This is a genomic window from Fructobacillus broussonetiae, from assembly GCF_018437275.1.
GTDB lineage: Bacteria > Bacillota > Bacilli > Lactobacillales > Lactobacillaceae > Fructobacillus > Fructobacillus broussonetiae.
This window is the reverse complement of the sequence record NZ_JAAMFK010000004.1, coordinates 57076-114746: the sequence shown is the minus strand read 5'-3', so window position 1 is coordinate 114746 and position 57671 is coordinate 57076. Positions and strand designations below refer to the sequence as shown.

General features: G+C 48.2%; 51 protein-coding genes, 1 tRNA gene and 1 riboswitch (2 of these 53 only partly in view). Of the genes, 8 read left to right on the top strand and 44 right to left on the bottom strand.

What is annotated here, in order from left to right:
• The 4 genes from G6R29_RS04225 to efp form a co-directional block, all read right to left on the bottom strand.
• Positions 1 to 18 carry the beginning of a TatD family hydrolase gene (locus G6R29_RS04225; protein WP_213809111.1) on the bottom strand. It extends 777 nt beyond the left edge of the window, so the window shows 18 of its 795 coding nt (coding positions 1–18); it begins with the start codon at positions 16 to 18; its stop codon lies beyond the left edge, outside the window.
• Between the two features lie 92 nt (positions 19 to 110).
• Positions 111 to 521: a transcription antitermination factor NusB gene (gene nusB, locus G6R29_RS04220; RefSeq protein ID WP_213809110.1), complete on the bottom strand. Its 411-nt coding sequence runs from the start codon at positions 519 to 521 to the stop codon at positions 111 to 113.
• A complete protein-coding gene (locus G6R29_RS04215; RefSeq protein WP_213809109.1) occupies positions 518 to 982 on the bottom strand; it encodes an Asp23/Gls24 family envelope stress response protein in 465 nt (154 codons plus the stop codon). The genes nusB and G6R29_RS04215 overlap by 4 nt, the downstream gene beginning before the upstream one ends.
• Positions 983 to 1072: 90 nt before the next feature.
• Positions 1073 to 1633 (bottom strand): elongation factor P, encoded by a 561-nt coding sequence (efp, locus tag G6R29_RS04210; protein ID WP_213809108.1) that lies wholly within the window; start codon positions 1631 to 1633, stop codon positions 1073 to 1075.
• A gap of 194 nt (positions 1634 to 1827) precedes the next feature.
• Here efp and G6R29_RS04205 point away from each other — a divergent pair, with 194 nt between their 5' ends.
• The 3 genes from G6R29_RS04205 to G6R29_RS04195 are packed head-to-tail and all read left to right on the top strand — an operon-like array spanning position 1828 to position 4734.
• A complete protein-coding gene (locus G6R29_RS04205; RefSeq protein ID WP_213809107.1) occupies positions 1828 to 2043 on the top strand; it encodes a DNA-dependent RNA polymerase subunit epsilon in 216 nt (71 codons plus the stop codon).
• Positions 2044 to 2049: 6 nt separating this feature from the next.
• Positions 2050 to 3732 (top strand): ribonuclease J1, encoded by a 1683-nt coding sequence (rnjA, locus tag G6R29_RS04200; protein WP_213809106.1) that lies wholly within the window; start codon positions 2050 to 2052, stop codon positions 3730 to 3732.
• A gap of 57 nt (positions 3733 to 3789) precedes the next feature.
• Positions 3790 to 4734 (top strand): hypothetical protein, encoded by a 945-nt coding sequence (locus G6R29_RS04195; RefSeq protein ID WP_213809105.1) that lies wholly within the window; start codon positions 3790 to 3792, stop codon positions 4732 to 4734.
• 171 nt (positions 4735 to 4905) lie between these two features.
• On the opposite strand, the gene G6R29_RS04190 is transcribed toward G6R29_RS04195, so the two are convergent.
• Positions 4906 to 5151, bottom strand: a complete 246-nt coding sequence (locus tag G6R29_RS04190) for a hypothetical protein (protein WP_213809104.1) — start codon at positions 5149 to 5151, stop codon at positions 4906 to 4908.
• 79 nt (positions 5152 to 5230) lie between these two features.
• A complete protein-coding gene (gene metK, locus G6R29_RS04185; RefSeq protein WP_213809103.1) occupies positions 5231 to 6391 on the bottom strand; it encodes a methionine adenosyltransferase in 1161 nt (386 codons plus the stop codon).
• A gap of 83 nt (positions 6392 to 6474) precedes the next feature.
• Positions 6475 to 6559, bottom strand: a riboswitch (SAM riboswitch).
• Between the two features lie 67 nt (positions 6560 to 6626).
• Here metK and G6R29_RS04180 point away from each other — a divergent pair.
• Positions 6627 to 7520, top strand: a complete 894-nt coding sequence (locus tag G6R29_RS04180; RefSeq protein WP_213809102.1) for a hypothetical protein — start codon at positions 6627 to 6629, stop codon at positions 7518 to 7520.
• Positions 7521 to 7693: 173 nt separating this feature from the next.
• On the opposite strand, the gene G6R29_RS04175 is transcribed toward G6R29_RS04180, so the two are convergent.
• The 18 genes from G6R29_RS04175 to gnd form a co-directional block, all read right to left on the bottom strand.
• On the bottom strand, positions 7694 to 10282 hold the full coding sequence (locus G6R29_RS04175; RefSeq protein ID WP_213809101.1) for a DUF1542 domain-containing protein: 2589 nt from the start codon (positions 10280 to 10282) through the stop codon (positions 7694 to 7696).
• Positions 10279 to 13584: a DUF1542 domain-containing protein gene (locus tag G6R29_RS04170; RefSeq protein WP_213809100.1), complete on the bottom strand. Its 3306-nt coding sequence runs from the start codon at positions 13582 to 13584 to the stop codon at positions 10279 to 10281. Before G6R29_RS04170 ends, G6R29_RS04175 begins: the two co-directional genes overlap by 4 nt.
• Before the next feature lie 280 nt (positions 13585 to 13864).
• Entirely contained in the window at positions 13865 to 15001 is a 1137-nt protein-coding gene (locus G6R29_RS04165; protein WP_213809164.1) for a CamS family sex pheromone protein, read from the bottom strand.
• Between the two features lie 70 nt (positions 15002 to 15071).
• Positions 15072 to 17111 carry an NAD-dependent DNA ligase LigA gene (gene ligA / locus G6R29_RS04160; protein ID WP_213809099.1) on the bottom strand — a complete coding sequence of 680 codons (2040 nt, stop codon included), beginning with the start codon at positions 17109 to 17111 and terminating at the stop codon, positions 15072 to 15074.
• A gap of 86 nt (positions 17112 to 17197) precedes the next feature.
• Positions 17198 to 19450: a DNA helicase PcrA gene (gene pcrA / locus G6R29_RS04155; protein ID WP_213809098.1), complete on the bottom strand. Its 2253-nt coding sequence runs from the start codon at positions 19448 to 19450 to the stop codon at positions 17198 to 17200.
• Between the two features lie 151 nt (positions 19451 to 19601).
• Positions 19602 to 20228, bottom strand: coding sequence for a glycoside hydrolase family 73 protein (locus tag G6R29_RS04150; protein ID WP_213809097.1), 627 nt, complete (start codon positions 20226 to 20228; stop codon positions 19602 to 19604).
• A gap of 125 nt (positions 20229 to 20353) precedes the next feature.
• Complete coding sequence (locus G6R29_RS04145) at positions 20354 to 20701, bottom strand: hypothetical protein (RefSeq protein WP_213809096.1); 348 nt, start codon at positions 20699 to 20701, stop codon at positions 20354 to 20356.
• A 164-nt stretch (positions 20702 to 20865) separates the two neighbouring features.
• The gene (locus tag G6R29_RS04140) at positions 20866 to 21165 is read right to left on the bottom strand and encodes a DUF1292 domain-containing protein (protein WP_213809095.1); all 300 of its coding nucleotides are present in this window, start codon (positions 21163 to 21165) and stop codon (positions 20866 to 20868) included.
• 34 nt (positions 21166 to 21199) lie between these two features.
• Positions 21200 to 21631 carry a Holliday junction resolvase RuvX gene (ruvX, locus tag G6R29_RS04135; protein ID WP_213809094.1) on the bottom strand — a complete coding sequence of 144 codons (432 nt, stop codon included), beginning with the start codon at positions 21629 to 21631 and terminating at the stop codon, positions 21200 to 21202.
• A complete protein-coding gene (locus G6R29_RS04130; RefSeq protein ID WP_213809093.1) occupies positions 21631 to 21882 on the bottom strand; it encodes an IreB family regulatory phosphoprotein in 252 nt (83 codons plus the stop codon). The genes ruvX and G6R29_RS04130 overlap by 1 nt, the downstream gene beginning before the upstream one ends.
• 163 nt (positions 21883 to 22045) lie before the next feature.
• Entirely contained in the window at positions 22046 to 24727 is a 2682-nt protein-coding gene (gene alaS / locus G6R29_RS04125) for an alanine--tRNA ligase (RefSeq protein WP_213809092.1), read from the bottom strand.
• A gap of 315 nt (positions 24728 to 25042) precedes the next feature.
• A complete protein-coding gene (locus G6R29_RS04120) occupies positions 25043 to 26386 on the bottom strand; it encodes an aspartate aminotransferase family protein (RefSeq protein WP_213809091.1) in 1344 nt (447 codons plus the stop codon).
• A gap of 30 nt (positions 26387 to 26416) precedes the next feature.
• The gene (locus tag G6R29_RS04115) at positions 26417 to 27853 is read right to left on the bottom strand and encodes an APC family permease (protein WP_213809090.1); all 1437 of its coding nucleotides are present in this window, start codon (positions 27851 to 27853) and stop codon (positions 26417 to 26419) included.
• A gap of 174 nt (positions 27854 to 28027) precedes the next feature.
• On the bottom strand, positions 28028 to 29461 hold the full coding sequence (locus G6R29_RS04110; protein ID WP_213809089.1) for an APC family permease: 1434 nt from the start codon (positions 29459 to 29461) through the stop codon (positions 28028 to 28030).
• Between the two features lie 200 nt (positions 29462 to 29661).
• Positions 29662 to 31299, bottom strand: coding sequence for an APC family permease (locus G6R29_RS04105; protein WP_213809088.1), 1638 nt, complete (start codon positions 31297 to 31299; stop codon positions 29662 to 29664).
• 132 nt (positions 31300 to 31431) lie between these two features.
• Positions 31432 to 32811, bottom strand: a complete 1380-nt coding sequence (locus G6R29_RS04100) for a gluconate:H+ symporter (RefSeq protein ID WP_213809087.1) — start codon at positions 32809 to 32811, stop codon at positions 31432 to 31434.
• Positions 32812 to 32848: 37 nt separating this feature from the next.
• A complete protein-coding gene (gene gntK / locus G6R29_RS04095; protein WP_213809086.1) occupies positions 32849 to 34402 on the bottom strand; it encodes a gluconokinase in 1554 nt (517 codons plus the stop codon).
• A gap of 123 nt (positions 34403 to 34525) precedes the next feature.
• Positions 34526 to 35437, bottom strand: a complete 912-nt coding sequence (gene gnd / locus G6R29_RS04090) for a phosphogluconate dehydrogenase (NAD(+)-dependent, decarboxylating) (RefSeq protein WP_213809085.1) — start codon at positions 35435 to 35437, stop codon at positions 34526 to 34528.
• 133 nt (positions 35438 to 35570) lie between these two features.
• Here gnd and G6R29_RS04085 point away from each other — a divergent pair, with 133 nt between their 5' ends.
• Positions 35571 to 36437, top strand: a complete 867-nt coding sequence (locus G6R29_RS04085; protein ID WP_213809084.1) for a MurR/RpiR family transcriptional regulator — start codon at positions 35571 to 35573, stop codon at positions 36435 to 36437.
• Between the two features lie 130 nt (positions 36438 to 36567).
• On the opposite strand, the gene udk is transcribed toward G6R29_RS04085, so the two are convergent.
• The 8 genes from udk to G6R29_RS04045 all read right to left on the bottom strand — a co-directional run bounded on the left by udk (position 36568) and on the right by G6R29_RS04045 (position 44695).
• Entirely contained in the window at positions 36568 to 37197 is a 630-nt protein-coding gene (gene udk, locus G6R29_RS04080; RefSeq protein ID WP_213809083.1) for a uridine kinase, read from the bottom strand.
• Positions 37198 to 37333: 136 nt separating this feature from the next.
• On the bottom strand, positions 37334 to 38680 hold the full coding sequence (locus tag G6R29_RS04075; RefSeq protein ID WP_213809082.1) for an MFS transporter: 1347 nt from the start codon (positions 38678 to 38680) through the stop codon (positions 37334 to 37336).
• 182 nt (positions 38681 to 38862) lie between these two features.
• Positions 38863 to 39870, bottom strand: a complete 1008-nt coding sequence (gene ccpA, locus G6R29_RS04070; protein ID WP_213809081.1) for a catabolite control protein A — start codon at positions 39868 to 39870, stop codon at positions 38863 to 38865.
• A gap of 333 nt (positions 39871 to 40203) precedes the next feature.
• Positions 40204 to 40647: a SprT family protein gene (locus G6R29_RS04065; RefSeq protein WP_238476886.1), complete on the bottom strand. Its 444-nt coding sequence runs from the start codon at positions 40645 to 40647 to the stop codon at positions 40204 to 40206.
• A gap of 112 nt (positions 40648 to 40759) precedes the next feature.
• Positions 40760 to 41011 (bottom strand): acyl carrier protein, encoded by a 252-nt coding sequence (acpP, locus tag G6R29_RS04060; RefSeq protein WP_213809079.1) that lies wholly within the window; start codon positions 41009 to 41011, stop codon positions 40760 to 40762.
• Between the two features lie 66 nt (positions 41012 to 41077).
• Positions 41078 to 42106 (bottom strand): phosphate acyltransferase PlsX, encoded by a 1029-nt coding sequence (gene plsX, locus G6R29_RS04055; protein ID WP_213809163.1) that lies wholly within the window; start codon positions 42104 to 42106, stop codon positions 41078 to 41080.
• A 109-nt stretch (positions 42107 to 42215) separates the two neighbouring features.
• Positions 42216 to 44249 (bottom strand): ATP-dependent DNA helicase RecG, encoded by a 2034-nt coding sequence (gene recG / locus G6R29_RS04050; protein ID WP_213809078.1) that lies wholly within the window; start codon positions 44247 to 44249, stop codon positions 42216 to 42218.
• A gap of 131 nt (positions 44250 to 44380) precedes the next feature.
• Positions 44381 to 44695, bottom strand: coding sequence for a hypothetical protein (locus G6R29_RS04045; RefSeq protein WP_213809162.1), 315 nt, complete (start codon positions 44693 to 44695; stop codon positions 44381 to 44383).
• Between the two features lie 384 nt (positions 44696 to 45079).
• On the opposite strand from G6R29_RS04045, the gene G6R29_RS04040 reads away from it, so the two are divergent.
• Together G6R29_RS04040 and G6R29_RS04035 are read left to right on the top strand one after the other, a co-directional pair.
• Entirely contained in the window at positions 45080 to 45355 is a 276-nt protein-coding gene (locus tag G6R29_RS04040) for a hypothetical protein (protein ID WP_213809077.1), read from the top strand.
• A gap of 18 nt (positions 45356 to 45373) precedes the next feature.
• Positions 45374 to 45775, top strand: coding sequence for a DUF16 domain-containing protein (locus G6R29_RS04035; RefSeq protein WP_213809076.1), 402 nt, complete (start codon positions 45374 to 45376; stop codon positions 45773 to 45775).
• Positions 45776 to 45876: 101 nt separating this feature from the next.
• Here G6R29_RS04035 and G6R29_RS04030 read toward each other — a convergent pair.
• From G6R29_RS04030 to mutM, 9 genes are all read right to left on the bottom strand, one after another.
• A tRNA-Cys gene (locus G6R29_RS04030) sits at positions 45877 to 45947 on the bottom strand.
• Between the two features lie 91 nt (positions 45948 to 46038).
• Positions 46039 to 46341: a hypothetical protein gene (locus tag G6R29_RS04025; protein ID WP_213809075.1), complete on the bottom strand. Its 303-nt coding sequence runs from the start codon at positions 46339 to 46341 to the stop codon at positions 46039 to 46041.
• Positions 46316 to 47104, bottom strand: coding sequence for a YibE/F family protein (locus tag G6R29_RS04020; protein WP_213809074.1), 789 nt, complete (start codon positions 47102 to 47104; stop codon positions 46316 to 46318). The genes G6R29_RS04025 and G6R29_RS04020 overlap by 26 nt, the downstream gene beginning before the upstream one ends.
• The gene (locus tag G6R29_RS04015) at positions 47101 to 48186 is read right to left on the bottom strand and encodes a YibE/F family protein (protein ID WP_213809073.1); all 1086 of its coding nucleotides are present in this window, start codon (positions 48184 to 48186) and stop codon (positions 47101 to 47103) included. Before G6R29_RS04015 ends, G6R29_RS04020 begins: the two co-directional genes overlap by 4 nt.
• A gap of 15 nt (positions 48187 to 48201) precedes the next feature.
• Positions 48202 to 49155, bottom strand: a complete 954-nt coding sequence (gene dnaI, locus G6R29_RS04010) for a primosomal protein DnaI (protein ID WP_213809072.1) — start codon at positions 49153 to 49155, stop codon at positions 48202 to 48204.
• Positions 49156 to 49160: 5 nt separating this feature from the next.
• Positions 49161 to 50564 (bottom strand): DnaD domain protein, encoded by a 1404-nt coding sequence (locus G6R29_RS04005; RefSeq protein ID WP_213809071.1) that lies wholly within the window; start codon positions 50562 to 50564, stop codon positions 49161 to 49163.
• Entirely contained in the window at positions 50565 to 51164 is a 600-nt protein-coding gene (gene coaE, locus G6R29_RS04000; RefSeq protein ID WP_213809070.1) for a dephospho-CoA kinase, read from the bottom strand.
• Positions 51161 to 51871: a DUF975 family protein gene (locus G6R29_RS03995; protein WP_213809069.1), complete on the bottom strand. Its 711-nt coding sequence runs from the start codon at positions 51869 to 51871 to the stop codon at positions 51161 to 51163. Before G6R29_RS03995 ends, coaE begins: the two co-directional genes overlap by 4 nt.
• A 10-nt stretch (positions 51872 to 51881) precedes the next feature.
• Positions 51882 to 52712: a bifunctional DNA-formamidopyrimidine glycosylase/DNA-(apurinic or apyrimidinic site) lyase gene (gene mutM / locus G6R29_RS03990; RefSeq protein WP_213809068.1), complete on the bottom strand. Its 831-nt coding sequence runs from the start codon at positions 52710 to 52712 to the stop codon at positions 51882 to 51884.
• A 287-nt stretch (positions 52713 to 52999) separates the two neighbouring features.
• On the opposite strand from mutM, the gene G6R29_RS03985 reads away from it, so the two are divergent.
• Positions 53000 to 54292 (top strand): APC family permease, encoded by a 1293-nt coding sequence (locus G6R29_RS03985; RefSeq protein ID WP_213809067.1) that lies wholly within the window; start codon positions 53000 to 53002, stop codon positions 54290 to 54292.
• A 92-nt stretch (positions 54293 to 54384) separates the two neighbouring features.
• Here G6R29_RS03985 and G6R29_RS03980 read toward each other — a convergent pair whose 3' ends face one another.
• From G6R29_RS03980 to uvrC, 3 genes are all read right to left on the bottom strand, one after another.
• Positions 54385 to 55803 (bottom strand): DEAD/DEAH box helicase, encoded by a 1419-nt coding sequence (locus G6R29_RS03980; RefSeq protein ID WP_213809066.1) that lies wholly within the window; start codon positions 55801 to 55803, stop codon positions 54385 to 54387.
• 187 nt (positions 55804 to 55990) lie between these two features.
• Positions 55991 to 57310 carry a GTPase ObgE gene (gene obgE, locus G6R29_RS03975; protein WP_213809065.1) on the bottom strand — a complete coding sequence of 440 codons (1320 nt, stop codon included), beginning with the start codon at positions 57308 to 57310 and terminating at the stop codon, positions 55991 to 55993.
• Between the two features lie 351 nt (positions 57311 to 57661).
• On the bottom strand, positions 57662 to 57671 hold the 3' portion of the coding sequence (gene uvrC, locus G6R29_RS03970) for an excinuclease ABC subunit UvrC (protein WP_213809064.1). The gene runs 1790 nt beyond the window's last position; the window shows 10 of its 1800 coding nt (coding positions 1791–1800); its start codon lies off the right edge, out of view; it ends in the stop codon at positions 57662 to 57664.

Below are 57671 nucleotides of genomic sequence, written 5' to 3'. Positions count from 1 at the left end.
TGGGTCGTAGATAGCCATTGAAATCTCCTTTTATCTTGTCTTATTTTAGCACAGGACGCTTTTTACACGGTAAAGAAAAAGGACTAACCGGGGGTTAGTCCAAAAGATACTTAAGCGTTGTCTGGAGCGTAATTCTTTAAGACTCCGTTAACAAAAGCAGCGTCTTCTCGCGTTGAGAATTCCTTAGCCAATTCAACTGCTTCGTCGACCACAACCTTGTAAGGGGTCGGTTCTGGCAAAGTTAATTCATAGGCTGCAATTCGCAAAATTGCCAGGTTAACCCGGGCAATTCGATCGAGCTTCCATCCCGTTGCAAGGTGCTTGGCCAAGTTTTCGTCCAATTCCTTGCGGGAAGCCAAGACCCCGTTTACCAACTGTGGCAAAAAGGCTTGGTACTCGTTGTTTTGAACCACGAGGTCGTAGTCCAAGTCTAACTTATTATCGTCAGGAACATCGTTTAGCGATGCAAAGAGAATTTGCAAGGCTGCCTGTCGCTCCTCGTGTCGTGACAGTTGGGTCATTTCGCAGGCTCCTTTTGCTTGCTTTGATCAAAAAGGTGTTCCGGATCGATGTTTTGGTGATCATCGTCAGGCACAAGGCTTGAAACCGTTACGTTTACCGTATTAACCGTCAATCCTGCCAAGTTGGCCAAGTCCGTCTTCACAGCTTGTTGTACAGCAAAGGCTACCTTTGGAATGATGGCACCGAATTCAAGGACAACGGCCATGTCAACGTAGACTTCACCGTCTTCTTGCTTCAAGGAAACACCGGAAGCCTTAGGCATTGCACCAGCGACCTTGGTCAAGTACTTTGGCAAGTGGTCGTAGACGTTTTCTTGCATCGCAACAACGCCCTTAACACCCAAAGCAGCTGAGGAAGCAACTGCTTCCAAGGCAGACTTTGAAACGAGCATTTGCCCGTCAGCCATTTCTTCTTTGGTTAATAAAAAGTTCTTGTTCATCAAATCGTTGGACTTTGCCATCGGCTTTCCTCCTCTATGACCAGTTTGCGTTTTAAATCCAGTCTTACAAAAGACAAAAGACTGCTTACCGTAAGGAAAGCAGTCAATACATTAGGCGCGACCCTTGTATGATCCGTCTTCCGTGTTAACGATGATCATGTCACCTTCGTTAACGAAGTCAGGAACAGTGATCGTAGCACCCGTTTCAACAACGGCTGGCTTACCAGAACCCGTTGCAGTAGCACCCTTGATACCTGGTTGTGTTTCTTCAACCTTCAAAGTAACAGAAACAGGCAAGTCAGCGCCGAGCACTTCTGAACCGTACATCGTGATCTTCACTTCCATACCTTCAAGCATGTACTTCAAGGCGTTTTGCAAGTTTGAATCAGGGATGTTGATCTGTTCAAACGTTTCCGTGTCCATGAATACTCGTCCGTCGTTTTCGGCGTACAAGTATGACATTGGACGAGTCGTAATTTCAGCAGTTTCAAACTTATCACCAGGACGGAACGTTACTTCGTTCACCGCTCCCGTACGCAAGTTCTTCAACTTTGAGCGGACAAAGGCCGCTCCCTTACCAGGCTTAACGTGTTGGAATTCCAATACACGCCAGATTGAGTTTGAGTACTCAATTGTCAAACCTGTTTTCAAATCGTTCATTCCGATTGCCATAAAGCATATCCCTCGTTTATTCTTGATTACTGAATATTATAGCAAAAAAAATGCTCGTCCGCACGGTTCTCTTGCGAATTTTTCGCCTAATTTCGTCTAATAAAAGTCGTCACTCCTTTCTATATATGCTAAAATAGCAGTTAAGGTTTTCGATTCGTGACAAAATAAAAGAACAGATTTTAGGAGAAAACAACATGGTCTTTAAAGTTTATTATCAAGACAGTATGGATAAGAACCCAAAGCGTGAATTCACGCAATCTTTCTACGTAGAGGCTGACAACCACGCCGACGCATACGCAATGGTTCAAAAGAACAACAAGAACTACAACATCGAAACGGTTGAAGAACTCTCTGACGCAGCACTGGTGTACGAACAGGCTGATCCAGAATTCTCAATCACGACTTTTTAATTCTTCATGGATAAAGTTGACATCAAGCCCAACGAAGTTGCGGTTTACGCCCTTGGTGGTCTAGGCGAAATCGGGAAGAACACCTACGGTATCGAATACCAAGATGAAATCATCATTGTCGATGCCGGTATCAAGTTCCCGGAAGACTCCCTTTTAGGGATTGACTACGTCATCCCCGACTACTCGTACTTAGTCGAAAACATCGACAAGGTCAAAGGCCTTGTCATCACCCACGGACACGAAGACCACATTGGTGCGATTGCTTATTTCTTACAAGCAGTTAACGTGCCGGTTTACGCGGGTCCATTAGCAATGGCTTTGATCCGCAACAAGTTGGAAGAAAAGCAAATGTTAAACCGGGTGGAGCTCCACGAAATCACAGACGGTTCCGTGGTGGACTTCGGTAAGACTTCTGCTGAATTCTTCCGAACAACCCACTCAATTCCTGACGTCTTTGGAATTGCCATCAAGACACCCGTTGGAACAATCGTTGAAACCGGTGACTTTAAGTTTGATTTGACCCCTACCACGAAGCAAAAGCCAAACCTCTGGTCAATGGCTCGCATCGGTGAAGAAGGTGTCTTGCTCTTAATGTCCGATTCAACCAACGCGGAACGTCCTGAATGGACAAAATCCGAAGCGTGGGTTCAAAAGACGGTTGATAAGTTGTTCAAGCAATTGAAGCACGGACGAATCATCTTTGCTACTTTCGCTTCCAACATGAACCGGATTAAGATGGCAACGGACGCTGCCATTGCAAACGGTCGTAAGATTGCGGTTTTCGGTCGTTCAATGGAATCGGCCATCACAAATGGTCGTGCCCTGGGATACTTAGATATCCCCGAAGACGCCTTGATTGAACAGTCTCAAATCAAGAACATCCCAGATGATGAACTCTTGATTATGTCAACTGGTTCTCAGGGTGAATCAATGGCTGCCTTGGCTCGAATCGCCAACGGTACGCACAAGCAAGTGCGTTTGAAGCCAAAGGATAACGTCATCTTCTCATCTTCTCCAATTCCTGGTAACACGGCATCTGTTAACGCCGTGATTAACAAGTTGGAAGAAGGTGGCGCAAACGTCATCCACGGAAAGTTAAACAACATTCACACTTCTGGTCACGGTGGCCAAGAAGAACAGAAGTTGATGCTTTCACTCATGAAGCCTAAGTACTTCATGCCCGTCCACGGTGAGTTCCGCATGTTGAAGGTTCACGCCGGATTGGCTGAAGAATTAGACATTCCAAAGGAAAACACCTTCATCCAAGAAAACGGTGACGTTTTGGCCTTCGACGGCGTAAACGAACCACGCTTGGCCGGTCACTTCCCTGCGGAAGACACATACATTGATGGTTCTGGTATCGGTGATATCGGTTCCGTTGTCTTGCACGATCGATTGAAGCTGTCACAAGACGGCTTGGTTATCGTGACGGCAACCATCGACCTGAAGAAAAAGGAAATCCTTTCTGGCCCAGACATCCTCTCCCGTGGTTTCGTTTACATGCGCGAATCCGGTGATTTGATTAACGACGGTCGTCACGTGATTTTTAATACGATTCGTAAGGTAATGTCTCAAAAGACACCTTCTGAATCGGACATTCGTCAGGCCATCATCGATGACTTGTCAAAGTATCTACACAAAGAAACGGCCCGAAAGCCAATGATTTTGCCAATGCTTATCATGGTTTAAGGCAAATTGGCATGCTTCGGCATGCCTTTTTTCAAGCAAATCTTTAGGAGGGTGACGATGCCCACACAAGCACACATCTTCGTTGAATCAAAGCTCGTCCGACAAAAGGATCAGGGCGCACTTGATCAACTCCAAGGACAATTAACTCAGAGCGGACTTGCGGTTTCCTTCCGCAAGTCCCGTCCCCACCATTCACTCTTTCAAAAGGCTAAGTTAGTCGCGCGCGATAAGGCTTTCTCAGAACAGAACCTTCCGATCGTTGTCATTGGAAACGAAGGTTCAAGAAACGAAGTGCTTTCTGGCTTCTTAGCTGTGGATGAAAATAAGAAGCACCCGATTCTTCTGGTTTCATGGCCTGAAAAGGGCGGCCACATTGAAGCTTTGATCAGTCAAATCATGACGTCCTTGGCGGCGATGCAAATCAAAGAAGCGCCGGTCGGACTCATTTCCGGCGACGTCCCCTCAAAGGGACAACGATACTTCCTGGATTACGTCCAGGTCGGGCAAGACTTTTCCGCCCTACTTCCAAAGTTTGACCAAAAGTTTGCCATCAAGGAAGCTTGGCGCCAGTTTTTGAACTTCTGGAACTTTCTTTCAAGTAACCAGAATGCGTTAACTTTCGGTTGGACGCTTCGACATGGGCGCACCTACCAGCACTTCTCAAAGACGCTTGGGATGCAGATTCTGAACAACGGTTTGGATGAAAAGGCCGAAACAGAAGCACCCTACACCATCCGTTTGGTGAACCAGGTGCCATGGCCGAAAATCTTCTTAACCTACTTCCAAGGCAAGAAGGGGCGCCAAAACCCTTCCCGTCGTGGTTTTCTTTCCTTTGACATCAAGGAACAGGCCGACATCCACGTTCGCGACATTCAGTCCGTAAAGACTGACGGTCGTCCTTTGGACAACGGGGCCTACACCTTCACCTTATCTACATGGGGCACTTACCCATTGATTGAGGCCGTACAGGTTAAGCCGGAAGGCAAGCACCACAACAAATAAGCAATTAAAAAGACGACCCGCTGGGGTCGTCTTTTTTCGTTTCATCCTTGACGAACAAGGCTTAATCAAAAACTATCATATCTTGCCTTAACGCATAAGGCTCTCGACTACTTTTATTTTATGAAGTCGTGTACACTTTGTCCAATTTCAATGTCATTTAGGACAAGGCCCTTATTGCTTTTCTTTCTTCAGTTCTCGTCTCTTCAACTTCAAGACCAAACGAGCAACACGCGTCATCTCTTTATCTTTCTCTTCTTTTTTATCCACGTAAAAAGAAAGAATACCCCAAATCCACACGAGAATGGCAGCAAGAAAAAGGGACCATTTAGCACCGGTTGTCAAATAGGCCACACCAAGGCAAACTTGAATAACCCAAATCACATTCAGGATTCTCTTGTTCAGCACCACTTTGCTCATAGTTACTCCTTAAAATCAATCAATACCGCTATTTTATCAAAAAAAAAAACGACAACGTCGTCTTTTTTCATTCAATTAATTAACCAAGCTTTGCCTTGATGGCTTCCACCTTATCCAACTTTTCCCATGGAAGGTCCAAGTCAGGACGGCCGAAGTGACCGTAGGCAGCGGTTTGCTTGTAGATTGGCTTTTGCAAGTCCAAGGCCTTGATGATGGCCAATGGACGGAAGTCGAAGAGTTCTTCAACGATTTCTTCGATCTTATCTTCTGAAACCTTAGCTGTACCGAAAGTGTCGATGTTAAGTGACACCGGCGCAGCCACACCGATGGCGTAGGCCACCTGCAATTCGGCCTTCTCAGCCAAGCCAGCAGCAACCAAGTTCTTGGCGACGTAGCGGGCGTAGTAAGCACTGGAACGGTCAACCTTGGTGGCATCCTTACCAGAGAAGGCTCCCCCACCGTGGTGAGCGGCTCCACCGTAGGTATCAACGATGATCTTACGACCAGTCAAACCAGAGTCGGCTTGTGGTCCTCCAAGAACAAAGCGACCGGATGGGTTGATGTAGAACTTCGTGTCTTCGTCAACCAAGTTAGCTGGCAACACTGGGTCCAAAACAAGCTTCTTCATGTCGGCACGCAATTGATCCAACGAAACATCTTCACCGTGTTGCGTTGACAAGACAACGGCGGCGATGCGTTCCACTTGACCGTCGTTTGACAAGGCCAACGTCACTTCCCCCTTGGCGTCGGGACGCAAGTATGAAACGGCGCCTTCTTCACGGACGGCACGGATTTGGCGCATCATTTGATGTGACAAATCAAGGGCCAATGGCAAGTAGTCGTCCGTTTCGTTAGTCGCGTATCCAAAGACCATTCCTTGGTCGCCGGCACCCAACTGGTCGGGATCGTCTTCGGCGGCGTCAACGGCCTGGGCGATGTCTGCTGACTGTTCAACAATCTTGTTTGAAACGTTGATGGAATCGGCTGAGAAGCCAAGTTCTGGCTTGTCGTACCCGATGGCACGAACCGTTTCAACGGCAATTTGACGAATGTTCACGTAGGCCTTCGTTGAGAGTTCACCGAAAATGGAAACATCCCCGGTTGAAGTCGTGACTTCGATGGCGGCGCGGGCCTGTGGGTCCTTTTCCAAAACGGCGTCTAAGATGGCATCTGAAATTTGGTCAGCCACCTTGTCGGGGTGTCCGTTGGCAACGGATTCGGCGGTAAAGTACTTTGTCATGTTTCTGTCTCCTTTAGTCTCTCACACATCAAGAAAGGCAAATAAAAAACGCCCAGGACCAGCCTGAGCGAATCATGCGACTTGGTCTATCTTACAGAATTACCACCGTGCGAATGCCGGTTGGTGCAGGTTCATCGTGCTGTATCACTTCCCTGCTCTTGATAGTGTTGTAATGTATAAAACTTATTATAAATGATAAAATAAGAAAGCACAACTACAGTAAAGGAAAACGACGATGGTTGAACATGATGATCAACAAGTAAATGATGATGTAAAAGTCCCTACCGAGGGCGATTCCAAAGCGTCTTCTGGATTTAAATTTGGGCAGCAAAACGCGCAAAATTTCTTTTCAAGAGCTCGTCGAAACAGCGAAGAGAAAGCGGCAGCGGAAGAAAACAAGCCATCACCGGCAGAAGTATACGCGAAACTGCCAGCCGTTAACCGTTGGACGGTGCCGGTGGTCGCTATCGCCTTCCCACTAATTTGGTGGCTGAAGCCAATGCTGAACGGCACGCTCGTCAATCGCTTGACCTTCGCTCAGGTTTGGCCGCTTTTGCTGTACTCCTTTTGTACGGCGCTTGCGATGGGTTTTCTCATCAGCTCCCGCTTCGTAAAGAAAGACTGGCGGGTGTATGCGGCGCTCGTGGCATCGCTTGTGGTGCTCGTGAACTCGTCGTTGCGGACGCGCTTTGAAATCTTGGCGCTGCTCTTGCTCTTCTTGTTGGTGTTAGCCATATTGCCCTTCACCCTGGTTCAATTACAAAACGGTCTCGGCCTACTGGCCTTGACCTCTATGGTCGCCTTCACGGTGCCTGTCTGCATCACTTTCTTGGCAAACAACTACGTCGACAACGCCTTCTTGAATGAGGCTTGGACCTTTTTCTACACCACGCTCTTTTACTTAACGCCTTTGGTCTTACCAAAGGCGAAAGGGCGCCTGTTAGGTTTGCTAACTGGATCCGCCTTTTTGATTAACGTCCTTCTCTTCCACGCTTTTGGAACGGGCGTTATCGTGGCTCTCGTGCTCACGCTTGGCACTTACGTCCTTTCATTCATTCGACCTTTAACTTACCGAGTACAAGCTATCACGGCTTCGATTGCCCTCTTATTAACCATGCTGTTCATTTAAAGGACAGCAAAAAAAGACCGGAACGTTTAAAAAAACGTCCGGTCTTTTTTTGAGGTGCTCATCTCCTACAATCAGCACTTCATGATCACGTCTTATGCCTCACCTTACTTCTGTCTGCAGAATCTGCATAGGAGTTAAAACGAGCCATAAGAATTGGTGCTTAAGCACCGTTCTTAGCCTTGGTCACGCTTCTTCGTTGCAAAGTAAGCAAGAGAAGTAAGCGTAGCCGTCATCCCAAGCATGATTTCCGTCAACACGTTTGAAAGGTTCGCCCGCTTTCCTGCCTCTGGCAAAGCGGTCAAGTGACCGTCTTGTGCAGCAGACAAGGCGTCCTCAAAATTAGTCAACAAATCACGGATGGCATCCGTTGATTCTGCCTGGTCAAGCTTTTCAAAGAAATCACTTTGAACCTTGTCCAACATCTTCAAACGGAGTTCCTTCTTCAGGTGGGTGAGGTTCATATCGTTTTCGATGGCCTTCTTCATGGCGGCAACACGGGCTGCTACCTTGTCCTTGGCCACTTGCTTTTGCTGGTTCAAAGACAAACCTGACAAGTGAACATCTTCGAAGAGGTCCATCGCGGCTTCCTTTTCAAGGAAAAGCGCGTCGGCGTCTTCAGCATTCATCAAAGCGGCCTTCTTTTGCGCCCAGTTCTGATCAAGGCTCGCCTTTTGGGCTGCCTTTTCGTCTTCACTCAAAGTAGGGTCCCGGTCGATTTGTGCCTTGGCCTTGGCCAAAGCATCTTCCATTTGCTTTTGAATCTTTGCCTTCTGGTCATCGATTGAACCGTTTGAAGCCATCTGTTCGTCGACCTTTTGCACCTGATTATCAAAGGTTGGGTCGTCAATCTGATCCGTCAACTTATCCTTGTTTACGGTGTGGTCGATGGCCGCCTTATTTTCTTCCGCAGCGGCATCAATCTTGGCTTTGGCCTTTTCCTTCTGGTCCTTGGTCAAGGTCTTCATGGCATCGATGTCGGCCTTTTTCTTAGCCCCGTCAACGGCCGCCTTGTCCTTGATAACGGCCTTATCCAAATCTTCTTTGGCCTTTTGCTTTTCCTTTGAAGACAGGTTGTCCATCTTATCGATGGCATTCTTCTTAGCAGTAGCGTCTCGGTCAATGGCGTCCTTGGCAGAAGCCTTTTGTTGGTCCATGGATGGTTGTTTAGCAATCTTATCCATGATGGCGTCGCGGTGGGATGGGAAAGTCGATTCCGCGCCTTGCTTAATCAAGGCGTCGGCATCGATACTGTCATCAATCTTATCCTTCGCTTCTGTTGCGTAGTAATCGATTTCAAACTTTGCCTTTTCCTTATCATCAGCTGAAAGTTTGTCCATGGCATCAATCTCAACCTTACGGGCATCGGCATCTTCATCAACGGCGTCCATTGCCTTTACTTTTTGCTTGTAAAGAGACTCGTTGTTTCCAACACCATCAATAATTCCGGAGGCATTCTTTTCATACGAACCATTTTCGAAATTGTTCGTCAAGTCATCCTTATCGTGTGAACCGTTAATTTGATTCTTTGCACGCTTGGCTTCTTTATCAAGGTCATCTTTGGCTTTGGATTTCTCGCCATCGCTCAAGTTGTTCATCGAATCGATGGACGCTTTCTTCACGTCGATATCCTGGTCAATTAGATCCGTGGCGTCTTTCTTCTGCTTTTCCAAGCTGTCTTGCTTATTCAAGTCATCAAAGATGCTATCCGTATCCATTTTGAAGGAAAGGCCATCATCTTCCTTTGCCTGGATGTCATCGGCACTCGTTGAGGCGTTGACCTTGTCCAAGGTCTTCTTTTCTTCGGCACGGACCTTTTCCTTGGCGGCATCCTTGTCCGTCTGCGAAATGTTGTCCATGTTATCGATTTGACCCTGTTGACGGGCGGATTCGTTTTTCACTTTGTCTTGTGACTTCTTCAAGGCGTCGGCAAAGGCTTTCACCTTATCCTTGGCGTCTTGAACATCTTTGTCAAAGTTGGTGTTATTTACGATGTCGACCAGTGAATCCGTGTCATGGTTACCACCATCAAACACGTGGTCCAAACCTGCAACCTGGTTTTCGATGACATCGTTTGCCTTTTTGGCATCCGCCTTCACCTTATCTTGAACAAGGGCCTTTGCCTTCTCATCCAAACCATCGAGGTTGTCCAAGCTCTTTTGTGCTTCTTCGGTCTTGTGCTTAATGGCTGCCTTAGCGGCTTCCTTTTGCTGATCGGTGTTTGTCTTTTCGGAAAGCTTATTCTTCACGACATCAACAGAAGAATTTGTATCAAAAGCGTTCTTTCCATCGGACAGCTCAGAAGAATCCTTTGCACCTGAAATGGCCTTCTGAGCCTTTTCATAATCTTGATTGATCTTTGCTAATTCAGACTTGGCTGCATTGTTCACATCGCCATCGACATTACCATCGCTGTCCTTGGCCAAGTCAAGCATGGCTTTGATTTTCGCCTCGGCATCTGCCTTTTGCTTTTCGATGATTGCTTGAGCTGCCTTCTTAGCAGCGTCAAGGGCTGCTTGACGCTTAGCTGCATCCTGATTGGCTTGCTCTTGAGCAACTCGATTCTTTTCATCAGCAGCTGAGGCAGCTTTTTTCTTGTCTTCCAAAACGGAAGCCTTTGATTTAGCATCCAAATCCGCGTTTTCGTAATCTGTCTTAGCTCGATCAGCAGCATCATTCGCAGTGTTCAAAGCGTTTTGAGCCTTGTTCACTTCACCATCTGCCTGATCGACCGCGGCCTTGGCATTTGCTTCATCCTGCTTCAATTCACTAAGGGGCTTCTTATTATTTTGATCGGTTGGGGTCGTTTTCGAACCACTTGGTTGCGTATCCGGATTCGTTGGTTCGAACTTGAATCCCCGGAGCCATCCGTCTTTGATTTTTCCGCTTCCTCTACCGCCTGCTTTGCCTTATCGTACGCACCGTCTGCCTCTTTTTTGGCAGTGTCTGCCTTTTTCTTTTCACCTTCAGCTTCGAGCTTCTTTTTGTCAGCTTCTTCCTTCTTAGACTGCTCACCTTCAAGCTTTGCCTTCGTTTCACCGTCCAGACGTTCTGCTTCAGCCAATTCATGGTCTGCCTTTTCCTTAGCAGCCTGTGCAGCATCCGCTTCCTTCTTTGACTGCTCGGCTTCAGCGGCCTTCTTTGAGATTGTGTCCCAATCGTCTTGCTTAGCCTTGGCAAGTGCTTCTTCAACACCCTTGTTTGATGTTGCGTTCTGGTCGGCGTTGCTGAAGTCTTCGTCCTTTGTCACGGCATTCACCGCATCACGACTCTTCTTAGCAGCGTTTTCAATGTCCGCCTTCGCCTTTGACTTTTCCGTTTCAGACAAATTCTTCAAAGCATCAACGGCAGCCTTGGCGTCCTTTTCCTTTTGATCGATGACAGCCTGGCGGGCCTTCTTCTTGTTATCCAAGAGTTGGCCAGCAACTTCGCCCTTCGCCTTATTGAAAGCGTCGTCAACGTCCGTTCCCTGCTTAGCTTGATCAATATCAGCGGCCATCTTATCGAAGTTTGTTACGCCTTCGATACGCTTGTCGACGTCGTTTTCAGCATCCGTAATCTTCTGCTTCAACTTCTCACGCTGATTAGGCGCAAGGTCCGTCATCTTATCAATTTCAGCACGCTTGGCATCGGCGTCCTTCTTGATATCGCCCTTGGCGTTATCCTTTGCTTGACGCAGCGCTTCTTCCTTCTTGCGAAGGTTTTCAGCCGCGTACTTCGTCGCATCGTCCTTGGCTTTTTCAATGGCGTTGGCTAATGTCTTTTCAGCTTTTTTCTTCGCCAATTCATCGGCATCAGACACGCCATCGAATGAGTCAGCATACGTCTTCTTTGCCCTTTCAACATCATCTTGGAGCTGCTTAATTTGGTCAGAATCCAAGCCCGTGTTTTTCCCAATTTCATCTTGAGCAGCCTTTGCTTCGTCGCCGGCATTCTTCTTGGCAACCTCAATCAGGCCGTCAATTGGCAAGTTTTTGGGAATCGGCATTTCCGCATTCTTCACGAGTTCTTCAACGCGGGCCGCGTTTGGCGCGTCCTTGACCAAGTTCTTGATACGGTCTGCTTCAGCTTGAACTTGACGGTAAGCCTCTTGCTTCTCGTCTTCGGTCAAGTTATTCATCTTCTTGATGTCAGCATTTGCTTGGTCGGCCTTCTTTTGAACGTCGTTTTCTGCAGACTCCTTGGTTTTATTGAAGCTATCAGCCGCAACTTGCCCCTTCTCTTCAATCTTTTTGGCAAAGTCAGACCCGGACGAGGCCGAAGGTATCTCGTCTGTTGTCCGTGCCGCATCAATCTTATTCACGAAGTCCGTGTAATCGTTTGTCAGGTTCGTATCGTAGGTATTCTTTTGATTCTGGGTTAACTTGTCGTTGTAGTTAATGTCAGTAATCTTGTCCGTTACTAATCGTGCAGCCGAATGACGGGCTTCCTTCTTCTTGTCCGTCAAAACCTTTAGGTCCGCTTCCGCCTTCGCGCGGATGGCGTTCACCTTCATGGCGTCGTTGGCGTCCTTTGATTCAAGGTCCTCTTTTGCCTTCAAAACGGCATTATCGATGGCGTCCTTTTGGTGTTGCTTTTCGTCGGGCGTTAACCCACCATCGAGGTCAATCTTGGACTTTGCATCCGTCGCCCGTTGGTCCAAATCGCTCTTCACCGTTTCCCCAGTTTGGGCAATGGAAGTCTTCGCGCTATCCTTTCGTTCGTCCAGTGTCTGGTTCGGCTTGATCAAGATGCCAGCATAGGCTTCACCTGGTAAATGACTCAAAATCTTGTCGTCCAAGTCTTCCGCATTTGAAACCGAGTCAAACTTTTCCTTCAACTGAGCGGTTACCTTATCGATTTCGGGATAAAGCTTTTCACGTTCTTCCGTCGTCAAGTCGGGGTCGGTATCAATTTCAGTCCGCTTTGTCTTTGCTGCCTCTTCAATGCTTGCAAAGACTTCGTCTTTTCGGTCTTTAACGGATGGATTTGACTTGTGCTTGGCCTCGGCTGCAGCCTTTCGCTTATTAATCACATCCTGAACACTGTCGGCGTTATCCTGTTGTTCCACGTCGTAGTCTGTTCCAGCAAAAGCCGTATCAACTTCAAACTTCTGGTCCTGTTTTTCCTGGTGGTTCAACGTGTCATCGCTATCGATTGCGTCGTACAGCTCTTTCTTGGCCTTTTCAATGGCTTCTTTTGCCGCTAACTTCTTGGCCTTTGATTCCACACGGCGTTGCAAAGCTTTTTGAATTTCTTGCTTCAAAACGGATTGCGTACGTAATTGAAGTCGTGGCGTTGTATAGCTTTGCTCACCCAAATTACCATCGGATGTATAAGACACCTGAATACTGTCGACATTATTATCAAACTGATCGGATAGCAAGATTTTGTGTTCCTTGCCCAGATTGTTGTATTCGGTATGTGGGAAAATGGTTTTCTTTGGCTCAACGGCCACACCGGCAAAGACAGTTTGCTTTCTCGTATCGACGTCTCGGTAATTTTCACGGGCACGACTATATCTTTTGTAGATATGGTAGCTGTTTGGTTGGCCGTCTTTTCCCATCAGGATGGAAACGGAATTGGCACGTCCCTGGGGCCAGATTGAAATTTGCGTCTTTCCACCGACGTAGGCGGCGATGTTCTTACCCGTATCCGGGTCCTTTCGAACGTAGACGTTCTTAACTTGGTAGTCAATCCATTGGTCGTAGTTACCACCAGCTTGTTTTTCTGGCCCACTTAATAAGAGGTCGATATAAGACTGGTCACGCCCCTCTTTTCGGGCGCGTTCGATTTCTTTACTGATACGAGCAACCTTTTGAACCTTTGCCAGGTTAACCCACTTACCAACAACGGCCCCTTCCGGGTCGTCGAAGGTCACGTCATCGACCGTATCGTATGTTTTATTTCCATCGATGTCTCCTGAGTTGACGGCGCGGTCCGCTTCCCATTGGAAAGAATCGGCTGACGCGTCTAAGCCTAGTGGCGACATCCCCAAAAGCGCAGAGACGGTACTCGTACCCACTCCACCTGTGAGCGCCAATGAGATCAAGAAAGACTGTAGGACGACTTTCTTGTTTTTTTGCATTTCATTTTTCGTGATCATATATAACTGCAAATCCTTATTTATATTTATTGTGACTTCACAAGTGTACAGCCCCATTATTGCAGGCCACGGCGCGCTTTGTTGCAAATGCGTGTATTTTTATAACAAGCGTTTCAAACCCTTAGAACAACGGTCCTTTAAGCTGGAATGGCGCATAAAAAAGGACGATGTTTACACACCGTCCTTTGAGAGGTTTTCATTCAAAGCAAAAAAGCCGCCCGCGGTTCGCGGGCGACTTGAATAATGCCTTAAAATAATAAATTTACATCATCGTCACGGTGTAAGACTTATCGTCTGACTTACGGACCAGGAGAGCCTGGGTCTCGTTAGCCGTCTTAATCGTGATCTGAACGTTTGCTGATGATGGGAGGAACTTCACGGCCGCCGATGAGACGTAGTTCGTGAAGGCCTCAATTTCAGTCTGTGAGTAGAATTGTGTCGTGACCGTCACCTTCATGGACGTTATCTTACCGTTCTCAAACTTACCCGTGGCAGTTGCCCCGGCGATGTTTGGGAAGAAGTTGGCAATATCGTTTTTGAAGTTCGTGAAGCCAGTGTTTTCATCAGAGCCAAGGGATGAAGAATCTGAAGATTCCTTCGGGAAGACCACCGTCTTCTGGTCGATTGGCGTCCAGGCCGTCAAGGCCGTAGAACGCTTTGACGTCGCTTCTGAGTAGAAGTATCCCCCGCCAAGAGAATCTTCCGGTGCGTTGGCGTACATGGCCAAGACAATCGGAATGTTCTTTGGAACACCCTCTTGTTCACGGATTCGCTTGATGATCTTTGGTGCAATCTTCTTACCGTATTCAACTCGTTTTTCTTCTGAGATGTTTTGGTAGTAGTTTGCCCCGTACTGTTCCTTCTGGTAGATGTCTTGCGTGTTCATCGCCACACCAACAACCATCCCGGCAAGGCGCAGGTTGGAACCATCCTTTGTCATGAAGTCCTGTTCCGTCATACTTTGAATGTAGATTGGCTCACGGTCACTATCCGTCTTTCCGTTATCCTTTGGGTTCAAACCATTTGGGTTCGAATCGGATTGACGGGCAAGAAGGGATGACATCGTGTCCGAGCTCAAGTACTGGCCTTCTTGGAAGATGTAACGACCAGTCTTGAAGTGGCTCTTGGCCACGTTCAACAAACCTGATTCGAAGTCCTTTGTATCGACCTGGTTTCCTTGTGACGTCGCCGTCAAACCACGGGCAGCGGAGGTCAAATAGTGGCCATCTTTAATAACGGTTTGGTACTGGCCAGCACCGTTTTGTGTCAGTTGAACACCCTTGCTCTTGCTAACGGAAGGGCCAACGGATGACAAGTTAACAAAGTAGAAGAAAAGACCAAGAACAATGACCACGGCAAGGCCAATCCAAATCCAGCTTTTCGTTTTGATACGCTTCAACATTGTATTTCCTCTTTATTTGGTGATGTGAATAAGGGATTGTCCAGCTTGCACTGGAAAGAAGCCCAACTTATTCACCATCATTTGCTTGAGCAGACAAGAAGTCTTGTTCATTCCAAACCGTAACGCCGAGGTCTTCGGCCTTTGTCAGCTTGGAACCAGCATCTGTTCCCGCAATCACGAGGTCCGTCTTCTTCGAAACGGAACCCGTGACGGAAGCGCCGTGCCCCTCTAACCAGGCAGCGATTTCGCTTCTCGAACTCTTCTCTAGTTTACCAGTCAAAACAATCTTTTTACCATAGAAAAATGAATTTTCATCGATTGGTCCCTGGTCGGACTTGTAGTCCATGTTAACCCCGGCTTGTGCGAGCTCGGCGATCAGTGCTTGCGCTTCTGGTTCCTTGAAGTACTTTACCAAGGAATCGGCAATGGCCTGGCCGACTCCGTCAATCGAGACAATGTCTTCGACCGATGCGGAAGCGACTCGCCCAAGAGAGCCCAACGACTGCAAAATCGTCTTTGCCGCCTTAGCACCAACCAAACGCACACCTAATCCAAAGAGCAGGCGATCGGCAGAGTTTTCCTTTGAAGCCGCAATGGCCGCAATCAAGTTATCTGCTGACTTTTCCTTGAACTTATCGAGCGTCAGAAGTTCTTCGCGCGTCACGGAGTAGATGGAAGCCACGTCTTTGACCAAGCCCTTGTCCAACAACTGCGTGACAATCTGTGGGCCCAAGCCGTCGATGTTCATGGCGTTTCGTGAGGCAAAGTGCGTTAATCCTTCTTGAATCTGAGCCGGACATGCCGGGTTCATACAGCGGAGAATGACTTCCCCTTCCACGTGGACAAGTTCGGCGCCACAGGCGGGACAAGTCGTTGGAATCACGTACTTTTCCGCATCCTTTGGACGCTTGGACAACACAACTTGTCCAATTTCAGGAATGATATCACCGGCCTTGTGCAAGGTTACCGTGTCCCCGATGCGAACGTCTTTTTGTTCCAAGTAGTCCGGGTTGTGGAGGGAGGCACGCTGAACGGTCGTTCCAGCCAAGAGGACGGGATCCATGGCGGCCGTTGGGGTGACGGCACCAGTTCGTCCAACCGTCCATTCGATATCTCGAACAACGGTTTCCTCTTCTTCTGGTGGGAACTTGTAGGCGATGGCCCAACGAGGAACCTTCACCGTGTTTCCAAGGTCAACCTGGTCGTCGAAGTTGTTGACCTTCACGACGACACCGTCGATTCCGTATGGCAATTCGTCACGGGAGGCCGTGAATTCTTCGAGGTAAGGGCCAACTTCGGCCATCTTATCGAAAACACGGTTGTCGGGGTTGGTAGGAAGACCCAACTCACGGAAGCGCTCTAAGAGCCCGGATTGGGTCGTCACGCCGATCTGATCTGGTTCGGCCGTGTAGTACATGAAGGCAGACAAATTACGCTTCTTTGTCTCGTTTGCGTCCAACTGACGAAGTGATCCGGCAGCGGCGTTTCGAGGGTTCGCGAAGGGTTCTTGTCCGTCCGCTTCACGTTCCTCGTTCAGCTTGGCAAAGGAAGCCTTTGGCATGTAGATTTCACCACGGGCTTCAAAGGTCACTGCTTCCTTCAACTGCTTTGGTACGTCGTTGATGGTGAAGACGTTTGCGGTCACGTCTTCTCCGATGAGTCCGTTTCCACGCGTTGAGGCCTGAACCAGCTTTCCCTGTTCGTACTTCAGGTTGATGGCCAAACCGTCAATCTTCAACTCCAAATTATACTTTGGTTGAAAGCCCAAGGCCTTCTTGGTGCGGTCTTCCCATTCCTGCAATTCATCTAGGGAGAATACATCCCCCAAAGACAACATTGGAACCGGGTGTTGCACCTTTGGCAAGCCAGACTTCGTCTGTGCCCCACCGACGTTTTGCGTTGGGGAATCCTGGGTGACAAACTGTGGGAAGGCCGCTTCCAAGGCTACCAAGCGCGCGTATTTTGCGTCGTAGACGTGGTCTTCAACGAGGGGCGCATCCTTTTCGTAGTAGGCGATTCCGTAGTCAGTCAGCTCGTCTTGCAGACCCAAAATCTCCTTCTTGGCTTCATCGGTTGTGAGCGTTTTGATGTCTTTTTCTTCGACCATATCGCACCTTCCTTACTTTCTTGCTATGTACTTGGGCCGACCCTTTTAGCCGTAGCTATAAAAGTCAAACCCGAATGTGATTGTTTTTATTCCGCCTTTGTAATGGGGGCAAAGGCAGCCAAGAGTTGCTTGATGCCGTCTTCTGGGAAGGCAACCTTCAATTCTTGGTCTTCGGAAGAACCGGTCACGGAAACAACCGTTCCGACTCCCCACTTCTTGTGTTGCACCTTGTCACCAGCCTGCCAAGAAACGCCTTCGGCACCGGTCGTCTTTGCTTCGGACTTCTGAACCGCAGAGGCCTTAACCGGACGGCCGTTGTAGGTCGTTTGCGTCGCGGCCAGGAACTTTGAAGAAAGTCCTGGTTGCGTCGCTGATGAACCAGCAGGGTAAGCCTTATCAATCAAATCATCAGAGATCTCATCAATAAAGCGTGATGGTTGGTTAGCTTGCGTTTTTCCATAGAGCATACGGGAGAACGCGTTTGTCAAATACAGCTTCTGTTCGGCACGGGTGATTCCCACGTAGGCCAAACGGCGTTCTTCTTCCAACAGGTCCTCGTCTTGTGCCGAGCGTCCCAATGGGAAGAGCCCTTCTTCCAAACCAATTAAGAAAACGGTTGGGAATTCCAATCCCTTGGCGGCGTGCAGCGTCATCAAGGTCACCTGACCCGAATCCTCTTCCACGTTGTCCAGCTCGGCGACCAAGGCCGTTGAGCCAAGGAAATCCGTCAGTGGGTCAACCGCGTCTTCCGCGTCTGGATCATATTTCGTCTCGAATTCCTTGGTAACGGAAATAAATTCCTCCAAGTTTTCGAGGCGGGACTGTGACTCGGGGTCGGACTTCGCCTGCAATTCCTTGCGGTAACCCGACTGGTCCAAAATCAAGTCCGTCAATTCGGACACGTCCAAGAACTCCGCCTGTTGCTTGAAGTTATGAATCATTTCAGCAAAGGACAAGAGCTTTGAAGCGGCTGCCGGTCGGATGTCTGGCGCCAATTCAATCTGGTCAATGGCCGCCAACATCGGCAAGCCCATCTGATCGGCAAAAGAGAACAAACGATCAACGGATGTCTGACCGATGGAACGCTTTGGCGTGTTCACGATTCGTTCAAAGGCCGCGTTGTCTGCTGGGTTGGCCACCAATGACAGGTAGGCCATGATGTCCAAGATTTCCTTCCGGTCGTAGAACTTGTGTCCCCCGACAATCGTGTAGGGAATGTTTGCCTTCACCAGCGCTTCTTCCATCGCACGTGACTGCGCGTTCGTTCGGTACAGGATGGCAAAGTCAGAAAGAGACTTCTTTTGTTCGCGCTGTCCCTTTTGAATCTTACCAAGCACGTAGTAGGCTTCGTCTTGTGCGGACTGGGCACGGTAGTAGGTAATCTTTTCACCCTTTCCGTTATCCGTCCACAACTTCTTTGGCACGCGTTCCTGATTGTTGTTAATGACGTCGTTGGCCGCATCCAGGATATTTTGCGTTGACCGGTAGTTTTGTTCCAAGAAGACGGACTTAGCGTCTGGCCAGTCCTTTTCAAAGTTCAAAATGTTTTGCATGTTGGCCCCACGCCAACCATAAATGGACTGATCGGCATCACCAACAACGGCCAGGTTGCGTGAACCCTGGGCCAACAAGTTCACAATCTTGTACTGGGCGTCGTTCGTATCCTGGTACTCATCGACGTGCAAGTAGCGGAACTGTTCTTGGTAGCGCTGAAGCACTTCAGGCACCTTTTCAAACAGCTCAATCGTCAGCATGATCAAGTCGTCGAAGTCAACGGACTGTGCTTGACGCAAGGCCTTCTGGTAAGCCACGTACACTTCAGCCACACGCTCTTCGTAGAAGTTCCCCGCTTCTTTTTGGAACTCCTTTGGTGTGAGTAATTCGTTTTTGGCGTTTGAAATCGTTCCCAAAACGGTGCGTGGGTCGTACTGGTTCGTATCCAGGTTCAACTCGTTAATCACGCGCTTAATCAAGGTCTTCTGGGCGGAACCATCCAAGATGGTAAAGTTCTTTCCAAGACCAATCTGTTCCCCGTCACGTCGAAGAATTCGAACGGCCAAGGCGTGGAAAGTGGATACCCAGATAGAGCCGGCGATTTCAGGGTTCACCAGGTTTCCGATACGTTCGCGCATCTCGCGGGCCGCCTTGTTCGTAAAGGTAATGGCCAAAATCCGCCATGGGCGGACGTCCAAATCTTCAATCAGGTGGGCAACCCGGTGCGTCAAAACACGGGTCTTACCGGAACCAGCCCCGGCCATAATTAAAAGCGGTCCCTCAGTCGTTCGAACCGCTTCGGCCTGCTTATCATTCATCCCTTTGGTTAGTTCTTCAACAGTCATTTTGCCATCCTAAAGTCTTAATTTACTTCCTTCATTTTATCATAAAGCCGGTCTTAATTCGGCTCGAACACAGCTCAAAAAGAAGACAATTCTGAAGAAAAAATCCCAAATAAAAAAGTCTGGTGCGGACCAGACTTTTATTTAAAGATTCCTATTGTGCGATATCAAACCGGTGCAAGTTGTACTTTTCAATCACGCGAACCAACTTCGCCGCGTAATCCGGATCGGTGGCGTAACCATCCTTTACCAAGCCCTGGGCCGCTTCTTTGTAATCCTTGGCGGACAACACGTGCGCGTACTGGGTCGGGTTCCAGGCCGTTCCGTTCTTCAAGAGTTCGGCGTGGGCCTTCATCGAGGCTTGCCAGGATGAATAGGAAACAAAAGCGGCATCAACGGTCTTCCATTCGCCGTCCTCGTATTCCTTGGTGGCCATCGTCACGGACGGCTGACCAGCTCCCGCCTTCACCCCGTAAAGGTTGTGGGCGCGCTTTGCCAAGTCCGATTGGCCAAAATCGGACTCCAATGCCGCCTGGGCAAGCGAAATCGATGCAAAGACGCCGTCTTGTTGCTGCAGCTGTTGGGCGTATGGCGCCCACTTCTTCAGTTGATTAGAATGCGCATCCTCAAGCAATTGATCCTGGCGGCGTTGCAAGAAGGATGGCGTCAGCGTGGCGGCTGCCACAACGAGTGCCAAAAGGACGAACAAAACAGCAAAATAACGTCTTTTTGCCTTCTTATTTCGTGGCAGTTTGATAAACTTTCTTTTTCTTCTAGCCATGAATTCGTCCTCCTTTCGGCTAAAGTTTCTAAATTAAAGTATACCTTTTTCAACTCGACTTGAGCAAATGTGAAATCCAAAAAAGCCGTCCCGCAGAACGGAACGACCGATTAAAGACTGAGGGCTTATTTCTTGAAGTCTGCACCTTGAATATCGATGGTCTTCTTGTTGTCCTTCATTTGGAAAGCAATGCCGCGGACACCGCTTTGCTTGACCGTGTCAGAATTCTTTGGGTACAAGAGAACAACGACGTTGTCTTTGACGTAGTAGGTTCCGTTAACCTTTTGGGAAGTGTTTTCGGTGCTGTAGAGCTTAAATGTATTCCCCTTGAATTCAATCTTGTTCTTTACTTCCTTGTTGGAGTATGTACCAGTCAGCTGAGTGGCACTTTGCTTGATTTGCAAGCCAATCAACGTTCCCGCAACCGCAATCACGATGACGGCAACAACAATTCCAGCAATCCACTTATTCATTTTGACATATCTTCTAACTTAAAATCTTTAATCATGAGACGAAGCCTCCCTTTCTTCTTTAGATTAGTCTTCTTTTCACAAAAGGTCAAATAAAATGGAAGCATTCTAATATCGAATAAAAAGGCAAAGAAAAAGCACGGGCAAAGCCCGTGCTTATCATCTATTTATTCGAAGTTGGCATCATCGTCCAAGAACGTGTTCAACACTTCTTCGACCATGGCCCATTCGGCGTCGTCTTCGATTGGCATCAAGTCGCCATCCTTTGATTCGCCGTCTTCTTCAGGGTTGAAAATGTATGCTTGAACATCAACTTGTTCATCTTCTTCAACACCGTCTGGAACGAGCAAGATGTATGACTTGTCGTATTCTTCTGAGTGGAACGTGAAAAGCACTTCGTATAATGCTTCGTCTCCATTGTCGTCCACGAGTGTAATCTTATCAATTTCTGGTTGTTCTTTTGCCATCATTCTATCCTTTTTCTGGGTATTTGCTAGCGTTTTATTTGGTTAACTTCCCGTTTCGATCCAGGTAGTTTTGCAAGATGAATTCGGCTGCGATTTTATCAATCACCTTTTTCCGCTTCTTTCGTGAAACGTCGGCTTCTTCAATCAACATCCGTTCGGCTTCAACCGTTGTGAGCCGTTCATCTTGAAAATCCGTTGGTAGTCCAAACTTTTCCTCAACCATGGCCGCGTAGGCGCGAGACGCCTCAGCACGTGGCCCTTCGGTATTGTTCATGTTTTTGGGCAGACCTAATACGACAGCCTTGGCACCCTTTTCCTTGATGATTTCACCAAGACGGTCCAAGCCGAATTCTTTTTCATCTTCGTTGATGCGGATGATTTCCACACCCTGCGCCGTCCAACCCATTGGGTCAGAACAGGCAACACCAACTGTCTTTGAGCCTACGTCTAATCCGAGTATCCGCATTATTTTTTCAAATAAGCGTGTACGAGTTCCTCGATAATTTCATCACGCTCGTGACGCTTAATTAAGTTACGAGCATCGTGCAAACGAGGAATGTATGCTGGATCTCCAGACATCAGGTAGCCGACGATTTGGTTAAAGGGGTTGTAACCCTTTTCTTCCAAGGCGGCGTACACCAACACCATGGTTTCATGAATGTCTTTTGGTTCTTGGTTGCCAAAATCAAAGATGGCTGTTTCATCACTTACGCTCATCGTACACACTCCTTTCTTTATCAAATCTTAACTTTCTAGCTGGCTCTATTCTAACACGTTTTAGCATGTGAAACCGCTAATCGGGCTAAAAACTCGATTCGGTCTAGACCTAGTGCCTTAGCTTACAAAGTCAGAGGCGCACTTCCTTAGAATTACGCGTTTCTTAAACTTCTTCGATGAACTTCTTAGCAGCGACCAAAGCGTCATCAATCTTTGAGGCATCCTTACCACCGGCTTGTGCCAAGTCAGGACGTCCTCCTCCACCACCACCAACGATTGGGGCGATGTTCTTAATCAAATCACCGGCCTTCAAAGAAGCGGCGTTGGCGTCTTTATCGGCAGCGACCAAGAGGTTCACCTTTTCGCCGATGGCAGCAGCCAAGACCAAGACGTTTGAGGCACCCTTATCACGCCATGCGTCCGCCATTTGGCGAAGGGCACCCGCGTTATCAACCTTCACTTGGGCGGCAACAACCGTCAAGTTTCCAACCTTTTCAGCGTTATCCAAGAGGCTTTGTGCTTGGTATGAAGCCAATTGCGCTTGCAAGGCTTCAATCGTAGACTTAGCGTCCTTCAATTCTGATGAAAGGTCCGACACACGGTCAGAAACTGCCAAGAGGTTTGGCACCTTCAAGTTTGAAGCAATCTTTTGCAAGGTCTGTTCTTCGGCTTGGAAGTCCGTCAAGGCAGGCAATGACGTCATGGCTTCGATACGACGAATACCAGCACCAACTCCGGATTCTGAAGTGATCTTGAACAAGTTCAATTCAGCCGTGGACTTAGCGTGCGTTCCACCATCGAATTCTTGGTTGTAGTCACCGATTGAAACGATTCGAACCGTGTCACCGTACTTGTCGTCAAAGACAGCAACGGCACCAAGCTTCTTAGCATCTTCAATGGACATTTCTTCCCATGAGATTGGCAAGTTCTTTTGAATCTGCAAGTTCACTTCGTCTTGCACTTGGTTCAAGGTTGCTTGGTCAACTGGTCCTTCGTGGTTGAAGTCAAAGCGCAAGTACTCAGGTTCAACCAATGAACCGGCCTGGTGAATGTCTCCACCAATGACGTTACGCAAGGCTTGGTCAAGCAAGTGGGTCGTCGTGTGGTTCAAAGAAACCGCGTGGTGACGTTCCATGTCGACGGCAAGGTCCACCGTTTGGCCAACCTTAATGTCTTCGACAAGCTTGACCTCGTGGATGTTTTGTCCGTTTGGTCCAGCTTGAACATCTTCTACTTCGGCAACGATGTTACCTGAAGCATCCTTAACCGTTCCCCAGTCGGCAACCTGTCCACCCATTTCAGCGTAGAACGGCGTCTTATCAAAGACCAACCAAGCTGGGTTACCGGCCTTGGCTGACTCTGAATCAACCGCAACGCCTGAATCATCGTGGGCGATGATGGCTACAATCTTAGCCCCGTCAACTGAAGTTTCTGACCAACCAACGTAAGTTGAAGGAACCTTCAAATCGGTCAAAGCGGCGTTTTGAACACCCATGGCGTGTTGGTCACCACGTGCGGCACGGGCACGGTCCTTTTGTTCTTGGAGGGCTTGCTTGAAGCCGTCCATGTCAACCGTCATCCCCACTTCCTCAGCTTGTTCAGCCGTCAATTCAACTGGGAATCCGTACGTGTCAGACAACTTGAAGGCGTCTTGCCCTGAGATTTCCGTTGAGCCCTTTGCCTTGGCTTCCTTAACGAAGTCATCAAACATGGAAAGGCCGGCCTTTAACGTCTTGTTAAAGCGCTTTTCTTCGGCCGTCATGATGGATTCAATCAAGCCTTCCTTTTCCTTCAATTCTGGGTAGAAGGAATCGAGCGTACCAATCATAGCTGGCACGAGCTTAGCCAAGAAGTTTTCCTTGATGCCAAGCTTTTGACCGTGCAAGACGGCACGACGGAGCAAACGACGGATAACATATCCACGTCCTTCGTTGGATGGCTTTGCGCCGTCCGTGATGGCGAAGGCCACGGCACGGATGTGATCGGCAATTACCTTGAAGGAAACGTTGTCTTCCGTATCCTGTGTCGTGTCATAGACTTTACCATCCGTCAAAGGTTCGGTAGCACGGATGATTGGCAAGAAGAGGTCCGTATCAAAGTTCGTCCGTCCGTTTTGGAAAACGGATACCAAACGTTCGAGTCCCATCCCCGTATCAATATTTTTGTGTGGCAATTCAGGGTACTCTGAGTTATCCGTCAAACCAGGCAAGTGGTTGAACTGTGAGAAGACGATGTTCCAGATTTCGAGGTAACGTTCGTTTTCCCCTCCTGGATACATTTCAGGATCGTCTGAAGGAATGTCTTGGAAGGCTTCCCCACGGTCGTAGAAAATCTCAGAATCCGGTCCAGAAGGTCCTTCACCGATGTCCCAGAAGTTATCTTCCACTTCGTAGATGTGACCGTCAGGCAAATCTGTCTTTTCTTCCCAGATCTTGCGTGATTCTTGGTCCTTAGGATAAACCGTCACGTACAGCTTTTCCTTGTCCAAGCCATACCATTCCGGTGACGTCAACAATTCCCATGCCCATGGAATCACTTCTTCCTTGAAGTAATCACCGATTGAGAAGTTCCCCATCATTTCAAACAACGTGTGGTGACGAGCCGTCTTACCAACGTTTTCGATGTCGTTGGTACGGATGGCCTTCTGGGCGTTTGTTAAACGTGGCTTTGGTGGCACAACGGATCCATCAAAGTACTTCTTCAACGTGGCAACCCCTGAGTTGATCCAAAGAAGAGATGGATCGTTTTCAGGAATCAAAGACTTGGCTGGAACAACCAAGTGGTCCTTGCTGGCAAAGAAATCCAAGAACATTTGGCGGATTTCTGCTGATGATAATTCTTTCATCTCAAGCTCCTTTTAAAAACAAAATAAAAAGCCATCACAAAGAGCGGACGCGTGACCGTGGTACCACCGCTGTTTGTAATGACTGCTAAAGTCTTACCTCAAGCCCGTTAACGCTGGGTCGCGGTCGTCTTTCGACGACAAGTTGATTGGGAGCACAGCCAAATGATTCCTGGTCCCTCTCACCAACCGGGGCCTCTCTAGAAGAAATCAATGTGACTGCATGACCAATGAATGTCTTTATTATAGCACATCCTAAGACGCTTTCTAATAAAAAAGTCGGCCCCTTTCTACTGAAAGGAAAAGACGTCTTCAAAGTTATGACCAACCAATATGGCCAGCTGCGTCCGGCTCTTTTATCATCCCGTCTTTCTCATCAACAAAGGCCTGTAAAATAATGGCCGAGGCATGGTGCCATTCGTCGTCTGTCATGACCAACGGGGGTTGGAAACGAAGGGTGTTGCCACGCAATGAAATCATAATGGCTCCAAGTTCGTACATGCGGTACAGAATCCGGTTGGTTGCGTCCGGGTCAGGATTGCCGTTTTCATCCACGATATCGACGCCACCGTTAAATCCGTACATGCGCACAGCCCCGATGAATGAAAAGTCCTGTTGGCATCTCTTGAAGAAGGCCTCTGCCCGCTCACCCATATCCTTTGATCGCTGAACCAAGTTTTCTTCTTCAATCACATCAAGTGTTGCCAATGCAGTGGCAGCCGCTACTGGGTTGCCGGCCGTTGTGTATGCGTTTCCAGGTGACTGAAGAGCATCAATCATTTCGGCTCGACCAACCACTGCGGACAACGGAAGTCCTGAAGCCACCGATTTTCCTATGGCCATCAAATCTGGTTCGATGCCAAAATGGTCAATCGACCACATCTTGCCAGTCCGACCAAGCCCTTGGTTTACCTCATCCACCGCAAAGACAATGCCGTTTTCACGGGTGAACTGATAGACCATATCCATGTATTCCTGGGGTGGCTTTACGATACCACCATCCCCCTGAATGGGTTCAATCAAAACCATGGCTGTTTCATCGGCCGGTAAGTAAGTGTCGAATGGAAGTTTAAAGAGTTGGAACATCCGAACGGAATAGTCATGGTCGCTTTCCCCCTTATGCCGTTGAATGTGATCTGGATATGGCACCTTCACAACGCCTGGAACCATTGGCCCCATCTTCCGGGTCATGTTCAATGACACCCCAGAGACAGACATCGCACCGTATGTTGAACCATGGTAGGCTCCGGTATAGGAAACGATGTACTGGCGACCCGTGTAAGCCCGCGCAAATTTAATCATGGCATCGTTGGCATCGGAACCGGAATTCCCTAAAGCAACCTTTTTAGCAAAGTTCCCAGGCGTGATGGCGGCCAAGCGACTGTACAGCTCAGCCGTTTTAACATTGGAGAAGTAGGCCGGTGTATAAAGCAACAACTTGTCTGCTTGTTCCTTCACCGCGGACACGACTTTCGGATGGCAGTGGCCCACGTTAATGGCTGAGGCAGAGGCCAACAAATCATAGTATTCACGGCCATTTGCATCCGTTACGATCGCCCCCTTGGCTGATTCAACAACCATGTCGAAGTATGAAATCCGACCAGCTGTTGCACGGGCCTTTGACTCAACGTTTAAAATTTCTTTGTTTTGATCCGTTGCCATACCGAATCCCCCCTCTTTCATAACAATGTCCTAATTCTTCTTTTGACCCAAGCGCGAGTGCTTTTGGCCGTAGGCAAAGTAAACAATCAAACCGAGGACAAACCAACCAGCCGTGTATACTTTTGCCTGCACATCAAGTGACCAGAAGATGTAGGCTGAACCCACAAAGCCAAGCGCTGGCAAAACTGGGTAGAGTGGCATCTTGAAGGCTGCCTTTGGCAGGTCCTTTCCCTCACGTGGACGAAGGGCGTAAATCCCAACCGTTACCATCATGAAAGCAACTAGCGTTCCCGCTGAAATCAAGCCAGCTAATTCTTCGAATGAGAAAATGGATCCGATTAAGACGGCGGTCACCGTCACAATGACGAGGGCCGTATTTGGACGTCCTTGCTTGTTGACCCGGCCAACAAATGAAGGCAACATTCCATCACGCCCAAAAGCGTAGACCAGACGTGAACCAGCAAGCATCATTCCGATGATGGCCGTAAACATACCAGCCAAGGTCACAACGGAAAGCATGTTTGAAATGAATGGGTGTCCCGTGTGAAGAAGGGCCCAGGCAACAGGTGCAGCGTTACCGGCATACTTCGTGTAGTGGAACATCCCCACAAGAACAATGGAGACAGCCATAAACAAAACCGTTCCGATGACTAGGGAACCAATGATTCCACGTGGCATCGTCTTTTGTGGGTTCTTTGCTTCAGCCGCATTGGCTGCAATGGAATCAAACCCAATGTAGGCCAAGAAAATCTGTGAAGCACCGGCAGCGATTCCCTGCCAACCACCAAAGGTCGTACCGGGAATATTTGCTGGAATGAAGTGATTGTAATTGGCCGGATGAACCGCCATTGCGCCCACGACGATGAAGACCACAACCACGATCAACTTCAAGAAAACTAAAGTATTTTCAACGCGCGCCGTGTTTCTTGTTCCTCCAAAGAGCAAGCAACCAACGACGATAATGGCAGCCAAGCAAAAGAAGTCAACGACTCCCCCATTACCCGCTACGAATGAATTGGCCAATGCGTCTGGTAAACGCAAATTAAAAGTCGAAAGGAACAACTTCATGTTAGCCGACCACCCTGATGCCAAAAAAGCAACGGCAATGAAATACTCGGCTAATAGCGCCCATCCGGCAATCCAACCAAAGAGCTTACCGAAAACTACAGAAATCCAAGAGTTGGCTGAACCTGCGAAGGGCAAAACCGAAGCAAATTCGGCGTAGGCGAAAGCTGTCAATCCCGCGACAACCCCTGCCACCAAGAAGGATAAGGCAACCGCTGGTCCAGCATGGTTTGCGGCAACGATTCCAGGCAAGGTGAAGATGGCCGTTGAAACAACCACTCCCAATCCAAGGGCCAAAATATTTTTAACGCCTAATTCTTTTTTCAGGTGAGAATCCGCTTTTGCGAAATCCTCCGTCTTCGCCTTTTGAAAGGCGCGACTGTTCATAATTCTTTGAAACATATTGTTCACCAAACCTTTATTAGATGTTAATGAAAAGATTAAACGAATATTATATATAAGTAAAACAGATATTTTTAATGTAAGTATTAGTTTTTCTTATGTAACGCATAAAAAAAGGAGCAGACCGCAGTCTGCTCTCTTTTAACATACTCACCAGGGGCAAATATCTTTTTGCTATTTACGATTTGTGATTGATGAATGTTTACGACCGTAAACAAAGTAAATCCCCAACCCAAGTAGGAACCAGATCGTCGAATAAATCTGGGCTGACTTGTCCAAGGTGATGTAAATGTAGGCCGCACCCACGGCAGCAATTGCTGGCAACCATGGGTAGAGTGGCATCTGGAACCCGGCCTTTGGCAGGTCCTTTCCTTCTCGGGGACGCAGGGCGTAGATTCCGAGGGAAACAATCACGAACGCGATTAACGTTCCAGCGGAAATCAAGGAGGCCAACTGCTTGAACGAGAATAGTGAGGACAATAAGAGCCCCACAATCGTGAGTAAGACCAAGGCATTGTTTGGTTGCCCACCCTTGTTTACCTTACCGACGAACTGAGGCAAGAGGCCATCACGGCCAAAGGCGTAGAGCAAACGTGAAGAGGCCAACATCATTCCAATCAAACCGGTAAACATGCCGGCCAGCGCCACAACAGACAAGATATTGGCCACGATTGGGTGACCCGCTTGCATCAAGGCCCAGCCAGCTGGTGCAGCGTTGTTCGCGTACTTGCTGTAGTGGAACATACCAACCATCACCAAGGCAACCGTCACGAAGAGAATCGTGGCGATCAAAAGGGAACCGATAATTCCACGTGGCATCGTCTTTTCAGGGTTCTTAGCTTCGGCTGCATTGGCCGCAATGGAATCAAAACCAATGTAAGCCAAAAAGATTTGAGAAGCCCCCGCAGCGATTCCCTGCCAACCACCGAAAGTGGTACCAGGCACGTGTTTTGGGATGAACTCTGCATAGTTTTCTGGGTGGATGGCTGTTGCCCCCACCACGATGAATAGCAAGATAACGAGCACCTTCATCACAACCAAAGTGTTTTCGACCTTGGCCGTTCCGTGTGTCCCCTTGAAGAGCAAGGTCATCACAATCAAGATGGCCAAGATTGAAAGCAAATCAATGGCGCCACCCTGACTACCGAAAACGGAACCAGAAAGTGATTTTGGCAAGGCCAGTCCAAAGGCGGACAAGAAAAGCTTGAAGTTTGCTGACCATCCGGAGGCCACGAAGGCCACACAGATGAAGTATTCGGCAAGCAAAGCCCAACCCGCAATCCAGCCAAAGACTTCGCCAAACACGACGGAAGCCCATGAGTAGACAGAGCCAGCAAATGGCAAAGCGGACGCAAATTCAGCGTAGGCAAAGGCCGTCAAACCAGACACCACCGCCGCAATTAAAAACGAAATGGTCACGGCTGCTCCGGCGTGGTCCGCAGCCACGATTCCAGGTAGCGTAAAGATGGCAGTTGAAACGATGGTTCCAATACCAAGCGCCAGCATGTCTTTGACACCCAACGTCTTCTTCAAATGGCTGTCACTCTGCGCAAACGCGCTTGGATCCGCCCGGTTAAACTTGAAGGAAAAGCCCTTCTTTTCAGTCATGTTCTGCACCAATTCCTGTCTTTATAAACTGCTAAAAATTTTACCAATTTTAAAGAGCAAAGTCAATTTAGGAAACGTTCCCGGTCTAGATAGTCAGGCTCTTATTCGCCAGTCAGATTTTTCCTTGCCCAGCCTTAGAAACACTTTCAAGCAAGCAAAAAAGCCGGGCCCGGTACGGGCCCGACTTTTACATTTGAAAATTACTTTTCTGAAATAGCCTTTTCGACATCTTCGATTTCTTCTTCGTAATCGACTGTATCGTTAATCTTCTTAGCGCGCTTGAAGTACTTCGTGATCAAGTGTGATCCCTTACCCCAGGCATAGAATCCCAAGGCAACAACGGCAACCATCAAGAAGTCCAATGGGTAGTGAACCCATCCGATACCGTTAAATTCAACGGAACCAATGTATGATTCAACTGACAAAACGACCAAGTATGAAAGCAACCAGAATGAACCTTGAAGTTGCTTCTTGTGACGTTCCCACTTGAATCCTTGGCGCCATTCGTAGAAGAAGTAGAATGGCAGACCCAAGATAATAATAATGATAACTTCAATCGTCGTTGGCCACATTGCCCAGTACGTGGCAAGTGATGCCAAGACGAAGGCCAATGGTGCCACCCACTTCATGGCCTTTGAGTGGAATGGACGCGTGAATTCAGGCGCCATTTCACGAAGTGACATAACCGTCACTGGACCGGTCATGTAGGCAATCAACGTAGCCGTGGAGATAACAGCCGCCAACGTACCCCATGAGCGGAACAAGGAAACCATCAGCATGGACAAAATCGCATCCGCCAACATGGCAACACGAGGAATTCCGTACTTCTTGTTAATCTTACCCAAGAATGATGGAATGTGCTTGTCGTCGGCCATCGCAGCCAAAACACGACCAGTTGAAGCGGCGAATGAAACACCCGTTCCAAATGGTGAGATAAAGGCATCCGTATAAAGCAACACAGACAACCAGTGCAATCCAACCAAGATGGCCAAATCCGCAAATGGTGACTGGAAGTTAATACCGTGCCAACCGTACTTTGCGATTTCGCTTGGTTCAATAGCCGTGATAAACGTTGATTGAATCAAGATGTACAACAAAGCGGCAATGGTAAGTGAAATCACGATTCCACGAGAAATATCCTTCGTTGGATCCTTCACTTCAGAACCAAAGTTAATGATGGTCTGGAAGGCGTTGAAGGAGAAGATAATACCAGAAACGGTCGTGGCCGCAAAGATTGGGGCCGTTCCGTATGGCATGAACTGGCTCATGTTTGAACCGTAGTTTGATGGGTGGAATGATGCAATCGTCAACATGATGATTGTCAACAATGGCACACCCAACTTAAAGAATGAAATGAATGACGTGAACTTCGTGAGCAGTGAAACTGACCAGTAGTTCAACAAGGTAAAGATGATGATGAATAAGAAGACCACCAACAAACCTGGGGTCGTAATTGAACTTCCATCCAAGAAACTCTTTGTCCAGTTAGCCCAAGACCATGGCCAAGTAGCCATGTATTGAACAGCGGCAACAGCTTCAATCGGAATCAACGTAATCAAAGAAACCCAGTTGGCCCATGAGGCAATGAAGCCGAGCAATGAACCGTGCGTGTACTGAGCGAACTTTGACATTCCTCCAGATTGTGGGAACATCGTTCCTAATTCAACGTAGGTATAAGCGATGACACCGATAACGACGGCACCAATTATCCAAGAAATAATAGCCGCTGGACCCGCGATACGCGAAGCCTCCCAGGACCCGAACAACCAACCTGATCCAATCAATGCACCAAGGCCTAGCAGGACCAGCTGCAATAAACCAATTTTATTAGATTTCATAATAACCTTTCTTCACATTTTCAAAGTGACCATCACAATATAATCACCGATGGTCACTATTTTACCAGAGATTAACTAAAATGCAAAACATGTTACAAAAAAACCACCGAATTTTTTCGGTGGTTTCGTTTTTTAGACTAAGATCGCCGTCAAAATTAAGATGATTGCCAAACCTGTCAATGAAATAACGGTTTCCAAAACCGTCCAGATTTGGAATGTTTGCTTAACCGTCAAGTCGAAGAATTCCTTAAAGATCCAGAATCCCGCGTCGTTCACGTGAGAAGCAATCAATGAACCAGCCCCGATTGCCAAGGCAACCAAGACGAAGAGCATTTCGTTGTGTGGTGCGGCGTTCAAGATACCAGTTACCACACCAGCAGCCGTCATTCCGGCAACAGTGGCAGAACCAACTGAGACACGGAGAATTGAGGCGACCGCCCAAGCAAAGAGCACAATCATGACTGGTGACATTGAACCAGATGACTGGAACAATGAAGCAATCTTGTTTGACATTCCTGATGAAACCAAGACACCTGACAAGGCACCTCCACCACCAACAATGAGCAAGATTCCAGAAACGGCGTTCATTCCTTCGTTCAATGAAGAAGCAACCGTCTTCATGTCACGCTTTTGCATCGTTCCCATCGTAAAGATGGCCACGATCAATGAAATCGTCATGGCAATGGCTGGGTTAGCCAAGAAGTCAATGACTTGGTAAGTCACGCTTGGATGCGCTGGCTTAACTCCGCCAGTGACCACCAACTTGTAAACCGTTGCCACAATCATGAAGAGAAGTGGGAAGACAGAAGTCAAAACGGAAAGACCAAATGATGGCGTCTTATCCAAGTCGTATTCCTTCACTTCACCAACCGCTTCGATGTGTTCCTTGAATTGGAAGGCATCCGGCGCGTACTTCTGGGCCAACTTCGTAAAGATTGGACCAGCAACAACGGCCGTGATAACGGCCACGATCAAACCAAGGATCAACATCAAACCGATGTTGGCGTGCACTTCGTTTGCAACCGCCGTTGGGGCTGGTTGTGGAGGCAAGAATCCTTGTGCTGATGACAAGGCAGCCGTCATAGAAACACCCAAGTACAAGAGTGGCACACCGGCTTCAATGGCAACCGCAAAGACGATTGGAATCAAAAGCACCATTCCAACACCGAAAATCATTGAGATTCCGATGATGAATGAGGCGAGCAACACGGCCCACTGCAAGCGCTTCAAACCGAACCAAGAAATCAACGTCTTGGCGATTCGGTATGATCCACCGGCATCGGCAACCAAACGCCCGATCATTCCACCGAAGATGAAGACGGCGGCGTTTTGTCCAAGGGTCTTACCCATTCCGTTAATACCAACCGCGTTAGGGATTTGTTCTGGGTTCATACCCAAGAGCAAAGCCAATACGAAGGCAGTGATAATTAATGATACAAACGTGTTCAACTTGAATTTGGTGATCAAAACCAGCAAAAGCAAGATGGACAACGCTAACATGATAAATTCCATAGTATTTGTCCCGGGGCTTTTGGCCCCTTTCTCCTATTTACTTGTTATCGGAAGGCTTTACGTGCTTCCGTTGGAAAGCGGCGATGTTGTCGTACTCCGTTTGAAGCTGACGTGACAAGCGGATGAAGATTGGTGCGAGTTCACGGTAAGCTTCAAAGTTTTTCGGATCTGGTTGGTAAGTGTTGGACTTACCGATGTACTTTGAAATTTCGTACAAGTCATCGATTTGGCCAAGCGCCTTTTGGGCAACCACAACGGCCGCCAAGGCACCTGATTCAAAGGCTTGCGGAACCGTCACTGGTTGTTCGAAAATGTCCGCAAACATTTGACGCCAGAGTGGTGAACGGGCAAAACCACCCGTTGCTTGGATGGACTTCAATGAGCCAACCACTTCTTCCAAGGCCAATGAGACCATGTAGACGTTAAAGGTAATTCCTTCCAAGACGGCACGGAGCAAGTTTGCTCGCGTGTGTCCGTGATTCAAACCGAAGAATGAACCACGCGCGTTGGCGTCCCAGATTGGTGCACGTTCTCCACCGAGGTATGGGTGGAAGAGCAAACCGTCTGAACCAGCAGGAATCTTTGAAGCAATTTCAGTCATCAAATCGTAAGGGTCTTGACCGAGCAAAGCGGCCGTGGACTTCTCGGCATCAAACAAGTTGTCCTTTGCCCAACGGAAGACATCCCCACCGTTGTTAACCGGTCCACCGACAACCCAGTGGTCCTTATCCAAGGCGTACGTGAAGGTACGACCCTTTGGATCGATGACCGGCTTGTCCGAAACAACACGGATGGCACCTGACGTACCGATCGTGATGGCCGCAACACCAGGTTGAACGGCGTCGACACCAAGGTTTGACAAAGGTCCGTCACCGGCACCGTAAACAAACGGTGTGTCTTCAGGCAATCCCAAAACAGCTGCCAATTCCTTGTTCATGTTGGTTTCGTATTCGTAAGGTGAAACCGTTTCAGGCAACTGTTCCTTCTTCACACCAGTGACTTCCAAGGCTTGCTTGTCCCAGTCGAGTTCAAAGATGTTAAACATTCCAGTACCCGAAGCAATGGAAATGTCCATCTTGTTTGAACCAAAGAGGCGGTGGAACAAGTATTCCTTGATACCCAAGTAGTGGGCAGCCTTTTCAAAGATTTCTGGCTTATCGTTCTTCAACCAGAGCATCTTTGACAAAGGTGCCATTGGGTGAATTGGCGTACCGGTCTTTTGATAGATTTCCATCCCCTGACCAGAAGCCTTCAATTCTTCCGTGTAGTTCACGGCACGGGTGTCGGCCCAAGTGATCACTCGGGTCAATGGTTGCCAGTCCTTGTCAAAGGCAATAAGTGAGTGCATGGCAGATGAGAAGGAAACGGCCTTAATGGTGTTTCCCTTTGACAATTCTGCTTTGCGGACCACAGCGCCCAAGGCGTTGGTGAAGGCAACAAAAATTTCATCCAAATCTTCTTCAGCCATATCGGTTGTTTCGCGGTAAAGCGGATAACCGTAGTTGGCTTGAGCAACAACTTGGTTTTGGTCGTCAAACAAGACGGCCTTGGTCGACGTGGTACCCAGGTCGATTCCAATCATGTAATCCATGTCATTTCTCCATTTCTAGCAAAGTTGCATGGCGCATTTCAGCGATTTTTAAATGTTAACGCTTACGTATCCTAGCAAATAAAAAGCTCCCTAGCGCGGGAGCTTTTATATGGACGAGAAGTCTTACTTCTTAGCTGAGTCCATTGCGTGTCCACCGAAGCCGTTACGCAAAGCTGAAACAACCTTTCCAGTGAACGTGTCTTCTTGCAATGAACGGTAACGCATAGCAAGTGACAAGTAGATAACTGGTGCTGGAACTTCCAAGTCAAGTGATTCTTCAACCGTCCACTTACCTTCACCAGATGAGTGCATGCGGCCAGAGATTGCTGACAACTTAGGGTCCTTAGCAAATTGTTCTTCGATCAATTCCATCAACCATGAACGAACAACTGAACCGTTGTTCCACAACTTAGCAACTGCTTCGTAGTCGTAGTCGAATTGTGAAGCTTCCAATACTTCGAAACCTTCGGCGATGGCTTGCATCATACCGTATTCGATTCCGTTGTGGACCATCTTCAAGTAGTGACCTGAACCAAGGCGACCAGTGTACAAGTAACCGTCCTTTTGGGCGATTGATTCGAACAATGGTTCCAACGTCTTCCATGCTTCGGCGTTGTCTCCACCGATCATGAAGTTTCCACCGTTACGTGCACCTGACATTCCACCAGACGTACCAGCATCGAACAAGTTGATACCAGCGGCAGTCGTGCGCTTGTTTTGTTCAAGGTTGTCCTTGTAGTTTGAGTTTCCACCATCGATGATGATGTCGCCCTTGTCCATCTTTTCGATCAACGTGTCGATCGTTGAGTTCGTTGGCTTACCTGCAGGAACCATAACCCAAGCAACCTTAGGTGATGGCAACTTTGCAAGCATGTCATCCAACGTGTTAACACCTTCAACCTTGTCTGAGTAAGCATCTGCTTCTGCAACAAAGTCCTTGTTCAAGTCAAATGCAACAACTTCGTGGCCGTTGTCGACAGCGTTCTTAACCAAGTTAAGACCCATCTTTCCAAGACCAATCATGGCAAACTTCATGTTCATTACCTCTTTTTAAATATAATCTTTATACTACGCTTACTATTATATGAAAATCATTTACATAATACAAGACGAAAATTGAAAATAAGTTTCATGTCGGGTAAACTTATCTTATTAAGAGGACGTGTTTATGAAAGAAAGTCAGGCCCGGGCCATCCTTGCTCAACTGAGCCAAGGCCCAAACAACTACAATCAAACCGAAAGCAAGCTTGTTTCATACATTAAAGAAGATTTGGATCAAGCAGCTTCCGACACCATTCAATCGATGGCCGAAAAGACAAAGGTCTCAACGGCTTCCATCTCCCGCTTCGTTAAGAAGATTGGTTTTTCATCCTACCGTGACTTCTCTATGGCCCTTGCTTCCTACAAGCAAAAGGAAGCCCCGCTGGACTTGTTCGGTGAAATATCTGATGACGATAACACCAAGGCGATTGCAAAAAAGGTATTCTCCGGTGCTCAAAACGCCTTGATGATGACCTCGGACGCCCTTCCTTCCGAAAGCTTGGACAAGGCTTTGAACTGGATTGTCTCAGCTAAGCGCGTTGGTTTCTTTGGTATCGGTGGTTCTTCCATCGTTGCCTTCAACGCCTACCACAAGTTCCTGCGTACCCCAATCGATGTCATCTCCCACCCGGACTACGACATCCAGTTGATGCAGGCCGTTAAGTTAACACCACAGGATTTGGCCGTTGTCATCTCCCACTCCGGTCGAAACGACGACACCTTGTTCTTGGCGCAGAAGTTAAAGGAACACCAAGTGCCCTTCATCGCCATCACTTCCTTTGCGGATTCTCCTTTGGCCAAAATGGCAGACATCGTCTTGCTCTCACTAGCCGAAGAAGTGAACTACCGTTCCGAATCCATGTCATCGCTGATCGCCCAACTGACCATCGTGGATACGCTCTTCACCTTAGCCGGTTCCAAGTTGCCAAAGGCCACACAGGCCGTGGTCGACACGATGCGTGACGTGATTGAAGGAACGCGGCGAGACAGATAAGGTCCAATCTTCAATCAAGAAAAACATTTTCAGTTCAAATGAAAAGACCCGGTGTGATCCGGGTCTTTTTTGGTTCGGAATGGACTTTTTCAAGAATAAAAAAAGACTCGCTTGCGCGGGTCTTTTTGAATTAATCTTCTTTTTTCACCATGGCAATGGCCTGGTTCATCAACATGTCGATGGCCACGAAGTTTCCACCACCTTCTGGCACGATGATGTCAGCATAGCGCTTCGTTGGCTCAACGAACTGGTTGTGCATGGGCTTAACCGTTGACGTGTACTGTTCGATCACGCCTTCCACCGTACGGCCACGTTCGTGCGTGTCTCGTTGGAGACGGCGGATGAAGCGGATATCATCATCGGTATCAACGTAGACCTTCAAATCCATGAGGTCACGGACACGGGCATCATTGAACAACAAAACACCGTCGACGATGACGACGTCACCTGGTTCGACGTGGGTGGTTTCAGAAGAACGCGTGTGTTCCGCGTAATCATAAACCGGCGTATCAACGGCTTCGTAGTTAATCAACTTCTTCAAGTCTTCCACGAAACGGTCGGTTTCAATGGAATCGGGATGATCGTAGTTCGTCTTCATCCGTTCTTCCATCGGCTTGTCGGACTGATCCTTATAGTAGACATCCTGCTGGAGCAAGATGGGATGATTATCCGACAAACGCGTAATCAAGGCCTTCGATACGGTTGTTTTACCCGAACCAGACCCACCGGTAATTCCAATCAGAAACGGTTTCTTTGCCAAAATAGCCTCCACAATTAAATGCCATGCTGTTTACTATTCAATATATTATTCCTATTTTACAAAACCTTTTTAAAAAAGGCTAGTAAAAAGAATAGTAAAAAAGTCAGACCCGAACGGGACTGACTGTTTCACGTTTTTACTTTTTAACTTGCAAGCGGGTTGCCAAGAGGTAGCCTGACAACGGAATCAAGATAAACCATGCGGCGGTCAAATTCAATGACATACCGTAGGTGTGGTCATTCAAGAAGAATCCGATTAAGATTCCAGCGACCAAGATGGACAAGGCACCAATCAACTGGCGCATCGTCGTGATGATTGCCGTTCCGTGTGAGATCAAATCCTTTGGCAAGGCGTTTGATGAAGCCGTCACGGCTGGCATCATGATGAAGGCGTTTCCACCTTCAAGCAACATGGCCCCAACGATGGCCAAGAGGAAGAACTTCGTTCCAAAGACAGCCAAAGTCAAGTAACCCAAAACCATCATGGATGATCCAATCAACACGAGGGGGCGCAAACCAATTTGACCAAGCAAGCGACCAGCCCGTGGGTTCAACCAGGACAAGAAGACGGCGGCTGGAATCATCAAGAAACCAGAGATGATTGGCGCAAAGCCAAAGACCTTCTGGAAGTACAAAGGCATGATAACCGTTGCGGTGATCAAACCAGAGTATGACATTCCAGTGAGAAGCATCGCTGACAAGTAGCCGCGGTACTTAAAGACACGCAAATCCAAGAACGGCGTCTTTTCCTTCAGTTGGCGAACAACAAAGGCCACCAAGAGCACAACGGAAATGATGAGCGTGATGGCCAAAGGTGCTGACCATCCTTGGCTCGGCAAGATGGAAATCGTGTAGAGCAAACCGGCAAAACCGATGAGCAAAAAGGATGACAAGAAATCAAAGCTGCGTGGCTTCAATTCGTGGGTGTTCTTGATTTTTCCTTGAACGGACAAAATCAAGGCCAATAAGACCACGAAGAAGAAAGCAAAGAGCAAGCGCCAAGTTCCGAACTGCAAGACAATTCCAGAAACGATTGGCCCAACTGCCAAGGCGGATGACATCACCAAACCAACGGCTCCCATGGCAATTCCACGGTTGGCTTCGTCCGTGTTTTCCATAATGACGGACTGGTAGGTTGGGAAGAGCGCACCAACGGCCACTCCTTCCAACAAACGACCAACGATAACACCCAAGAAGTTTGGCGTGACCACCGCAATCGCCGTCCCCACCAAGAAGGTGGAAACAATCAAGTTGAGCAGGGTGCGCAACTTCAAGTTATCGAGCAACCATGGTGACAAAGGCATCACCAAGGTCATGGCCACCATGAATCCGGACGTCACCCACTGGACGGCAGCGGCGTCAATGCCAAACTGCTTCATCAAAATTGGGTACGCGGTGGTCATCGTCGACTGTGAAATCGACATGGTAAATGAGATAAATAACAGCACCAATGAGAATGCTGATAAGCTACGAATGTTCTTCATGAACTTCCCTCCGTATATTCTAGCTTGTTATATTTTAGTTGACGCTTTTAAAAAAGGCAATTACTTTATTTTCATTCTAAACAAAAAAGCTAACCAAGAACAGCTAGCTTTGTTTTGCGGCGCCCGGTGTGATCCGGGTGCCGCTGGGCGTTTGTAAGCGCGGCCGGCTGGTCGCGCGTTTTTTACATAGTCGAAGCGCGTTCCACCAACGTATATGGCAACTTCACCTGGTCCTCGCCCACTTCTTCTTTATTCATCAGCTTCGTCAACATCCGCATCGCCACCGCTCCGATATCGTACTTCGGCTGGTTAATCGACGACAACTCCGGACGCGCCACCAACGTGTACGTCGTGTTGTTTGATGAAATAATCTCCAAGTCCTCCGGCACCTTGTACCCCGCGTCCTGCACCGCGTTCAAGATTCCAAGTGCCACTTCGTCCTCGTAGGCCACCACGGCCTGGGCCTTCTGCTCGATAATTTGGGCAGCCAACTTCTGACCCGCAGCATAGCCCTTTGCCCCCGTGAACACCAGGCTTTCATCAAAGCTTTCGCCCGCTTCTTCCAAGGCCTTCTTGTAGCCCTCCAAACGGAACTTCTCGTCAATTGTCCGGTCCTTTGAACCAAGCACTAAGGCCACACGACTGTGGTTTTTGTTCAAAAACTTCGTCGTGATTTCTTGAAAAGCTGCCGTATAATCAATGTTCACGGATGGCAAAGCACCATCCCCGGCCACTGATCCAGCCAGAACAACCGGAACCCCAGTTGCTCGAACGGCCGAAAGGACCTTTTCTGACAACTTCGTTCCCATGTAAATAATGCCGTCCACCTGCTTTTGCGCCAGGTTCTTGATGGCCGTCATCGCCTGCTCTTCCTCATCGTCCGTATTCGTCAACAGCACGTCGTACTGGTACATACGTGCGATGTCGTCGATTCCGCGGGTGAGCTCGGAGTAGAAAAGGTTCGTGATATCTGGAATCACCACCCCAACCGTCGTCGTCTTCTTTGACGCAAGACCACGGGCCACGGCGTTTGGCTGGTAGCCCAATTCTTCGATGGCAGCCAACACCTTATCACGGGTGGCTGGCCGAACACTATCCGAGCCGTTCACAACGCGGGAAACGGTTGCGAGTGAGACCCCGACCGCTGCGGCCACGTCATAAATTGTTGCGTTTTTCTTCTGTTCGTCCATCGTCTTTTCCACCCTCTTTTGAAAGCGCTTTATTCTTAAAATATCTTAGCAAAAAAAGCACGGGGTCGCAAATTGTCCCGTGCTTTTCTAAATTACTGTTTTGTTTCAAGTGGGTCACGTGCGCTGACTTTAAACGGCCACTTTCTGAGGTGGTTGGTGAGGTTTTAAGCGGGGCGCGTGCGCTGGCTTTAAACGCCCGCCATTTTGAGGCAGCTTTATAAAAGTCCGTCGCGTACCCTGGCCTTAACGGCAGTCATTTTGAGGCGAGCTTTATAAAAGTCGGTCGCGTGCGCGACCAATCCACATCAAGCCGTTCGATAGCTTCAGGCCGGCCTAGTCATCCTTTTTCACTAAGGTGAGCTTTCCTCGGCAGCGACCACAACGGTAGCGCTTCGTATCCACCGGCCTGGCCCGGTCAAAAAGATGACCGTTTGAACAGGTGTAGTGGTACTTGCGTTTTACCGTGCGCCTTGCCCCAACGTCTGGTGCGTAGCGCGAACCGCCAACCTGCTTTAACAGGGCTTTGAAGTCCGCATCGGCATGCTTGTAGCCCCGCCCCAGCAAATGGAGGTGGTAGTGGCACAGCTCGTGTTTGATGATAGCATCAAAGTCCGGTTGATCTTTCATCTTGGGATTAAAATCCAGGTGATGATCTTTCAGGTGGTAGCGACCGCCAGTCGTTTGCAAACGGGCGTTCCACACCGCTTCATGGGTGAAAGGACGGTTGAAGGCGGTGATGGAAATCGATTCCACCTGCTGCTGGAGCGCAGCCTGCATTGGGGTGCCTAAGCTCGTCTGGTCCCCCTGGCGTTTTTTAGTTGGACGCGCAGGATGCGGTTGGCGTGATGTTGGGGAGGGCACGGGACGGGCCCGTTTTTTCGTAAAAAACTTACTTACCCTGGTGCGCATACACGTAATCAGTCACCTGGTTCAGCGTCGTCAAGTCGTCCAGCTCCTCGTCCGGCACTTCCATGTCGAACTCGTCTTCCAACTCCACCACTAATTCGACCACGTCAATTGAATCCGCGCCGATCTTCTCCACGAAGTCCGCGTTTGGTTCAATCTTGTCCGCAGAAATCGCAAAACGATTAGCAACTTCATCTTTGATTTGCTCGTAAATTTGCTCCTTCGATAAGGCCATTGAACATTCTCCTCAAGGTTTTAAATCGAGTCTTATACTAACACAAAAATCAGTCAATTGTCCGACTTATTTTGCCGCCTTCTTCACCTTCAGCTTATCGGCGTTTTCCTTAATGAAGTCCGTCGTCTTTCCAACAAGGTTTTCTTCCACCATCGTCTGGATTTGACCCATTGAGTTTGCCACAGCGTTTGCCTTTGCTGAACCGTGCGTCTTCACAACCGGTGCCTTCACACCAAGCACCACGGCTCCCCCGTTTTCCTGGAAGTCCATCTTGTGCTTCATCGCCTTCAATGCCGGCTTCAACAACAAGGCTCCCAAAAGGCCACGGATTCCTGAACCCTTAATGGATTCCTTAATCTGCCCCATCATCGTCAAGGCCGTTCCTTCAATGGCCTTCAACGTCGCGTTTCCTGAGAATCCGTCCGCAACGACCACGTCAGCCGTTCCTTCCATGATTTCACGTGACTCCACGTTACCCAAGAAGTTAAAGGCATCCGTGTTCTTCATCAACTGGTGGGCTTCCTTGTGGACGTCGTCACCCTTATCTTCTTCCCCACCGTTGTTCAACAAGCGAACGCGTGGGTTGTCGATGCCCATAACGGATTCCGCGTAGAAGGTTCCCAAGATACCGTACTGGTACAAGTGTGATGGCTTGTTTTCAGCGTTTGCGCCCAAGTCCATGAACACGAATTCCTTGTGTGGTCCGCCAAATGCTGGAAAGGCCGTTGCCAAGGCTGGACGTTCCACTCCGCGGATACGGCCAACGATGAAGATGGCTGATGACAAGATTGCCCCCGTGTTACCAGCTGAGAAAAGCGCGTCGGCCTTTCCTGCCTTCACGGCGTTTGCGGCTTGGACCAATGATGAGTCCTGCTTTTCCTTCATCGCCTTAACGGGTTCATCCCCCATCGCAATCACTTCGTTCGTTGGAATAAGTTCCAAACGTTCCATGGATTGAATCAAAGGCTTCACTTCACTTTCCGTTCCAAAGAGCATGAATTCCAGGTCCTTGTAACGGTCACGGGCCATTTCAACACCCTTCACGATTTCTTCTGGGGCGTGATCGCCACCCATGGCATCAATTGCAATCTTAATCAAAACATTTCTCCTGTAGTCTCAGTTATTCATTATTAATTTTCATTTGTATTAGTCAGACCCGGACGGTAAAAGTCCGACCCGGACCAGGCCCACTTTGCTGGCGCTCTTAGTCAAAGTGGCGGAAGGAAGCCATTGTCTTTGAGAGATGTTCAACCAAAGCCTGGTTGTCTTCCTCGCGGTCCCAGCCGTCTTCTCTAACGAGGTTCAAAGCCTCCTCCTGGGCGATGGTGAGCATCGTCAAATCCTTTACAGGATCGCCCACTTGGAACTCTGGAACACCGGCCTGCTTCGTTCCTAGAATATCACCAGAACCACGAAGCTCCAAGTCTTTTTGCGCTAACTCGAAGCCGTCGGTCGTGTCGACCAGGGCCTGCAAGCGCTCTTTTCCGTATTCCGTTTTTGGATCAGCCAGCAAAATCGTGTAGGACTGGCGGTCACCACGACCAACACGGCCACGAAGCTGGTGGAGCTGCGCCAACCCGAAACGGTCGGCATCAAGAATCAGCATAATCGACGCGTTTGGCACGTCGACCCCAACTTCGATAACGGTTGTCGAAACAAGAACTTGAACTTGGTTGTCCGAGAAGCCGGCCATCAAGGCGTCCTTATCTTCCTTTGGTAAGCGACCGTGCAGCAAACCGACCGTGTATTCCTGCAGCTCGTCCTGCAAATCTTGGTAGACCGCCGTCACGTTTTGAACGTCCAGTGATTCCGACTCTTCAATCAGGGGTGTGACGATGTAAGCCTGTGCCCCCTTGGCCAACTCTTCCTTCAGCATGGCCAAAGCCTGGTCGTATTGACGGTTTGGCAGTTGCTTCGTGATAATCTTCTTTCGCCCAGCCGGCAGCTCGTCAATCACGGAAACTTCCATCTCGCCGTAGGCCGTAATGGCCAAAGTCCGAGGAATCGGTGTGGCGGTCATCGCCAGGATGTCCGGGTTGACCCCACCCTCACGTAACTTTGCACGCTGCTTCACTCCGAAGCGGTGCTGTTCGTCAATCACAGCAACGCCCAGGTGGTGGAAGTGTACGCCCTCTTGCACAAGGGCGTGGGTTCCAACGACAACGTCGATGTCGCCGTTTTCAAGGTCTTCCAGAATCTGGCGACGTTGCGCAGCCTTCAATCCGGAGGTCAACAGTTCCACGCGCAAATCGATGCCCGCAGCATCAAAGAGCTTAGCGAGCCCCTTTGCGTGCTGCTGGGCCAGGATTTCGGTTGGCGCCATGATGGCAGCCTGGTTTCCGGCTGTTACCGAAGCAAACATGGCAATGGCAGCGACCACCGTCTTACCGGAACCAACGTCTCCTTGCAGCAAACGGTTCATGTGCTGTGGCGAAGCTTGATCAGCGAGTATCTCGTCAACCACTCGGTTCTGCGCATTGGTCAGTTCGAATGGTAAGGCTTTGATAAAGTCAGAGACGGCCTTACGATCGTAGTTCAGCGCTTCGCCTAAGAAACGCTGGTCGGCCTGCTTAATGAGTTGCAGGCGCATCTGAAAAAGGAAAAACTCCTCGAAGGCAGCCGAGCGACGACCAGCCTTCGCCTCGATTTTGTCATTTGGAAAATGGCTGTATTCAACCTGCTCGTTTTTGTCTAACAAGCGGTACTTCTCGCGAAGGTGCTTTGGCACCAAGTTATCCATCTGACCGCGAACTTGGCCCCAGGCCTGTTCCACGAGTTCAGCCACTGTCTTAGCCTTAATGGCTTTTGAAACCGGGTAGATGGGTGACAGGCCATCAATCGATGCTGGCACCAACTTAATGGCAGTCATCGCTGCCCGTGCAGCGTTGTACGTTCCATAGACTGCAACTTCTTGTCCAACCTCCAGGTTCTTGGCAATCCAGGGTTGGTTAAAAAACGTCACGCGAACGTTTTCCCGGTCAACCAACAGACCAATCACCGTTTGCGAACGCTTCCCAAAGCGTCGCACAACGGGTGGTGTGGATATCACACCCTTGAAGGTCACCTTTTCACCATCCATTGTTTGGGATGGTAAGCGCTCGCCCATGTCATCGTAACGGAAGGGATAGTAGGACAGCAGATCATAAATGGTAAAAATTCCTAAGTCCTGCAGGGCCTGTAGACGCTTAGGCCCGACTCCGGACAAAACGTCGACTGAATCTTCAACTGAAATGGCCATAAGCACCCCCCTCTTTGATAAGAAATATTTTACCACCAGTAATCGAGAAAAGAAACGCGCGCAAGGTACGTCCTCGACTTTTTCAGGCAACAAAAAAGCCGCTGCAAAATGCAGCGACTCAAATAACTCGATTAGTGAATGTAAACCGTCACAACGGTTACCAATCCGAAGATAACCCCCGGAATATTAGAAATGATGATTGGCCAATCCTTGTAAGTCTTGCACCAACCGTACCCAACCCAAAGGGTGGCGTTAATCATCGCAACCAATGGCTGGAGTGGGTTAACTGGATTTCCAGAGAAGTTAGCCTGGATCTGTGGGATGTATGAAACGTACATCAAGATACACATTGCCGTTGCAATCTTTGAGAACAACTTCAGCATCTTAATCCGACGTTCATCAACAACCTTTCGTTCATCGGGATGAACAAAATTATCTACACGCATTCCCATGAATTATATCTCCTATTCCATTATTCGCTTGAATAATTGCTTATAGTATAACACATATTTATACAAAATAGGCCAATTTGCTCAATATTTATTTTGTCAAAAAGGCTCAATAGAAACTTTTATATTCTTTTAATGTTACTTTGATAGCCAACTTGCTCACTTTTTTACAGGTTGTATTATTATTCTACACAGTTTCTGTAACATTCATTATCAGAATAATTTTTGGCGTGCTGTGGAAATATAATGAAGACAGAAATTTTTCTCCATCAAAACCATAACCACTAACTTCCGACGTATAATCCCGCGAAGGGAAAAAGAAAGAGAATTTATTCGCTTCTAAAGTATAACCCAACGATTGACAAGGAAAGGAAGGACTAAATGACGGTACAAGAAACAAGAAAGCCAAATGACTACGTGACTCACCAAGAATTCCAGGACTTCACTCATAAAATTGAACGTTCCCATGATAAATTAACGAATGAAATGGCCATTTTACGTAAAGATATGGAAATTCAAGGAACTGTCTTAAACGGTAAAGTCGATAACTTAAGTCTCATATTAGATAAAAAACTAGCCTGTTCGAACCGGAACCAAATTATTGGTGTCGTTACAATCGTCGCTGCTATTTTAGGACTATTCTTTAGCAGCAGATGAAAGTAAAGGAGAAAACACATGACGGATTCAAAGAACAATAACCATGTCACGCAAAACGAATTTAAACTGCTAAGTAAAAGTATTGATGAACGTTTCCAAAAAGTCGATGAACGATTCGATAAAGTAGACCAACGTTTCGATAAAATCGATCAGCGTTTTGAGAAGGTCGATCAACGTTTTGATAAGTTAGAAGAACGTCAAAACGACATGCAAAAAGACATCGCCGATTTAAAAACCACAACAAGCGTTCTCAGTGAAAGAATCGAGTCGCAAAACACTAAGCTTGATTCAATTATCAAAGGAATGGAAACAATCGAGTATAAGCTGTCTGATCAAATATCTAGCAAGATATCAAAGCTTGGCTTTGGTCTTACGACGCTTTTGGTTAGTTGCCTTGGTTTCTTCTGGTGCAAACGCTAAATCAAAAAAGGCATGCAGCATCGAGCTACATGCCTTTTTATTCCATCTTTTTTCAAACAAAAAGCCCGCTTCCAGTCACACTGAGAAACGGACGTACATAGAGGTGGTAACCGGAATCGAACCGGTGATCAGGGTGTTGCAGACCCATGCCTTACCGCTTGGCTATACCACCATTAAGCGTTAAACAACGCTTATGATTATAAAGAAAGATGAGCTAAATATCAAGCGCTTCAGCCCAGCAAATTCAGATTAACGAAAGCACGTTACCCCAACTTGTTGTCTAAAAGAATTTGGTCCATCTCTTTTTGAATTTCAGGTGTCTTCTTCCATTCAGGGAAGTGATCACACTCAATTGGCAATTCCTCGTAGGTTTCATTAAGGTAGGCTTCGACTTTTTCCAAGTGGGAAGAACGCGGAACGTTCATCTTCAAGATACGGACTTCCTTGATGAAACCGTGGTCCGCTGCGTATTCTGCGCGGGAATTCTCCGTAACATTTCCTAACTCATAGTAGACGGAACCGTCGTTACGAGTAATTTCTTCAATCAACGTAAATGTCTGATTCATTTAGAATCTCCCTTCCTTCTTTTGCAAAAGCATGTTCAACCAAGTAGTTTGCCACCAAAATAGCCGCGAGGATTCCAAGCATTCCGAGGAGCATGGTCACCACTTCAAAAATCAGCAACTTCGCGTTCAGAAATTCCGCAAGCGAATAGTGCAGGCGGAAGAACCAGACAAACAGCGGAATGTTTGCACCAAGCATCCCGAAGAACAGCGTGTTAATCGCCGTCCCGAGAATTTGAGAACCAATGACCTGTCCCTGCTTCTTCAAGTTTTTCAGGCTAATTTCAGGTGTCCGTTCAACCACCTCAAAGAGATCGGCTGTCACGGCCATCGCGGCTTCCGCAATCGCACCAAGCGCTGAAATGACCATAACGATGACGGCCAGGTTACTAAAGTCAATGCCGACCGCCATTGAGAGGCCTTCCAACTCATCCGAGTTCTCCAAAGTGTAGCCTTGCAAGTAGCCCAGGTATTCAGCGAGATAGGCCAAGCAGATGATGAAGCCAAGCACGACAATCGCCGACTGCCAGGTGATGGTTAAAACGCGGCTCCGCCCAGTTGATAGAAAAATCGCAACGGATAGAATTAACACGGACATCACAACGAGCACAACGAGTGGTGAAAATCCCCAGTTAACCAGTGTGATAAGCAAGAACAATAAGAAGCAGTTTAAGAAGAGTCCCAAGAATGTGAGCATCCCCTGCTTCTTACCAATCCAAAAAAGTGACAAGAAGAGCAAAATGATTAACAGTAAAATCGCATTCATTTTGCTACCTCCTTTTCCTTGGTCAGACGACGTGCAGCCAGGAAGGCTGTCACCGGAACAGCCCAAACAATTCCAAGAGCAGAGACCACCGTCTGTAGGATACCTAAGTTCATTGCCTGATCCAAGATATAACTCCAGTTATTGCCATTTCGAAGCATCAACACAACCATCGGAATGGTTTCAGCAATGAAAATCATGAAGAGCACGTTTGTTAAGGTACCTAAGATTTCCTTTCCGATAGACAAACCGGACTTATAGTATTCCGAAAAGGTCCGGTTTGCTGACTCACGCTGCATTCCAAAAAGACCTGCAACAATGTCACCCGACTCGTCCATAACAGCGCCAAGGACACCAATGACAGCCTGGCTGTAGAAGATTGGTGCGGGTACCTGGGTCACGTAAGACATCGTCTCAAAGTGAACGCCAGCACCCCCGGTGACCGTCATCGCCAAAGCCATCGCGACAAGCGCTAACAAGGTCGCCAGGCAAGTCGACACCCAGGTGATGAAGGCCTGTTTCGTTCGACCGAGAACGAATACCAGAGCAATGGCTGATAGAAGCACGGCCAAAATAACAAAAAGAGCGAGTACCGGCAGTGATCTTGAACGAGCGTCCCAGATGACAACCGATAAGAACAACATCGCGTTGAATACTAATGCCAGGGTTAAATAAGAGAACTTCTTTCGTCCGGAAGCCATGTACAAGCCCGTTAACAATAAGGCTACCAAGCCAAAGAGGAGCGAATCACGCTTGGGCATGTCGACTTGGTACTGGCTACCAATTTTACTCAATAGCAATTGGTCATGTACCCGATAACGACTACTTTCAGCCTTGGAGGACAGGTAGTCGTTTTCGATTTCAACCACTTTATTCGAGCGATTGATGACTTTGACTTTTAACGTTTGTTTATAAGATTGATCTTGATTTCCGTGTTCATCTTGGCTATCGGAAACAAAGCTGGTCTTTTGAGACAGCACTTCACCAACCGGCTGTTGGTAAAAAGCACTGTCCATTCGACCAAAGAAAAAGAAGAGCAAGGCCATTCCAAGCAGAATGGCTGCTTTTTTAATGACTGCTTGCATAAGTAACCTTCTTTATTAACGCATCAAACGACGGTTTTCACCACTCATTTGGAGTGGTTCAGACAAGAAACGCACACGTTGCATCAAACGAGCCGCCTTCCCCTGCTCAACACCATCTTTGGTTTGGGCCAAGTAATCCTGCAACCCATCCATTTCAAAGTTTGACGTGAAGCAAGTCGTCAGTTCGTGTTGCATCCGGTATTCCAAAATAACACCTAAGATAGCGTCACGCGACCAAGAAGTTAACGTATCGGCACCAATATCATCGATAATCAAAACCGATACTTGCTTCATTTGATTAACCATCGTTTTCAATGATTCATCATTTTTCTTCTTAAACGTGGCCTTGAGATCTTCAATGACCGATGCCCAGTGCACCATCATCACAGGAATTTCATTGTTTGCTAAGGAATTGGCAAAAGCCCCCATCAAGAAGGTTTTCCCAACCCCAAAATCACCAGAAAGGTACACACCAGGGATAAAGCGGTCACTTTTTGTCTGCTTCTTTTCAATCAAATGGCTCAGTGTATCCGCCACGACGTTCATGGCTTTTGCTCGTCCTGAGTCCTGCACGAAATCTTGGACAACTTCACTTAAATCAGCCTTAAGGGCAGACTTTGGAACAGCAAAGGCGGTCAACAATTGCTTTTGCTTCATCTGCTTTACCAACTGCTTTGTTGGTTCATAAGAAACGTGTGGATAGCCCTTTTCAACAACTAAAGTTGGACGATAGCCAGGATAAAGTGCCTTTTTGGGGTCTTGTTCCCGACTCTTTTCCCGCATGAATTCAAAGAGGTCCATCATGGAAACCACGAGGGCGTCTTGCTTCAATTCACTTTGGTGTTCGGTCCAGAACTGTTGAATGTCTGGATCCGCTTGAATCCGCTTTAAAGTTTGCGCGGTGGCACCCTCCGTCATCGCGGGGTAGCGCTTCATAAATTCTTTCAGAACGGTTCCTAAGTCTTGCATGAAAATCAATCCTTTTTCTTGTACTTGTTCACGATGTCGAGCGTTCGCTTAACGGCCTCTTGATCAACCGAATCCTGCGTTTCCTTGTTTTTAGCAAAAGCAGGTTCCTGCTTCGTTGGTCGATTTGACCAGTTACGTGGTCCTCGTGAATTCGCCAAGCGTTTCTTTTGGTAGGCTTCAATGGCTGCGACCGCGTCTTGCACAGTCTGCACGTTGTTTTTACCCCAATCATTTGCGATTGTGTCCATCGTTTGCCTTGATAAGACGGCGCGGTCCAAGTTGATCAACACATGGTAAATCATAATGTTAATAACAGGTACAGGGAGCGTCTTTTTGTTAATTAAGTAAGACAACGTTGCTGACTCATCACTCGAGATAAAGCCGTTGTTTCGCTGCTTAATGTCGTTTGCAAACTCAAACGGGGACAGCGCGTTGGCTGAATCAAACAATGCTTGGAGTTGTTTCTTTTGGGCAGCGCTTTTTGGCGCCATCATTTTCTTTGGCTGGCGCGTTCCAGACGTTTGTTCCGTTATTGATCCTTGTTCAGGAGCACTTTTGGTTGACAGTTTATTCTTGTTCAAATCCGCCATCTGTTCGCTTTGACGGCGACTATCCCAGTTTTGCATCAAGTAGGCAAAGAAAGCCTTCTTATTCAAATCGTGGTCGTCTAAGTTAATCGAACGCGTAATCGCCGTTGCCATCTCAGATTCGTTCAATCCGTAGAGGACCTGCTGGGTCATGATGAGGTCGAGGTACTGATCGAGGGTTTCCTTCGTCGTTCCGTGCACGAGTTCGCACATCCCGACAAAGTCAAACCCGACCTTGCCCCAGTCTCCCGCTTCTACTGCAGCCGTACCATCCGCCACACTCACCGTCGGCTTCTGTGTAGCTTCGGGCATGCCAAAGACTTTTAGGAAGGAAGCCGACTGGTCAACTTCATCGTTTAACGGCTTCCCCTTGCGCCCCTGGTAGCGCTGAGCTAACGCCAGGTAGCGTTCTTCACCAACGTAGTGGAAGAGAAGTCCTGAGAGCAAGTCTTCCTTGAAAAAGGCAGCGGCTGTCAAAGGACGCTTTAAAACATAGCGGTAGCTTGCAGAACCCATGGCAGTGCCAGAATACGATTTCAAGAGTGACACTGCTTCTAGCGCGTGCCTGGCACGAACGAGATCAGGGACGGACATGGAAAGAGAATCCATGATCAAGTAGTGGTCGCTAAAGGAACGCTTTCCCTTTAGCTCCATACCCGCTTCTTCTTCAACCAAAAACTGGTAGAGCGCAAAGGCCTTAGGCCCCAAAAACGGCATGTATAAATTGAAAACCAAGCCCAAATCGGCAGCAGAAATCGAGCTATCAGCGCCTAAAACAAAGGGCGTGCTTGCTTGAAATTCTGTTGTTTGCTGCTCAACCATTTAGTTCTCCTTCAAAGTTTGTAAGTAGGCTGAAACCTGCTTTTGTAATTCTTCTTCCGTTCCGTTGTTTTCAATGACAACGTCTGCTTTTTGTTTCTTTTCGGCATTTGGCATCTGTGACTTAATCCGAGTCTGGGCCGCCCATTCTTCCAATCCATCACGGGCCATTAAGCGGTCGAGTTGAACGCGTTCGTCCGAGACAACCACGACAACTTGGTCGAACCAGCCACTCTGGTCATATCCTTGTTCAAAGTAAAGCGGAATCGCACAGAAAACTACTTCTTCGCCCTTCATTTTAAAAAACGAAAGCGAGTCCTGAATGCTTGAGCGAATTTCTGGCGCCGTAATGTTGGTGAGCTCTTTTAACAAAGCTGGGTTGGAAAAGACTTTTTCACCCAAGGCCTTCCGGTCTAAAACACCATTTGAAATGATTTGGTCGCCAAAGGCAGACTTAATTTCTTCCAGGGTGTGTGTTCCAGGCTCAACCACTTGGCGGGACACTAAATCGGCATCAATCACCTTGTACCCAGCGTTTCGGATTTGATTCGTCACAAAGGACTTACCTGAGGCAATGCCTCCCGTAATCGCAATGACTCTCATTTCAATACCCCTTCAATTGCTTTTGAAAATACTTGTGTTGAGTAGACCACGCGGCAAGTGTTGATGTAGGGCGTGACAAAAATGTAGCCCAAACCAAACGTTAACAAACCGAATAGGTGCCAACCGATAAAGGACAATTCAAGCAAGAATAGTTCCCGTTTGCGCCCGCTCATCACGCGTCGTGAGATGGTGATGTAGTCCGTCAAAGACGCTTGCTTACGGTCGAAGAGCAGATCCATCTTGTAGGCGTAATAGGTCTGCGAGTATGAAAAGACCTTTACAATGGCTGGCAAAATCAACAAGGACCAGAAGAAGAGTAAAATCTTCGAAACGAAAGCGAGTAGGAAGGCTGGGAAGAAGGTCTTGAATGAAAAGGCCTGTAAACCAGAAGCCCATGAAAGCTTTCGATCAGGCTTTTGAAAGGCATCGATAATCGCCCACTTTGCCGACCAGGAAACCAAAAGGGCAATGGCCCCAGACACCGTGCGTGAGAAGTACAGGTCAGCACCCGAATCGCTCACCCCCGACTGGGACAAAACGTATCCCCGGTAGAACATGTAAAGCGTAAAGACTAACATCCCCGTTTGAATCAACTGCATGAAGATGATGGGCCAAGTCGCTTGGAGTCCCTTTTTGAAGTGTTCTTTTAATTGTTTTTTAGCGGTCACTTTGACGCGCTTACGTGAAATTGGTTCAACTTGTAGCATAACGATTTTTTTACTTTTTCTTTTGGCACTTTGGACAGAAGGTCGTGCCTCGCTGGGCCACCTTAATCTTCTTCAAAGGTGTTTCACAGCGTCGACATGGCAACCCTGCCCGACCGTATACGTCGAGTTCGTTTTGGAATTTGCCGACCTCTCCAAAGACGTTGGAGAAGGAGTGGACCGTTGTTCCGTGGTGCTTTGTGGCCCGGGCAATTTCGTTAATGATGTTTTCTCGGAGTTCGCGAATCTTTTGGCTCGAGATCTTATCCGTTGTCGTTTCGGGATGAATTCTCGTCTGCCAAAGCACCTCGTCGGTATAGATGTTACCGAGTCCGGCGATGTTTGACTGGTCAAGCAAGAAGGGCTTAATCAGTCGCTTCGACTTCTTGAAGATTTCCTTCATGTAGTCGAGACTTAAGGTCTCTTCCGTTGGTTCGGGACCAAGATCCTTCAAACCCGAAACCTGTGTCATTTCGTCACCCGTTTTCACCAGGGTCATACGACCGAAACGACGGGTGTCATTGTAAAAAAGGACGCGATCGTCTTTTAACGTAAAAATGACCTCGGTGTGTTTGTGAGGTGTTGACCCCTTTGGTTCCACCGAGTACTGCCCTTCCATGCGAAGGTGAGAGACGATGGTCTCGTTGCCGGATAGACGGAAAAGTAAGTACTTCCCGCGACGCTCGATGGCCTCGATTGTTCGACCGACCGGTTCTTGCTGGAAGGCCTTCAAATCAGAAGTCACCGCCTTTGGATAGGGTAGGTCAACTTTTTCGATGATGGCCTCCTTAACCAAGGCGGTCAAACCACGACGAACCGTTTCGACTTCTGGTAATTCAGGCATGTCTCTTCCTCCGGCAATCCTTTTTTCAACGTCTTTTTTAGCACTCATTATGCACTATAAAAAGAGCGTACACACTTTCATATTTTAGCATAGCGCCCCCTAAATAACAGGCGTACTCGCCCCCTTTTTTGAATGTAATTCTGAAAAAAGTTTAGTAAAAATTACTTTTCTTTTAACATGGGAAAATCAGCATGACAACGGGTGCAAAGTTTTCTATAATAAAAACAACGTTTTTGCTTTAAAAAAATGAATTCTTTTAAAAAATTCAGTCGAAACTTGGGAGTATCATGGCACAGGAAAAACAAGCAGCATCAAAAATGGGGTTCTTCTCCCTTATTTTGTTTGGGATTAACGCGATTATCGGTTCAGGAATCTTCTTACTTCCATCAACTGGTATGAAGCTTTTCGGTCCCGCAAGTATCCTGGTCCTTCTCTTTGATGCCGCGCTCGCTTTTTGCATTGCTCTTTGCTTTGCGGAATGTGCCAGCTATTTTAAAGAAACCGGTGGCGCGTACGTCTATGCCAAAGAGGCCTTCGGACACTTTGTCGGCTACGAGGTTGGTTTTGTGACCTGGGCAATTTGGATTATTGCGGAAGGAACGATGTACACCGCCTTTGCAACGGCTTTGGGTGGTATCTTTCCCGCCTTGGCGAACCCGAGTGCCAAGATTATCATTATCGTTAGTCTCTACCTCTTCTTGATCACCTTAAACATCTCTGGTGTTCGCCTCACCACCATCATTTCTAACGTGGTGACCGTTGGAAAACTCACGCCAATTCTGTTGGTTATCATCGTTGGACTTTTCTTTATCAAGCCCGCACACTTTGACCCCTTCTTCATTTCGAAGCTCACGACGGTGCCGAATTTTGCAACGGCGGCGATTACTCTGTTCTACATTTTCTCTGGTTTTGAGCGAGTGGTTATCACGGCCGGTGACATGAAAAACGTGCAGAAGAACCTGCCACGCGCCCTGTTGATTTCACTTGCAACGGTCGTAACGGTCTACATTCTGGTGATGGTCACTTCCATCGGTGTCCTAGGTAATCAGCTCGCCACTTCAACGGTTCCACTGAGAGACACCTTCCAGGCCGCCGCTGGTAACTTCGGTGGCCACCTCATCTCCCTTGGAACACTACTTTCCATCGGCGGGCTCTGCATCGCCTCATCCTTCGTTTCACCGCGTTCGGGGGTCGCCTTGGCAGAAAATCGGATGATGCCAGTCGTCCTAAAGAAGAAGAACCGACGTGAGGCGCCCTTCGTTGCTATCCTAGTTTCGGGAACCGCTTCGCTTATCATTGCCCTTTCCGGATCATTTGCGGTGTTAGCACAGATTTCGGCTGTCTCTCGCTTCGCCCAGTTTATTCCAACCATTCTAGCGGTTCTTGTCTTCCGTAAAAAGAGGGCACACGACGGAAACGGTTTCCGAATTCCGTTTGGACCACTCATCCCCATTGTCGGATTGTTGGCTTCCTTCTGGCTGCTCAGCCATGTTGCACCAAGCAATTTACTCTGGGGACTCGGTGCGTTAGTCCTGGCCGTTCCCTTTTACTTCTTAGCAATGAAAAACAAGGCCAACTAAATCGGCGACAGTCTAAGACGACATGAAGAAGCCACTTATCTTCCAAATATAAAAAGCCACGCTTTCCTTAGCGTGGCTTTTTTTCTTACAAATTAGTCTCTTTTTTGCGCCCATTTAGGCTTACCCTTGTTTTTCTTCTTACGGGCTTGGTGCTTTTGCTTCACCTTCTTTTGGGCCTCTGGATCGTTTTTCTTGCGAGCTGCAGCCTTCTTAGCCGCAAAGCCTTGACCAGGTCTCTTAACAGAAGAAGCACCATCATTAGAACGCTTAACCTGTGACCGTGCACCCGGCTTTTGCTTCTTCGTTGAGGCAATCGAGCGTGGTGCTAGTTCGTCTGCGACACGGTCATCACCTTCCTTGCCACCATCATCTTCCCAATCAGCAAAGCGATCACGACGCGCAGCAGAAGCCGCCTTCGTCTTCTTGTCATCAACGGATGCCCAAGAGAACTTATCCAATTCCAATTCGTCAGGAAGGTATTGCTTCAACAGTCGAATGTCGTGGCCGTTTCCAAGCATCAACACCTGACCAGGCATGCCGGCACGACCGGTACGACCAGAGCGGTGCAAGTAGGCCGTCAAGTTACGTGGCACCTGCGCGTTTACGACGAGTGGCAAACCGCTAATATCCAGTCCACGACCAGCAACGTCCGTGGCCAAGAGCAAGTCCAGCTTGCCCTTCTTGAAGGCCTGCAAGGCGTCTGCTCGCTTCAAGTGGGACTTCTCGTTGTTTCCAACGGACATCACGGAGGCGTGTTCGTGACGCAAAGCTGCCTGTGCGGCAACCAAGGCGTTGATGGAGTTGAAGAACACGAGGGCTTGAACGTGACGACGGGCCAGTTCGATTAAGACCTTGTGGCTTGAACGAGCGTCAACGTGCAAGTAGGTGTGCGCGATTTCCTTTGGCGACTGTTGGCCAACGGAAACGGGCTTTACGGACTGACCGAAGAGTTCTTGCACCCAGGCCAGATTGACACCAGAAGTGGCAGAAAAGAGTGTGACCTGCTTCAAGTTTGGCAAGTTGTCAGCCAACTTTTCCAAATCGTCTTTGTGTTCGTCTGTCAACGTCGCGTCGGCTTCGTCCACCACCAACATCGAGAAGTTGTTGGTCTTCAAGGCCTTTCCGTCAATCATCGTTTGAATCCGGCCAAGCGTTCCAACCACGACGGCTGGCTTTTCCTTCTTTAACTTGTCGGCCTGGCGCTTTCCATTCGCACCACCGATCAAGGCAGCGACTTTGACACCAATCAAAGCAGCATAAGGGCGAATCACTTGGGCCAACTGCGCACCCAATTCCTGGGAAGGCGCCAAGATTAAGAGTTGGTGGCCCTTCTTTGACAAATCAAGACGTGACAGCAAAGGCAAGGCGAAGGCCAGGGTCTTTCCAGAACCGGTTGGTGCCAAACCAAAGAGGGATTCCCCTTCGCTCAAGCGTTCGAATAAGGCCTCTTGAATGGGCGTTTTTGCCTTGAAGTTCTTGTCAAACTCGGCGGTTAATTCGGGTAAAATCATATCGTTCTCCATGAAGGATAGCGCTTGCCACCCTTTTTAAATTATTATAAAAGTCGCCTCCGCACCCGTCCCGCTCCTAAAGGAGCGAAACCGGTACGCACGCTCTTTGCACAACGGCCCGTGGGGCATCACAGCCCCCGGGCCAGACTTAATCCTGCTAAAAAAACCTGGTCGCCCAGGTTTTTTCTTAATCAGAATATTCAAAGACAAAGTTTGTATTGTTAACGCGAACGTCGTCGCCGTCCTTTGCACCGGCGTCACGGAGCATTTGATCAACACCCATGTGGCGCATCTGGCGGGCAAAGCGCATAACGGTCGCTTCACGCTGCAAGTTGGTCATCGCGGCCAACTTTTCGACTTCCTTACCAGAAATCATCCAGCATGCGTATTCTTGATCCCAGTCAACGGAAAGGTCAGAATTCTCTTCTTCGAACTTGTAAACCTTCTCGTTTTCGGCGGCTTCTTCTTGTACCTTGTAGGCTTCGGCAACGGGTGCCTTGTCCAACATATCGGCGGTTGCGCGCAAGAGTTCGTCAACACCCTTGTGGGTCACGGCTGAAATAGACATAATTTCAGGTGTTTCCTTCAAACCGGAATCAGCCTTTACCTGCTTCACGAATTCTTGGTAGAAGGCTTCAGATTCAGGCATGTCCATCTTCGTTGCCACAACGATTTGCGGACGTTCCAAGATGGTTGGATCGTATTGTTCCAACTCGGTCAAAATCTTACGGTACTGGGTGTAAGAATCCTGTCCTTCAATACCTGACATGTCAACCAAATGGAGGATGACACGGGTGCGTTCCACGTGACGGAGGAACTTGAATCCAAGACCGACACCTTCGGAAGCACCTTCAATCAACCCTGGCAAGTCGGCCATAACAAAGTCACGGTCGTCTGAGAGACGGACCATTCCGATGTTTGGATCAATCGTCGTAAAGTGGTAGGCCGCAATCTTTGGTTTTGCGTTTGAAACAACGGAAAGCAAAGTGGACTTACCGGCGGATGGGAAGCCAACCAAACCAACGTCGGCCAAAACCCGCATCTCCATCTTGATGTTGCGGATTTGTCCAGGTTCCCCGTTTTCAGAAAGTTCAGGCGCTGGGTTAGCCGGCGTGGCAAAGTGGATGTTTCCACGACCACCGCGACCACCGCGAGCAACCAGGAGAGTTTGTCCTTCATGGACCAAATCACCGAGGACTTCACCGGTGTCGGCATCAGAAACAATCGTTCCCTGTGGGACCTTGATGATACGGTCTTCAGCGGAAGCACCGGTCATTCCCTTGGTTCCACCCTTACCACCGGATTGTGCCTTAAAGTGGCGGTTGTAACGGAAGTCCATCAGCGTGCGGAGTCCTTCGTCCACCTTCAAGATGATGGAACCACCGTGGCCTCCATCACCTCCAAAGGGACCACCCATGGCGACAAACTTTTCGTGACGGAAGGAGACGATTCCATCGCCTCCCTTTCCGGCTTTTAATTCTACTTGTGCTTGGTCAACGAATGCCATGAACCGGTTTCTCCTTTTCTTTCAAACATCGTACTTCAGACATATAAGTTTATCACAGAACCGCCTGCTTTACTAGCTGAAAAGTAGCAATATGACTATAATTATACCCTCTTTTGGGCAAATGAAAAAGGTTCTAAAGAAAATAATTTCATACTTTAGAACCTTGAGATTTTCCTTACAAAAATCACGCTTTTATATGTTTTCTTTTCTACCAAAGTCCGACCCGTACCAGATTCAGCATGCAGCGCACTGAATTTGGGCCTGGGGTGCCCCGGACTTGACTAGTTGTAAAGCCAAAAGGCAATCCCGGGAGACAAAGCGTGTCCCTGTTTAAACTACCATCAGGACGCTTTACTTATCC

What these genes read in the sequence shown, in the direction of transcription:
- G6R29_RS04085 (WP_213809084.1), top strand. Translation starts at nt 35,571, where the DNA reads ATGAAAGAAAGTCAGGCCCGGGCCATCCTTGCTCAACTGAGCCAAGGC.
- G6R29_RS04120 (WP_213809091.1), bottom strand. Translation starts at nt 26,386, where the DNA reads ATGGCAACGGATCAAAACAAAGAAATTTTAAACGTTGAGTCAAAGGCC.
- G6R29_RS04130 (WP_213809093.1), bottom strand. Translation starts at nt 21,882, where the DNA reads ATGAGCGTAAGTGATGAAACAGCCATCTTTGATTTTGGCAACCAAGAA.
- G6R29_RS03980 (WP_213809066.1), bottom strand. Translation starts at nt 55,803, where the DNA reads ATGATTTTACCCGAATTAACCGCCGAGTTTGACAAGAACTTCAAGGCA.
- G6R29_RS04180 (WP_213809102.1), top strand. Translation starts at nt 6,627, where the DNA reads ATGGTTGAACATGATGATCAACAAGTAAATGATGATGTAAAAGTCCCT.
- obgE (WP_213809065.1), bottom strand. Translation starts at nt 57,310, where the DNA reads ATGGCATTCGTTGACCAAGCACAAGTAGAATTAAAAGCCGGAAAGGGA.
- G6R29_RS04065 (WP_238476886.1), bottom strand. Translation starts at nt 40,647, where the DNA reads ATGCAGGCTGCGCTCCAGCAGCAGGTGGAATCGATTTCCATCACCGCC.
- metK (WP_213809103.1), bottom strand. Translation starts at nt 6,391, where the DNA reads ATGACAAAGTACTTTACCGCCGAATCCGTTGCCAACGGACACCCCGAC.
- nusB (WP_213809110.1), bottom strand. Translation starts at nt 521, where the DNA reads ATGACCCAACTGTCACGACACGAGGAGCGACAGGCAGCCTTGCAAATT.
- gnd (WP_213809085.1), bottom strand. Translation starts at nt 35,437, where the DNA reads ATGAAGTTTGCCATGATTGGTCTTGGAAAGATGGGTCTTAACTTGGTT.
- alaS (WP_213809092.1), bottom strand. Translation starts at nt 24,727, where the DNA reads ATGAAAGAATTATCATCAGCAGAAATCCGCCAAATGTTCTTGGATTTC.
- G6R29_RS03985 (WP_213809067.1), top strand. Translation starts at nt 53,000, where the DNA reads ATGGCACAGGAAAAACAAGCAGCATCAAAAATGGGGTTCTTCTCCCTT.
- gntK (WP_213809086.1), bottom strand. Translation starts at nt 34,402, where the DNA reads ATGGATTACATGATTGGAATCGACCTGGGTACCACGTCGACCAAGGCC.
- mutM (WP_213809068.1), bottom strand. Translation starts at nt 52,712, where the DNA reads ATGCCTGAATTACCAGAAGTCGAAACGGTTCGTCGTGGTTTGACCGCC.
- acpP (WP_213809079.1), bottom strand. Translation starts at nt 41,011, where the DNA reads ATGGCCTTATCGAAGGAGCAAATTTACGAGCAAATCAAAGATGAAGTT.
- G6R29_RS04105 (WP_213809088.1), bottom strand. Translation starts at nt 31,299, where the DNA reads ATGAAATCTAATAAAATTGGTTTATTGCAGCTGGTCCTGCTAGGCCTT.
- G6R29_RS04140 (WP_213809095.1), bottom strand. Translation starts at nt 21,165, where the DNA reads ATGGCAAAAGAACAACCAGAAATTGATAAGATTACACTCGTGGACGAC.
- G6R29_RS03995 (WP_213809069.1), bottom strand. Translation starts at nt 51,871, where the DNA reads ATGCTACAAGTTGAACCAATTTCACGTAAGCGCGTCAAAGTGACCGCT.
- G6R29_RS04075 (WP_213809082.1), bottom strand. Translation starts at nt 38,680, where the DNA reads ATGAAGAACATTCGTAGCTTATCAGCATTCTCATTGGTGCTGTTATTT.
- ligA (WP_213809099.1), bottom strand. Translation starts at nt 17,111, where the DNA reads ATGGTCGAAGAAAAAGACATCAAAACGCTCACAACCGATGAAGCCAAG.
- G6R29_RS04110 (WP_213809089.1), bottom strand. Translation starts at nt 29,461, where the DNA reads ATGACTGAAAAGAAGGGCTTTTCCTTCAAGTTTAACCGGGCGGATCCA.
- G6R29_RS04215 (WP_213809109.1), bottom strand. Translation starts at nt 982, where the DNA reads ATGGCAAAGTCCAACGATTTGATGAACAAGAACTTTTTATTAACCAAA.
- G6R29_RS04195 (WP_213809105.1), top strand. Translation starts at nt 3,790, where the DNA reads ATGCCCACACAAGCACACATCTTCGTTGAATCAAAGCTCGTCCGACAA.
- G6R29_RS04015 (WP_213809073.1), bottom strand. Translation starts at nt 48,186, where the DNA reads ATGCAAGCAGTCATTAAAAAAGCAGCCATTCTGCTTGGAATGGCCTTG.
- G6R29_RS04045 (WP_213809162.1), bottom strand. Translation starts at nt 44,695, where the DNA reads ATGCGTGTAGATAATTTTGTTCATCCCGATGAACGAAAGGTTGTTGAT.
- efp (WP_213809108.1), bottom strand. Translation starts at nt 1,633, where the DNA reads ATGGCAATCGGAATGAACGATTTGAAAACAGGTTTGACAATTGAGTAC.
- G6R29_RS04035 (WP_213809076.1), top strand. Translation starts at nt 45,374, where the DNA reads ATGACGGATTCAAAGAACAATAACCATGTCACGCAAAACGAATTTAAA.
- G6R29_RS04170 (WP_213809100.1), bottom strand. Translation starts at nt 13,584, where the DNA reads ATGCAAAAAAACAAGAAAGTCGTCCTACAGTCTTTCTTGATCTCATTG.
- G6R29_RS04005 (WP_213809071.1), bottom strand. Translation starts at nt 50,564, where the DNA reads ATGGTTGAGCAGCAAACAACAGAATTTCAAGCAAGCACGCCCTTTGTT.
- G6R29_RS04205 (WP_213809107.1), top strand. Translation starts at nt 1,828, where the DNA reads ATGGTCTTTAAAGTTTATTATCAAGACAGTATGGATAAGAACCCAAAG.
- G6R29_RS04040 (WP_213809077.1), top strand. Translation starts at nt 45,080, where the DNA reads ATGACGGTACAAGAAACAAGAAAGCCAAATGACTACGTGACTCACCAA.
- coaE (WP_213809070.1), bottom strand. Translation starts at nt 51,164, where the DNA reads ATGAGAGTCATTGCGATTACGGGAGGCATTGCCTCAGGTAAGTCCTTT.
- G6R29_RS04115 (WP_213809090.1), bottom strand. Translation starts at nt 27,853, where the DNA reads ATGTTTCAAAGAATTATGAACAGTCGCGCCTTTCAAAAGGCGAAGACG.
- pcrA (WP_213809098.1), bottom strand. Translation starts at nt 19,450, where the DNA reads ATGACTGTTGAAGAACTAACCAAAGGGATGAATGATAAGCAGGCCGAA.
- ruvX (WP_213809094.1), bottom strand. Translation starts at nt 21,631, where the DNA reads ATGCGGATACTCGGATTAGACGTAGGCTCAAAGACAGTTGGTGTTGCC.
- G6R29_RS04190 (WP_213809104.1), bottom strand. Translation starts at nt 5,151, where the DNA reads ATGAGCAAAGTGGTGCTGAACAAGAGAATCCTGAATGTGATTTGGGTT.
- rnjA (WP_213809106.1), top strand. Translation starts at nt 2,050, where the DNA reads ATGGATAAAGTTGACATCAAGCCCAACGAAGTTGCGGTTTACGCCCTT.
- G6R29_RS04020 (WP_213809074.1), bottom strand. Translation starts at nt 47,104, where the DNA reads ATGAATGCGATTTTACTGTTAATCATTTTGCTCTTCTTGTCACTTTTT.
- G6R29_RS04150 (WP_213809097.1), bottom strand. Translation starts at nt 20,228, where the DNA reads ATGGCTAGAAGAAAAAGAAAGTTTATCAAACTGCCACGAAATAAGAAG.
- dnaI (WP_213809072.1), bottom strand. Translation starts at nt 49,155, where the DNA reads ATGCAAGACTTAGGAACCGTTCTGAAAGAATTTATGAAGCGCTACCCC.
- G6R29_RS04100 (WP_213809087.1), bottom strand. Translation starts at nt 32,811, where the DNA reads ATGGAATTTATCATGTTAGCGTTGTCCATCTTGCTTTTGCTGGTTTTG.
- G6R29_RS04025 (WP_213809075.1), bottom strand. Translation starts at nt 46,341, where the DNA reads ATGAATCAGACATTTACGTTGATTGAAGAAATTACTCGTAACGACGGT.
- ccpA (WP_213809081.1), bottom strand. Translation starts at nt 39,870, where the DNA reads ATGGACGAACAGAAGAAAAACGCAACAATTTATGACGTGGCCGCAGCG.
- recG (WP_213809078.1), bottom strand. Translation starts at nt 44,249, where the DNA reads ATGGCCATTTCAGTTGAAGATTCAGTCGACGTTTTGTCCGGAGTCGGG.
- G6R29_RS04145 (WP_213809096.1), bottom strand. Translation starts at nt 20,701, where the DNA reads ATGAATAAGTGGATTGCTGGAATTGTTGTTGCCGTCATCGTGATTGCG.